The organism is uncultured Oscillibacter sp. (assembly GCF_947654275.1).
Classification (GTDB): domain Bacteria; phylum Bacillota; class Clostridia; order Oscillospirales; family Oscillospiraceae; genus Oscillibacter.
Genome location: NZ_CANTJS010000009.1, coordinates 1 through 53,373, shown reverse-complemented (window position 1 = coordinate 53,373; position 53,373 = coordinate 1). Strand labels below are relative to the sequence as shown.

General features: G+C 61.8%; 65 protein-coding genes (1 of these 65 only partly in view). 10 read left to right on the top strand and 55 right to left on the bottom strand.

All coding sequences use genetic code 11. The features are described from left to right. Both Q0063_RS03985 and Q0063_RS03980 read right to left on the bottom strand, forming a co-directional pair. Positions 1-658, bottom strand: partial view of a type III pantothenate kinase gene (locus Q0063_RS03985; protein WP_297870680.1) — the 5' portion only. It extends 113 nt beyond the left edge of the window; the window shows 658 of its 771 coding nt (coding positions 1-658); its start codon is at positions 656-658; its stop codon lies beyond the left edge, outside the window. A 22-nt stretch (positions 659-680) separates the two neighbouring features. Continuing rightward, on the bottom strand, positions 681-1,055 hold the full coding sequence (locus tag Q0063_RS03980) for a hypothetical protein (RefSeq protein WP_297870679.1): 375 nt from the start codon (positions 1,053-1,055) through the stop codon (positions 681-683). 306 nt (positions 1,056-1,361) lie between these two features. Between Q0063_RS03980 and Q0063_RS03975 the strand changes: the two genes are divergently transcribed. Together Q0063_RS03975 and Q0063_RS03970 are read left to right on the top strand one after the other, a co-directional pair. Continuing rightward, positions 1,362-1,892 carry a methylated-DNA--[protein]-cysteine S-methyltransferase gene (locus tag Q0063_RS03975; RefSeq protein ID WP_297870678.1) on the top strand — a complete coding sequence of 177 codons (531 nt, stop codon included), beginning with the start codon at positions 1,362-1,364 and terminating at the stop codon, positions 1,890-1,892. Between the two features lie 11 nt (positions 1,893-1,903). Next, a complete protein-coding gene (locus Q0063_RS03970; RefSeq protein WP_297870709.1) occupies positions 1,904-2,233 on the top strand; it encodes a CPCC family cysteine-rich protein in 330 nt (109 codons plus the stop codon). Positions 2,234-2,367: 134 nt separating this feature from the next. Here the strand turns inward: Q0063_RS03970 and Q0063_RS03965 are convergent, their stop codons facing one another. Next, positions 2,368-2,685: a hypothetical protein gene (locus Q0063_RS03965; RefSeq protein ID WP_297870677.1), complete on the bottom strand. Its 318-nt coding sequence runs from the start codon at positions 2,683-2,685 to the stop codon at positions 2,368-2,370. Positions 2,686-2,959: 274 nt separating this feature from the next. After that, positions 2,960-4,435 carry a stage IV sporulation protein A gene (gene spoIVA / locus Q0063_RS03960; protein WP_297870676.1) on the bottom strand — a complete coding sequence of 492 codons (1,476 nt, stop codon included), beginning with the start codon at positions 4,433-4,435 and terminating at the stop codon, positions 2,960-2,962. A gap of 351 nt (positions 4,436-4,786) precedes the next feature. Here spoIVA and Q0063_RS03955 point away from each other — a divergent pair, with 351 nt between their 5' ends. The 4 genes from Q0063_RS03955 to Q0063_RS03940 all read left to right on the top strand — a co-directional run bounded on the left by Q0063_RS03955 (position 4,787) and on the right by Q0063_RS03940 (position 7,627). After that, on the top strand, positions 4,787-5,668 hold the full coding sequence (locus Q0063_RS03955) for a transporter substrate-binding domain-containing protein (RefSeq protein ID WP_297870708.1): 882 nt from the start codon (positions 4,787-4,789) through the stop codon (positions 5,666-5,668). Positions 5,669-5,741: 73 nt separating this feature from the next. Beyond that, positions 5,742-6,392, top strand: coding sequence for an amino acid ABC transporter permease (locus Q0063_RS03950; protein WP_297870675.1), 651 nt, complete (start codon positions 5,742-5,744; stop codon positions 6,390-6,392). Positions 6,393-6,403: 11 nt separating this feature from the next. Continuing rightward, complete coding sequence (locus tag Q0063_RS03945; RefSeq protein WP_297870674.1) at positions 6,404-7,171, top strand: amino acid ABC transporter ATP-binding protein; 768 nt, start codon at positions 6,404-6,406, stop codon at positions 7,169-7,171. Between the two features lie 12 nt (positions 7,172-7,183). Further along, complete coding sequence (locus tag Q0063_RS03940; RefSeq protein WP_297870673.1) at positions 7,184-7,627, top strand: DUF4240 domain-containing protein; 444 nt, start codon at positions 7,184-7,186, stop codon at positions 7,625-7,627. 51 nt (positions 7,628-7,678) lie between these two features. Here Q0063_RS03940 and Q0063_RS03935 read toward each other — a convergent pair whose 3' ends face one another. From Q0063_RS03935 to Q0063_RS03755, 37 genes are all read right to left on the bottom strand, one after another. After that, positions 7,679-9,217, bottom strand: coding sequence for a DUF3794 domain-containing protein (locus tag Q0063_RS03935; RefSeq protein WP_297870672.1), 1,539 nt, complete (start codon positions 9,215-9,217; stop codon positions 7,679-7,681). A gap of 175 nt (positions 9,218-9,392) precedes the next feature. After that, positions 9,393-9,551, bottom strand: a complete 159-nt coding sequence (locus Q0063_RS03930) for a hypothetical protein (protein ID WP_297870671.1) — start codon at positions 9,549-9,551, stop codon at positions 9,393-9,395. A 92-nt stretch (positions 9,552-9,643) separates the two neighbouring features. After that, the gene (gene rsgA / locus Q0063_RS03925; protein WP_297870670.1) at positions 9,644-10,528 is read right to left on the bottom strand and encodes a ribosome small subunit-dependent GTPase A; all 885 of its coding nucleotides are present in this window, start codon (positions 10,526-10,528) and stop codon (positions 9,644-9,646) included. Then, entirely contained in the window at positions 10,525-12,480 is a 1,956-nt protein-coding gene (pknB, locus tag Q0063_RS03920; protein WP_297870669.1) for a Stk1 family PASTA domain-containing Ser/Thr kinase, read from the bottom strand. Before pknB ends, rsgA begins: the two co-directional genes overlap by 4 nt. Positions 12,481-12,495: 15 nt before the next feature. Next, positions 12,496-13,233: a Stp1/IreP family PP2C-type Ser/Thr phosphatase gene (locus Q0063_RS03915; protein ID WP_297870668.1), complete on the bottom strand. Its 738-nt coding sequence runs from the start codon at positions 13,231-13,233 to the stop codon at positions 12,496-12,498. Continuing rightward, positions 13,230-14,261 (bottom strand): 23S rRNA (adenine(2503)-C(2))-methyltransferase RlmN, encoded by a 1,032-nt coding sequence (gene rlmN / locus Q0063_RS03910; RefSeq protein ID WP_297870667.1) that lies wholly within the window; start codon positions 14,259-14,261, stop codon positions 13,230-13,232. Before rlmN ends, Q0063_RS03915 begins: the two co-directional genes overlap by 4 nt. Before the next feature lie 14 nt (positions 14,262-14,275). After that, positions 14,276-15,592, bottom strand: a complete 1,317-nt coding sequence (rsmB, locus tag Q0063_RS03905; RefSeq protein WP_297870666.1) for a 16S rRNA (cytosine(967)-C(5))-methyltransferase RsmB — start codon at positions 15,590-15,592, stop codon at positions 14,276-14,278. Then, a complete protein-coding gene (locus Q0063_RS03900; RefSeq protein WP_297870665.1) occupies positions 15,589-16,320 on the bottom strand; it encodes a zinc metallopeptidase in 732 nt (243 codons plus the stop codon). The genes rsmB and Q0063_RS03900 overlap by 4 nt, the downstream gene beginning before the upstream one ends. Positions 16,321-16,336: 16 nt before the next feature. After that, the gene (fmt, locus tag Q0063_RS03895) at positions 16,337-17,275 is read right to left on the bottom strand and encodes a methionyl-tRNA formyltransferase (RefSeq protein WP_297870664.1); all 939 of its coding nucleotides are present in this window, start codon (positions 17,273-17,275) and stop codon (positions 16,337-16,339) included. Continuing rightward, complete coding sequence (def, locus tag Q0063_RS03890) at positions 17,275-17,769, bottom strand: peptide deformylase (RefSeq protein ID WP_297870663.1); 495 nt, start codon at positions 17,767-17,769, stop codon at positions 17,275-17,277. The genes fmt and def overlap by 1 nt, the downstream gene beginning before the upstream one ends. A 16-nt stretch (positions 17,770-17,785) precedes the next feature. Next, on the bottom strand, positions 17,786-20,230 hold the full coding sequence (priA, locus tag Q0063_RS03885) for a primosomal protein N' (protein WP_297870662.1): 2,445 nt from the start codon (positions 20,228-20,230) through the stop codon (positions 17,786-17,788). 39 nt (positions 20,231-20,269) lie between these two features. Beyond that, positions 20,270-20,485 (bottom strand): DNA-directed RNA polymerase subunit omega, encoded by a 216-nt coding sequence (gene rpoZ, locus Q0063_RS03880; RefSeq protein ID WP_297870661.1) that lies wholly within the window; start codon positions 20,483-20,485, stop codon positions 20,270-20,272. A 125-nt stretch (positions 20,486-20,610) separates the two neighbouring features. Beyond that, on the bottom strand, positions 20,611-21,204 hold the full coding sequence (gmk, locus tag Q0063_RS03875; RefSeq protein WP_297870660.1) for a guanylate kinase: 594 nt from the start codon (positions 21,202-21,204) through the stop codon (positions 20,611-20,613). Further along, complete coding sequence (locus Q0063_RS03870; RefSeq protein ID WP_297870707.1) at positions 21,201-21,446, bottom strand: DUF370 domain-containing protein; 246 nt, start codon at positions 21,444-21,446, stop codon at positions 21,201-21,203. Before Q0063_RS03870 ends, gmk begins: the two co-directional genes overlap by 4 nt. Before the next feature lies 1 nt (position 21,447). Further along, complete coding sequence (locus Q0063_RS03865; RefSeq protein WP_297870706.1) at positions 21,448-22,329, bottom strand: YicC/YloC family endoribonuclease; 882 nt, start codon at positions 22,327-22,329, stop codon at positions 21,448-21,450. 231 nt (positions 22,330-22,560) lie between these two features. Beyond that, complete coding sequence (locus Q0063_RS03860; protein ID WP_297870659.1) at positions 22,561-23,151, bottom strand: DnaJ domain-containing protein; 591 nt, start codon at positions 23,149-23,151, stop codon at positions 22,561-22,563. Between the two features lie 87 nt (positions 23,152-23,238). Continuing rightward, entirely contained in the window at positions 23,239-24,135 is an 897-nt protein-coding gene (locus Q0063_RS03855; protein WP_297870658.1) for a DUF5685 family protein, read from the bottom strand. Between the two features lie 2 nt (positions 24,136-24,137). Next, positions 24,138-24,548: a SoxR reducing system RseC family protein gene (locus tag Q0063_RS03850; RefSeq protein WP_297870657.1), complete on the bottom strand. Its 411-nt coding sequence runs from the start codon at positions 24,546-24,548 to the stop codon at positions 24,138-24,140. Positions 24,549-24,586: 38 nt separating this feature from the next. Further along, positions 24,587-25,930: a YbbR-like domain-containing protein gene (locus tag Q0063_RS03845; RefSeq protein WP_297870656.1), complete on the bottom strand. Its 1,344-nt coding sequence runs from the start codon at positions 25,928-25,930 to the stop codon at positions 24,587-24,589. A 1-nt stretch (position 25,931) separates the two neighbouring features. Continuing rightward, positions 25,932-26,804 (bottom strand): diadenylate cyclase CdaA, encoded by an 873-nt coding sequence (gene cdaA / locus Q0063_RS03840; RefSeq protein ID WP_297870655.1) that lies wholly within the window; start codon positions 26,802-26,804, stop codon positions 25,932-25,934. A 190-nt stretch (positions 26,805-26,994) separates the two neighbouring features. After that, entirely contained in the window at positions 26,995-28,128 is a 1,134-nt protein-coding gene (locus Q0063_RS03835; RefSeq protein WP_297870654.1) for an aminotransferase class V-fold PLP-dependent enzyme, read from the bottom strand. Beyond that, positions 28,125-28,376, bottom strand: a complete 252-nt coding sequence (locus tag Q0063_RS03830) for a DUF3343 domain-containing protein (protein ID WP_297870653.1) — start codon at positions 28,374-28,376, stop codon at positions 28,125-28,127. Before Q0063_RS03830 ends, Q0063_RS03835 begins: the two co-directional genes overlap by 4 nt. Before the next feature lie 469 nt (positions 28,377-28,845). Further along, positions 28,846-29,346: a 2-C-methyl-D-erythritol 2,4-cyclodiphosphate synthase gene (gene ispF, locus Q0063_RS03825; protein WP_367180323.1), complete on the bottom strand. Its 501-nt coding sequence runs from the start codon at positions 29,344-29,346 to the stop codon at positions 28,846-28,848. Continuing rightward, a complete protein-coding gene (gene ispD, locus Q0063_RS03820) occupies positions 29,343-30,074 on the bottom strand; it encodes a 2-C-methyl-D-erythritol 4-phosphate cytidylyltransferase (protein ID WP_297870652.1) in 732 nt (243 codons plus the stop codon). Before ispD ends, ispF begins: the two co-directional genes overlap by 4 nt. Before the next feature lie 52 nt (positions 30,075-30,126). Beyond that, entirely contained in the window at positions 30,127-30,630 is a 504-nt protein-coding gene (locus Q0063_RS03815) for a CarD family transcriptional regulator (RefSeq protein WP_297870651.1), read from the bottom strand. A 295-nt stretch (positions 30,631-30,925) separates the two neighbouring features. Next, positions 30,926-32,272, bottom strand: a complete 1,347-nt coding sequence (locus Q0063_RS03810; protein WP_297870650.1) for a butyryl-CoA:acetate CoA-transferase — start codon at positions 32,270-32,272, stop codon at positions 30,926-30,928. A gap of 233 nt (positions 32,273-32,505) precedes the next feature. Beyond that, positions 32,506-34,515, bottom strand: coding sequence for a bifunctional 4-hydroxy-3-methylbut-2-enyl diphosphate reductase/30S ribosomal protein S1 (locus Q0063_RS03805; RefSeq protein WP_297870649.1), 2,010 nt, complete (start codon positions 34,513-34,515; stop codon positions 32,506-32,508). Then, a complete protein-coding gene (locus Q0063_RS03800; RefSeq protein WP_297870648.1) occupies positions 34,512-35,147 on the bottom strand; it encodes a 1-acyl-sn-glycerol-3-phosphate acyltransferase in 636 nt (211 codons plus the stop codon). Before Q0063_RS03800 ends, Q0063_RS03805 begins: the two co-directional genes overlap by 4 nt. Continuing rightward, complete coding sequence (gene cmk, locus Q0063_RS03795) at positions 35,148-35,825, bottom strand: (d)CMP kinase (protein ID WP_297870647.1); 678 nt, start codon at positions 35,823-35,825, stop codon at positions 35,148-35,150. A 38-nt stretch (positions 35,826-35,863) separates the two neighbouring features. Beyond that, on the bottom strand, positions 35,864-37,102 hold the full coding sequence (locus Q0063_RS03790; protein WP_297870646.1) for an NAD(P)/FAD-dependent oxidoreductase: 1,239 nt from the start codon (positions 37,100-37,102) through the stop codon (positions 35,864-35,866). Further along, complete coding sequence (locus Q0063_RS03785; protein ID WP_297870645.1) at positions 37,099-37,971, bottom strand: MurR/RpiR family transcriptional regulator; 873 nt, start codon at positions 37,969-37,971, stop codon at positions 37,099-37,101. The genes Q0063_RS03790 and Q0063_RS03785 overlap by 4 nt, the downstream gene beginning before the upstream one ends. A gap of 49 nt (positions 37,972-38,020) precedes the next feature. Then, a complete protein-coding gene (locus Q0063_RS03780; RefSeq protein WP_297870644.1) occupies positions 38,021-38,917 on the bottom strand; it encodes a polyprenyl synthetase family protein in 897 nt (298 codons plus the stop codon). A 3-nt stretch (positions 38,918-38,920) separates the two neighbouring features. Next, positions 38,921-39,160, bottom strand: coding sequence for an exodeoxyribonuclease VII small subunit (gene xseB / locus Q0063_RS03775; RefSeq protein ID WP_297870643.1), 240 nt, complete (start codon positions 39,158-39,160; stop codon positions 38,921-38,923). Continuing rightward, a complete protein-coding gene (gene xseA, locus Q0063_RS03770) occupies positions 39,157-40,374 on the bottom strand; it encodes an exodeoxyribonuclease VII large subunit (RefSeq protein ID WP_297870642.1) in 1,218 nt (405 codons plus the stop codon). The genes xseB and xseA overlap by 4 nt, the downstream gene beginning before the upstream one ends. A gap of 636 nt (positions 40,375-41,010) precedes the next feature. Further along, the gene (locus tag Q0063_RS03765; RefSeq protein WP_297870641.1) at positions 41,011-41,220 is read right to left on the bottom strand and encodes a helix-turn-helix domain-containing protein; all 210 of its coding nucleotides are present in this window, start codon (positions 41,218-41,220) and stop codon (positions 41,011-41,013) included. Positions 41,221-41,226: 6 nt separating this feature from the next. Continuing rightward, positions 41,227-41,433 (bottom strand): helix-turn-helix domain-containing protein, encoded by a 207-nt coding sequence (locus tag Q0063_RS03760; RefSeq protein ID WP_297870640.1) that lies wholly within the window; start codon positions 41,431-41,433, stop codon positions 41,227-41,229. Between the two features lie 6 nt (positions 41,434-41,439). Further along, positions 41,440-41,646, bottom strand: a complete 207-nt coding sequence (locus Q0063_RS03755) for a helix-turn-helix domain-containing protein (protein ID WP_297870639.1) — start codon at positions 41,644-41,646, stop codon at positions 41,440-41,442. Positions 41,647-41,742: 96 nt separating this feature from the next. On the opposite strand from Q0063_RS03755, the gene Q0063_RS03750 reads away from it, so the two are divergent. Continuing rightward, entirely contained in the window at positions 41,743-41,958 is a 216-nt protein-coding gene (locus Q0063_RS03750; RefSeq protein WP_297870638.1) for a hypothetical protein, read from the top strand. A 70-nt stretch (positions 41,959-42,028) separates the two neighbouring features. Here Q0063_RS03750 and nusB read toward each other — a convergent pair whose 3' ends face one another. The 10 genes from nusB to Q0063_RS03700 form a co-directional block, all read right to left on the bottom strand. Beyond that, positions 42,029-42,478, bottom strand: a complete 450-nt coding sequence (nusB, locus tag Q0063_RS03745; protein ID WP_297870637.1) for a transcription antitermination factor NusB — start codon at positions 42,476-42,478, stop codon at positions 42,029-42,031. A gap of 63 nt (positions 42,479-42,541) precedes the next feature. Next, positions 42,542-42,919: an Asp23/Gls24 family envelope stress response protein gene (locus tag Q0063_RS03740; protein ID WP_297870636.1), complete on the bottom strand. Its 378-nt coding sequence runs from the start codon at positions 42,917-42,919 to the stop codon at positions 42,542-42,544. 95 nt (positions 42,920-43,014) lie between these two features. Further along, on the bottom strand, positions 43,015-43,623 hold the full coding sequence (locus Q0063_RS03735) for a SpoIIIAH-like family protein (RefSeq protein WP_297870635.1): 609 nt from the start codon (positions 43,621-43,623) through the stop codon (positions 43,015-43,017). 23 nt (positions 43,624-43,646) lie between these two features. Beyond that, entirely contained in the window at positions 43,647-44,189 is a 543-nt protein-coding gene (locus Q0063_RS03730; RefSeq protein WP_297870634.1) for a stage III sporulation protein AG, read from the bottom strand. Next, complete coding sequence (locus Q0063_RS03725; protein WP_297870633.1) at positions 44,158-44,652, bottom strand: stage III sporulation protein AF; 495 nt, start codon at positions 44,650-44,652, stop codon at positions 44,158-44,160. The genes Q0063_RS03730 and Q0063_RS03725 overlap by 32 nt, the downstream gene beginning before the upstream one ends. After that, a complete protein-coding gene (locus Q0063_RS03720) occupies positions 44,649-45,833 on the bottom strand; it encodes a stage III sporulation protein AE (RefSeq protein WP_297870632.1) in 1,185 nt (394 codons plus the stop codon). Before Q0063_RS03720 ends, Q0063_RS03725 begins: the two co-directional genes overlap by 4 nt. Continuing rightward, positions 45,830-46,219, bottom strand: a complete 390-nt coding sequence (locus tag Q0063_RS03715; protein WP_297870631.1) for a SpoIIIAC/SpoIIIAD family protein — start codon at positions 46,217-46,219, stop codon at positions 45,830-45,832. The genes Q0063_RS03720 and Q0063_RS03715 overlap by 4 nt, the downstream gene beginning before the upstream one ends. Before the next feature lie 2 nt (positions 46,220-46,221). Then, entirely contained in the window at positions 46,222-46,416 is a 195-nt protein-coding gene (gene spoIIIAC, locus Q0063_RS03710) for a stage III sporulation protein AC (RefSeq protein ID WP_297870630.1), read from the bottom strand. A gap of 10 nt (positions 46,417-46,426) precedes the next feature. Continuing rightward, positions 46,427-46,927, bottom strand: coding sequence for a stage III sporulation protein AB (locus tag Q0063_RS03705; RefSeq protein ID WP_297870629.1), 501 nt, complete (start codon positions 46,925-46,927; stop codon positions 46,427-46,429). Continuing rightward, positions 46,921-47,841, bottom strand: a complete 921-nt coding sequence (locus tag Q0063_RS03700; RefSeq protein WP_297870628.1) for a stage III sporulation protein AA — start codon at positions 47,839-47,841, stop codon at positions 46,921-46,923. Before Q0063_RS03700 ends, Q0063_RS03705 begins: the two co-directional genes overlap by 7 nt. 160 nt (positions 47,842-48,001) lie before the next feature. On the opposite strand from Q0063_RS03700, the gene Q0063_RS03695 reads away from it, so the two are divergent. The 3 genes from Q0063_RS03695 to Q0063_RS03685 are packed head-to-tail and all read left to right on the top strand — an operon-like array spanning position 48,002 to position 49,065. After that, entirely contained in the window at positions 48,002-48,205 is a 204-nt protein-coding gene (locus tag Q0063_RS03695; protein ID WP_297870627.1) for a helix-turn-helix transcriptional regulator, read from the top strand. After that, positions 48,202-48,621 carry a hypothetical protein gene (locus Q0063_RS03690; protein ID WP_297870626.1) on the top strand — a complete coding sequence of 140 codons (420 nt, stop codon included), beginning with the start codon at positions 48,202-48,204 and terminating at the stop codon, positions 48,619-48,621. The genes Q0063_RS03695 and Q0063_RS03690 overlap by 4 nt, the downstream gene beginning before the upstream one ends. A 21-nt stretch (positions 48,622-48,642) precedes the next feature. Then, on the top strand, positions 48,643-49,065 hold the full coding sequence (locus Q0063_RS03685; RefSeq protein WP_297870625.1) for a hypothetical protein: 423 nt from the start codon (positions 48,643-48,645) through the stop codon (positions 49,063-49,065). 102 nt (positions 49,066-49,167) lie between these two features. On the opposite strand, the gene Q0063_RS03680 is transcribed toward Q0063_RS03685, so the two are convergent. The 4 genes from Q0063_RS03680 to Q0063_RS03665 all read right to left on the bottom strand — a co-directional run bounded on the left by Q0063_RS03680 (position 49,168) and on the right by Q0063_RS03665 (position 53,061). Continuing rightward, a complete protein-coding gene (locus Q0063_RS03680) occupies positions 49,168-50,193 on the bottom strand; it encodes a DUF4179 domain-containing protein (protein WP_297870624.1) in 1,026 nt (341 codons plus the stop codon). A gap of 69 nt (positions 50,194-50,262) precedes the next feature. Then, complete coding sequence (locus Q0063_RS03675; RefSeq protein ID WP_297870623.1) at positions 50,263-50,733, bottom strand: RNA polymerase sigma factor; 471 nt, start codon at positions 50,731-50,733, stop codon at positions 50,263-50,265. 178 nt (positions 50,734-50,911) lie between these two features. Next, positions 50,912-52,138 (bottom strand): tyrosine--tRNA ligase, encoded by a 1,227-nt coding sequence (gene tyrS, locus Q0063_RS03670; protein ID WP_297870622.1) that lies wholly within the window; start codon positions 52,136-52,138, stop codon positions 50,912-50,914. Positions 52,139-52,680: 542 nt separating this feature from the next. After that, positions 52,681-53,061, bottom strand: coding sequence for a hypothetical protein (locus tag Q0063_RS03665; protein ID WP_297870621.1), 381 nt, complete (start codon positions 53,059-53,061; stop codon positions 52,681-52,683). Between the last annotated feature and the right edge of the window lie 312 nt (positions 53,062-53,373).

The following is a 53,373-nucleotide window of genomic DNA, read 5'->3' as shown; positions in this document are numbered from 1 at the left end:
CCACGCTCACCTCCCGGCCCGGGAATTCCTCCCGGATGCGGTCGATGATGCCGTCCAGCATTCCGGCGGTGCCATAGACGATGCCGGAACGCATACAGTCCTCGGTGTTTTTCCCGATCAGGGACTTGGGGTGCTGGAGGGAGATGTCCGGCAGCTGGGCCGCCCGGCGGCTCAGCGCCTCCAAAGAGACGTTGACCCCCGGCAGGAGGAGTCCCCCCTCATAGGTCCGGCCCTCGGAGATGACGCCGATGGTGGTGGCCGTGCCCATGTCTATGGTGATAATAGGCGGCGTGAACTTCTCCAGCGCCGCCACCGCGTCCGTAACGATATCCGCCCCCACCTGCGTCTGTACCGTCAATCGGATGTTCAGTCCGGTTTTCACGCCGGGCCCCACCACCATGGGGGGTCTGCCCAGCAGGCGGGTCAGGGCCTTCTCCATCATGAAATTCAGCGGCGGGACCACGCTGCACAGAATGGCCCCGGTGACGTCCTTATAGCTGAAATGATAGAGGGTAAAGAGATTCATCAGGTCGATGCTGATCTGGTCGGCGGTCTTTCGGCTGTCCGTGTCCAGGGACGCCAGAAAGCGCAGGTTCTTGTCCTTGTCGAACAGTCCCACAGAAGTGTTGGAGTTGCCCACGTCAATGGCCAGCAGCATGGAAGATCCCCCCTTTCAAAAATCATCGGTTGACGCAGCTTCCCAGAAGCTCGTCGAAGATGTTGAGAAAAACGACGGCGAAAAAATAGACGGCCCAGCAGATTCCGGAGGGCATCCACGGCGGGACCCGCTCCAGCACCAGGCAGTACCACGCCAGCAGCACCGGCAGCAGGGCGATGTAAGTGGCGATCCCCGCTCCGCTGAGCTTGTACCGGCTCTCCTCCGGCATCCTGCGCCTTCCCCGGTACCGTCCCACCAGCAGCAGCCAGAGGAGCCTGCTTTTGACGGTGAAAAACAGCTTATGGCTGAGGGTCCTGGGCTCGTATACAGTGAACATCTGGCAGACGCCCCAGTACAGCAAGGTCCCGAACATCAAAAAAAGAATCGTGTCAAACACCGGACTCCCTTCCTCTCCGCCGCCGGCAGATGCTATCTGTATCCTAACACGAGCCGGCCCGTTTGACAAGGGGATTATCGGGAAGGAACTGTCCTTTTTCGCATTTTTTCAGGAGGATACGGTGTAGGGGCGGGCCCCTGCGCCCGCCCGCTCTCCCAATGATACGGAGTTTTCCGGCAGACGGGCCGGGACAGGGCCCCTGCGAAAAATCTCCCAATCGGATATCCCTTTTTTGCGGGCTGGGGTTGAAATCATACGTTTGTTCTGGTATCATAAAAGCATCACTATGAGAGGAAGGCGTCGCCTATGACTTATCTGACGAAACTGGCCTCCCCCCTGGGTTCCCTGACCCTGGCCTCCGACGGGGAGGCCCTGGCCGGAGTGTGGCTGGAGGGCCAGAAATACTTTGCCGCCGGCCTGGAGGCCGAGGCGGAGGAACGTCCGGACCTGCCGGTGTTCCATCAGACAGCGGCCTGGCTGGAGGCCTATTTCGGGAAAAAGCCTCTCCCTTCCCTGCCGCCTCTGGCCCCTCAGGGAAGCGCGTTCCGGCAGGCGGTGTGGAAGCTGCTTTTGGAAATCCCCTGCGGAGAAACGTCCACCTACGGCGCGCTGGCGGAGAAGCTGAAAGCCGCCGGAGTCTCCGCCTCTCCCCAGGCCGTCGGCGGCGCGGTGGGACACAATCCCATCTCCATCCTCGTTCCCTGCCACCGGGTTGTGGGGACCAACGGCAGTCTGACAGGCTACGCCGGCGGCGTGGAGAAAAAGCGCTTCCTGCTGGAGCTGGAAGGCGCGGACCTGTTCCGGCTTCATACGCCGAAAAAAGGGACGGCGCTGTGAGCGTGAAACAGATGTTCTGTCCGGCGGCGGTCAATGGACAGGCCTCCGCTCCGGAGCAAACGCCGCCGGGCCCGGCGGAGCAGCCGCCTGCGCCAGGAAAATTTCCCTGCCCCTGCTGCGGCTGTCGGACGTTCCCGGTTCCGAAGGAGGAGGCCGTGGCCTTCATCTGTCCGGTGTGCTTCTGGGAGAACGATGTGTTCGACCCCGGCGAGGACCAGCCCAGCGACGAAAACCGGGGCATGACCCTGGCGGAAGGCCGGGCGGCCTACCGGAGACTGGGCGCCGTGCGGGAGGATCTTGTCCAATACGCACGAAAGCCCCTCCCGGAGGAAATTCCGTAAGAGGATGCGGACCTCCCAAGACAGGCACATAAGAGAGAGCGGAAAAAACCTCCCCTGAGGAAAGCGCCGCAGGAAAAACAGGAAAAATGGAAAAAACCGCCGCGGCCGGAAGGGTCTGCGGCGGCTTTCTCCTGTCAGTCCAAATCCCTGTCCATGCTGATTACGGACCGTGCGCAGGATTTTAACGGGTCCGGTATGTGGTCGAAATTCTGTTCCAGGATTGGAAAGGGCGGCCATTCATAATCGCCCAAAAGCCCCAGGGCATCCTCCGCCGCATCAATGTCATCTGAGGAAACCGCCACCCTTTGCAGCAGCTCCACCAGCCCGTCGTGAATGTCCGAGATGTCCTGCTTGTAATAGGGGTCCATGAACCAGTCCAGGGCCAGCAGCAGTCTTCTTTTTGCGCCGGCATCAGGGCCCAGAAGAATGGCCCGGATAGCCGGAAGCCCCATCCGAATGATCTCTTTTTCGCTCGTTCCGTATGAAATAAAGCCGCCGCGTTCCACTGCCGTCCCCTCCCCTGCGCTGATTCTGATGAACCGATCATATCACATCACGGAAGGGGGTTCAAGTACATGGAAGCGCGGGGCGTGTCTGTTCTCCCAATTGTGCCAGACTCCCGGAAAACGGGACACAGCCCGTTCCCTGCAAAAAAACTCCGAATGGGATGGGACGCAGCCGGCATGGGGACAGGCGGACGCCGTTCCCGGCGCCCGCCCGTCTCTCTCACAGGATAATGCAGATCAGCCCCCCGCTGCCCTCGTTGATGATGCGGGTCAGGGTTTCCTGAAGCTTCTTCCGGGCGTCGTCCGGCATCCGCTTCAGCTTGCCCTGAAGGTCGTCGCTGACCAGCTCGTGGAAGCTGCGGCCAAAAATATTGGATTGCCAGATTTTCCCCGTGTCTCCCTCGAACTCCTGAAGCAGGTAGTTCACCATATCCTCGGACTGCTTCTCGTTGCCCACGATGGGCGAGACGGCGGTCTCGATGTCCGCCCGAATCATATGGATGCTGGGAGCGCTGGCCTTCAGCCTCACGCCGTAGCGGCCTCCCTGCTTCATGATTTCCGGCTCCTCCAGGGTCAGCTCGTCAATGCCGGGGACCACGATGCCATACCCCGTTTCCTTCACGTCCTTCAGCGCCCCGGCCACCTTGTCATATTCCGCTTTCACCGCCGCCAGACGGGTCAGCAGGCTCATGAGGTCGCCGTCGTCCCCCACCTCAAATCCGGACTGCTCCGACAGCGTCCGGTAAAACAGTTCACGGGGCAGACCCAGCCGGGCGGCGGCCACGCCGGTGCCCAGGTCAATGGCCGTGATGGCCGCCTCACTGATATTCTCACAGCTTCCCAGGGCGGCGATGACGCCGTCCACCTCCCGGATATGCTGGAGCTGCGAGGTGCTCTGCCGGACCGCCTCGTAAAGGTTTGCCTTAATGGGGTGCGCCGACGGCAGAGCGTCCACCCAGGGAGGCAGGAACAGGTCCAGCTCCTGCATGGGAAATTCGTAGAGGACAGCCTTGAGGATGTCCGCCACGTCCTCCTCCCCCAGCTCCAGGCAGTTCACCGGAACGCAGTTCACCTCATAGCGTGAGGCGATGTCTCTGGCGATGGCGGCGGCCCGGTCGGACCTGGGATCGGCGGAGTTCAAGAGGACGATGAAGGGCTTCCCCAGCTCCTGGAGCTCCCGGATGACCCGCTCCTCCGCCTCCAGATAGTCCTCTCGGGGAATATCGGCCACCGTTCCGTCGGTGGTGATGACGATGCCGATGGTGGAGTGCTCGGAAATCACCTTCCGGGTGCCGATTTCCGCCGCCTCCGTCATGGGAATTTCGTGGTCGTACCAGGGCGTCGTCACCATCCGGGGCGTGTCGTCCTCATACTGGCCGATGGCTCCCCGGACCATGTAGCCCACGCAGTCAATCAGCCGCACGGAGAAGGACGCGCCGCCCTCCAGCTGAACCTGAGCCGCTTCCTCCGGCACAAATTTGGGCTCCGCCGTCATGATGGTCCGGCCGGAACCGCTCTGGGGCAGTTCATCCCTGGCCCGCTCCTTGCGGTACACATTTTCAATGTTGGGAATCACCTGGGTTTCCATAAAGCGCTTGATAAAGGTGGACTTGCCGGTCCGCACCGGGCCCACCACGCCGATGTAGATATCTCCCGCGGTGCGGGTGGCGATATTCTGATAGATGGTCGTGTTCATAGCATCCCGTCCTTTTTCCGCTCCATATTCATGTTCCAATCTATGCCCGTCCCCATGAAAGTATGACGGCTTGCCTGAGAACCTGCGTTCACAACCGCTGAACGCTGTCTGAACGGTCTTTTTCCTGCCATACTGCGTCAATTTCCCTTGCAACAGGAAAAATCCTCGCCCATGCAGCTCCCCCCGGCTATGAATACAGGTTCTGATTTTGGAGAAAGCACACAAAGAACCCTCCTCTGTCAAAGGGGTGATTTGGTCGAATTCATGCTTTACAGCTGTTCTTTCATATGGTAAACTGTTAGTGTATTAAACGAACGGGCAGCCCGTTCAAATTTGGAGGATGAAAACATGATGAAAAGCAAGAAACTTCGGGCCCTTCTGCTGGCCCTTGTGATGGTCCTGAGCCTGGCGGCCTGCGGCGGCAAGGACTCCGGCGGCACCGCCGGCAGCGACTCCCCTGCGGCCCCTCCGGAGAACCAGCCCGCCGGAGACGCCGGAAGCGGTCAGGCAGACAGCGACCTGGCCTATGTTCAGGGAAACGGGAAAATGGTGATTGGCTACACGGTCTATGAGCCCATGAACTACACCGACGCCGACGGAAACTTCACCGGCTTTGACACGGAGCTGGCCCGGGCCGTCTGTGAAAAGCTGGGCGTGGAGCCGGAATTCCAGGAGATTATCTGGGAGACCAAGGAAGTGGAGCTGGCCGGCAAGTCCATTGACTGCATCTGGAACGGCCTGACCCTGGATGCCGAGCGGGAGGCCAACATGAACTGCACGGTTCCCTATGTGAAGAACGCCCAGGTGGTGGTGGTCAAGTCCGGAACGGACTATGCCGGTACCTCTTCCCTGGCGGGAAAGACTGTGGTGGCGGAGGTTGGCTCCGCCGGTGAGGCACAAATCATCGGCACGGAGGACTCCGAGCCCGACGCCGGCCTGGCCCAGGCGGATTATGTGGGCAAAAGCGTTCAGACCGACTGCCTGATGGAGGTCAAGGCCGGCACTGCCGACGCCGCTGTTCTGGACCTGACCCTGGCGAACGCCATGACCGGTGAGGGCACGGACTACGCCGATCTGGAGATTGTGGATGAGCTGGCCGTTGAGAACTATGGCGTCGCCTTCCGCAAAGGCTCTGATATCCGGGACGCCGTCAATGATATCTTCGCGGAGATGGTGGCTGACGGTTCTCTGAAGGCCCTGGCCGGCCAGTACAACCTGGAGCTGGCTGAATAAGAAACATACAATCTTCCGTGGGACAGGGGAATTTTTCCCTTGTCCCACAGGGAGTTTTTTGAGGTGTGAACATATGAGTGTAATCCTGGGCCGCCTGTGTGAGGGCTTTATCATCAACTGCCAGATTTTCGGATTGACCTTGATTTTCTCGATTCCTCTGGGGCTTCTGGTCTGCTTTGGCTCCATGAGCCGTTTCAAACCCCTGTCCTGGCTGGTCAAGACCTTTGTCTGGATCATCCGGGGCACTCCCCTGATGCTCCAGCTGCTGGTCATCTTCCTGGGGCCGGGTCTCCTGGGCTGGGGAACGCCCTGGCCCGCCGGAAACAGTGGGCGGCTGATGGCGGCGGTGGTGGCCTTTGTAATCAATTACGCCTGCTACTTCTCCGAAATTTTCCGGGGCGGCATTGAGTCGGTTCCCCGGGGACAGTATGAGGCCGGACAGGTGCTGGGCATGACGAAGCCCCAGATTTTCTTCAAGGTCACGCTTCTTCAGCTGGTGAAGCGCATCGTTCCCCCCATGGGCAACGAAATCATCACCCTGGTCAAGGATACTTCCCTGGCCCGCATCATCTCCAACAAGGAAATCATTATGACCGCCAATGAATACGCGGCCAAGGGCCTGATCTGGCCCCTGTTTTCTACGGCGATTTTCTTTCTGGTGTTTGTAGGCGTCCTGACCCTGCTGTTTGGCTGGTTTGAACGGAAGCTGGACTATTTCCGTTAAAGGAGAAACGTATGGCAATCTTAGAGGTACGGAATATTGAAAAGCACTTCGGCAATACCCAGGTTCTCAGCGATATCAGTTTTTCCCTGGAGGAGGGACAGGCCCTGTCCATCATCGGTTCCTCCGGCTCCGGAAAGACCACCCTGCTCCGCTGCCTGAACTTTCTGGAGCGGCCGGACCACGGCTCCATTGCCGTAAAGGGCGGCGTGATTTTTGACGCGTCGGACCCCTCCACCCAGTCGGAAAAGGACATCCGGCAGAAGCGGCTTCACTTCGGTCTGGTGTTTCAGAATTTCAATCTCTTCCCCCAGTACACGGCGCTGCAAAACGTCACCCTGGCCCGGGAGCTGCTGTCCAAGGAACGGGGCGGCGAGAGTAAAGAAGCTATTGTCAAGACGGGCCGGGAGCTGCTGGCGCGGATGGGTCTGGCGGACCGGGCGGACCATTATCCCCACCAGCTTTCCGGCGGACAGCAGCAGCGGGTAGCGATAGCAAGGGCATTGGCTTTACAGCCCGACATCCTGTGCTTTGACGAGCCCACCTCCGCCCTGGACCCGGAGCTCACCGGCGAGGTCCTGCGGGTCATCCGCTCTCTGGCGGAGCAGAAAACGACCATGATTATCGTCACCCACGAGATGGCCTTTGCCCGGGACGTGGCGGACCAGGTGATTTTCATGGACGGCGGCGTCATCGTGGAGCAGGGCGATCCCCGAGAGGTCATCGACCACCCCAGGGAGGAACGGACCCGGCAGTTCCTGGCTCGGTACACGGAGAATTAGGAGGCGCATCCCGTGGAGAATGAAGCATTCTTCTGGAGAGTCATGGACCTGCTGAACTGGAACTGTGCAGGCGACGACAGTCAGGTCCTTGCGCCGGCGCTGCGTTTTCTGGCCCGGCGGTCGGACGAGGAGATTTTTGCCTTTGAGGACACTATGGCCCGTCTGCTGCACAATCTGGACAGCCGAAAGATTGCTCAGAGCCTTTATAAAGACACAAACAGTATGTCCGCTGACCTGTTCCTCTATCAGCGGTGCGTGGCTGTGGTCAATGGGCGGGCCTATTATGAGGCCGTTCGCAGCGGAAGTACCAGACTGAAGCCTGACCTGGAATTTGAGTCGGTGCTCTATCTTCTCGCAAACGCCTGGGCCAAAAAGCACCGCCGGGATCCGGAGGACTATCCACACACCCCTGGTATCAGCTATGAAAGCCTGATGAATCAGGAATTATGGAAATAAAGCAAGCGGACGTTTCCAAGACGGGAAACGTCCGCTGTTTTCATTCGCTCATCACGCCCGCTTCCTGGGAATCAGCAGCAGCTTTTCCCGGGGCAGGTCCTCCTCTCCCTCCAGCTGGTTGGCGGAAAGAATGGAGTCAATGGTGGTGTTGTATTTCTTTGCCAGGTCCCAGGCACTCTCCTGCCGTCCCATACAGCGCAGCACCAGAGAGGGCGCCCCTGTCAGGTCCTTGGGAGACTCCGCATCCAGCTTGGCGGCGGAGACGCAGACCTTTTTGACCCGGGAGGCCGCCTCCACCCGGAAATCCACCGGGAAGCGGACCTCGATTCCTCGGTCTCCCAGGGAGCCCTGGACCTCCTCCGGGCAGACCGCCCGTGCGGTGATCCGGCAGTCCTCCGGCAGCTCCAGCTGGCAGCTGGCGTCGATGCAGCGCTCCGCCACCAGGGGCACGCCGCCCTCGTCCAGATACATGGCCCGGACGGTTACGCCGGTGCGCAGCACGGCCATGTTCCCCTCCCGGCTGACGGAAACTGCTCCGCACTGGGCCGACAGCGCCAGAATGGCATTGGCCACCACGCCAATCTCCAGCACCTCCCGCACCGTCTGACGGCGGTTCATGGCCTCGCAGAAGCTGGTGAGGGACAGCGGCGCGGCCTCATAGGTCATATCATAGGCCGTGGAATAGAGATCGCTGAGCAGAGTCAGGTCCTGTTCCTCCCGCATCAGGGCGGTGGCGTGCAGGTACAGTGTCACGGCAATCTGCCGGCCCTCGGGGTCGTCTCCGTCAATCTGGAAATCCGTCCCCGTCAATTGCAGCTGCATGGCCGCGGCAGCGCCCTCGGTGACGCCCTCCACCTCCATGATTTGGGAAAAGGGCAGTTCCGCCGCCATGGAGCCGCAGGTTCCTTCGCTGTCACGGTAGAGCAGGCTGACGGAAAAAATCCCCTTGAAAATCAACTTGCTCCCCACGATTTTCGCCTCGGTGACGGTGCTGGAAACCTGGTTGGTCAGCAGCTCCGCCGCTCCCTCCCGGCCCGGTGAGAGATTGACCTCCTCCGTAAAGGTAAAATCCTTTTCAGCAATGTGTGTTAAAAGGATTGCGTGCTGCTGCTCCTGGCGCTTCTCCACACAGAAGCCCTCTTCGGCCTCCACGTCGGTGCAGAAGCTGAGGGGCGTCCGCTGATAGGCGGTGATATGTGTGACCAGCTTGCAGTGTGTAAAAATCTTGCGGGGGTTCAGCATCCGGGTCTCCAGAAATTCCGGTTCTGTCTCCGCTGTCAGGTACTGGCAGCCCGACAGGCTCCGGTTGTCGCTCTCAACGGTAAAGGGCATGGCGAATTCCAGCGTCCGGACGCCCGGCTCTCCGTCAGGGGTGTAGAGCACCGTCACCCGCACGGTGCCGGAGAGCTCCGCCTTCCCGTCCCGCAGCTCCCGGCTGTGGAGATAGACCTTCCCCACGGTTTCGATGATGCGGGCAATATCGGGGCAGTAGTCCGGCACAATGGTTTCCGCCGTTTCCTCCTGGGTCAGGGTCAGCTCGCCCCCCGTCTCATAGGTGTCCAGAGACGTTTTTTTCAGTTCCAGTTCCATGAACTCCGTCCTTCCTTTCCAGGCAGTTCCATCGTATTCCTGTCCTACTCTATGAACTGCCCGGCAGGCTTATTCCTTCACCTTGAACAATTTCCGCAGAATTCCGCGAAGCATTTTAGGGGATTTCCAAACCACGATGTTCATAAAGCCGCCTCCTAAATTTAAGTAAAGGAATTCACCGCCTGCAGCATGCGCAGCCGCAGGCAATCAGCAGAAAGGCCACCAGGAACAGCAGCGCCCCTACCGGGAAAATCGCGGTAATCAATATCCCGGTTCCCAGCGCCGCGGCGCAGATACCCAACAGGTGACAGCCGCCCCAATCTCTCCGGCACATGACGCCACACCTCCTTCCCTCTGGTTCAGTATATACAGCGGTGATTGTCCCTGGTGCAGAAAAAGTCCGCCCAACGGGCGGACTCTTCTGTCCTATTTCTTTTTCTCCTGCCAGTCCTGAAGAGGCTTCAGCTCCTCATACAGGCGGAGATAGCTTTGATGGCGGCTCTTCCGGATGCCGCCCTGTTCCAGAGCCTCCAGCACGGCGCAGCCCTGCTCCCTGGTGTGGGCGCAGCCCACAAATCTGCACTGTCCCAGATAGGGCCGGAATTCCAAAAAGGTCTCCGGCAGACGGCGTTTGAGCTCCAGGTTCAGCTCCTCCGCCTCAAAGGAGGAGAAGCCGGGAGTATCCACCACCTCCGCCCCGCAGGACAGGCGGTGGAGCTCCACATGACGGGTGGTATGACGCCCCCGCCCCAGGGCGGTGCTGACCTCCCCCACCTGGAGCTGAAAATCAGGGTCCAGCGCATTTAAAATGCTGGATTTTCCAACACCGGAGTTCCCTGTAAAGGCAGACAGCTTCCCGGCAATCAGCCCTTTCAGATCCTCCAGGCCCTCCCCTGTCTCCGCGCTGACGCGGAGAGTGGGAAAGCCGGAAGACTGATAGATGGCATAGAGTTCATCCGCCCGGTCCAGGTCGCACTTGTTCAGCAGGACCATCACCCGGCAGTCCTTCAGAGCGGCGATGGACGCCACCCGGTCGATGAGGAAGGGGTCCGTTTTGGGAATGGCGCCGGAGGCAATCACCACCAGCTGATCGATATTGGCCACGGCGGGCCGGGTGAAGGCGTTCCGCCGGGGCAGAATCCGCTCCACGAAGCCCTCGCCGTTTCCCAGGGCCCGGAGTTCCACCTGGTCCCCCACCAGCGGGGAGACGCCCTCCTTCCGGAACTTCCCCCGGGCCCGGCATCGCAGGACCTCTGCGCCGGTGTCCACGTAATAGAAGCCGCTGAGGGCTTTTTGAATCCGGCCCGTCATGACAGATTAAAGTCCACCGAGCCGCTCTGCATCGGGTCCAGCACACCGTCGAACAGCACCCGGAAATTCTGGATGCCGGAGCCGGTCAGCGGAGGATTGATGGACCCCTGGGCGCAGCTGACCCGTTCGTCGTACTGGGCTTCCACCTCGTCGCCTACATAGATCTGCACGGACACTGTGCTGCGGTCGTCCTGAGGAAGGTCAATGCCCACATTCACGGTGTTTTTCGTCAGGCCCTTGCTGACCCGCAATTTGACGGTGTCGCCCTCCTTGACCATGGTGGTGGCCTCAATGCTCTGCCAGAGGATGGTCCCCGGCTCCTCCTCGCTCTCCACATACTCGATGTCGGCGTCGGTGCAGACCAGCTTATAGGTCTCCGCCAGCTGAGGCCGGATTACGTCGATGCTCTGGTTGACGCACAGGGGCATGGGGAATTCCTTCAGCTCCGGCCCCTTGCTGACAATCAGCCGGATGGTGTCCCCCTGCTTCAGAGGCTCGCCCTCCGCCGGCTCGCTGCGGATGATATAACCCTTGGTGACCTGGTCGTTAAACTCCTGTTCCGCCTCGTCTGCGATGATCTCCAGATCGTACTTTTCAATCAGGCTCTTCAGGGCGGACCGCGCCTGGGAAACGGTATGGTTTACCACCCCGGGCATATTGGCCGTTTCCTCCCCGGCGCTGATCCAGACCTCAATATACAGGTTGTTCCCCTTGCGGTAGTCGTCCGGCTGGGGATTCTGCCGGACGATGGTGCCCACCGGCTTGTCGCTGTACTCATTGCCCATATTCCTCAGCTCGAAAACGCCGTTGACGCTCTCCAGCCTGCCGGCATCCTCCAGCGTATAGCCCACAACGCTGGGAACCACGTAGGATTCCGGCACAGGCTCCGGCTCAAAGGAGTCGGAGACCGTCCGGAACAACACCACCGCCAGCGTGGCGGCCAGCACCAGCGCCACGGCAATCAGAACCTTCTGGGCCGCGCCGCCGGAGGACCGGCCATAGTCGTCGTCCTCGTAAACCTCTTCCCTGCGGCGCTTCTCCCTCTCCCGGACCGGGCGGATGCGCTGGGTGGGGTCGTTGGGCTCCTCCGGACGAAGGTCCACCAGAGAAAAGTCCAGGTCCACGCTGGGATTTTTCCGGAAGTTCTCCAGGTCGGCAATCATGGCGTCGGCACAGGGGTAGCGCCGGTCCAGGTCCGGCGTCATGGCCTTCATGCAGATCAGCTCCAGCTGAGGCGGAATCTCGGGGTTGACCTCCCGGGGCGCCAGAGGCACGGCGCTGAGGTGCTGAATGGCCACAGAGACGGCGGAATCCCCCTCAAAGGGCAGCCGGCCCGTCAGCATTTCGTACATCACCACACCGGCGGAATAGATGTCCGACCGGGCATCGGTGCGGTCCCCTCTGGCCTGCTCCGGGGAAATATAGTGGACGGAGCCCAGCGCCTCCTGAGTCAGGGTCTGGGCGGAGTTTTCAAGGCACGCGATGCCGAAATCGGCCACCTTCACGCTGCCGTCCCGCAGGACCATGATATTCTGAGGCTTGATGTCCCGGTGGACGATGCCCCGGCTGTGGGCGTGGCTGAGTCCCCGCATGATCTGGGTGATGAAATGGAGGGATTCCCGCCAGTTCAGCTGGCCCCGCTTCTCCATATACTGCTTGAGGGTGATGCCGTCAATCAGCTCCATGACGATATATTCCGTGTCGCCCCCCCGGCTCACATCATAGACCGAAACAATGTTGGGGTGGGACAGCTGGGCCACCGCCTGAGACTCCGCGTTGAACCGGCGGCGGAAATCCGCGTCCTGCGCCAGGTCGGGCTTCAGGACCTTGACCGCCACCAGACGGTTCAGCCGCTGGTCCCTGGTTTTATAGACCACCGCCATGCCGCCGGTGCCGATACACTCCAGAATCTCATATCGGCTATCCAGTACTTTTCCGATGTATTGGTTCATACAGTCCCGCCTCCCTTACAGATTCCGCATCAGGACAACGGTTACATTGTCCGAGGCGCCCCGGCTTTTGGAGATATGCAGCAGACGGTCCAGACAGGTCTCCGGTTCTCCGCGGAGGACTTCCTCCCACATCTCCTGATCTGTCACGGTATTGACCAGCCCGTCGGTGCACAGCAGCAGGCAGTCCCCCGGCAGCCACGGGCAGACGAAGCAGTCGCACTGGGTGTCCGCGTCCGGCCCCAGGGCCCGGGTAACATACTTCCGTTTCGGGTGGCGGCGGGCCTCCTCGGCGGTGATGCCTCCCCGGGCCATCAGGTCCTCCACCAGGGAGTGGTCACGGGTCACCTGGGTGATACCCCGGGGCGTGATGTGATAGGCCCGACTGTCTCCCACATTGGCCACCACCGCCCCGCCGTCAAAGACAATGGCGGAGACCAGGGTGGTCCCCATGCTCTGGTATTCCGGCAGGCGTCCGGCGGCCTCACGAATGGCCCCGTCGGCCATGGAAATCGCCTGCGCCGAGGCCGTTTGCAGCGCCTCCGCCGTCATGTCCGGCCGAAGCCGCTTTTCCAGCTCCGCCATAAAGGTCTCCGCGGCGATGCTGCTGGCCAGCCTGCCCCCGGCATAGCCGCCCATTCCGTCGCAGACGACGCAGACGCTGTGGCCGGATTCCGTCCGCTCCCGCACCGCGTAAGCGTCCTGGTTTTCCCGGCGGACAAGACCCACGTCCGTCATGCCCAAAATGTCGATCATTGAGGACTCCCCTCCTTCTGTGTCTTCCGGCGGAGCTGGCCGCAGGCGGCGTCAATGTCGCCGCCCAGGCTCCTGCGGACGGTGGCGGTCACGCCGTGGCTCTCCAGCCGCTTCTGAAACGCCGCCGTCCGCCGGGAGGGCTTGAAAGGCCGCTCCTCCACATCGTTCAGCGGAATCAGATTCACATGGCCCGGCATCCCCTTCAGCCGTTTGGCAATCAGGTCCGCCTGCCAGTCGTGGTCATTCACGCCGTCAATCATGGCGTACTCAAAGGAAATCCGGCGGCCCGTCTTTTTGAAATACGCGTGGCAGGCGGCGAACAGCGCCTCCACCCCATAGGCGCGGTTAATGGGCATCAGCCGCGAACGGGTGGGGCTGTCCGGCGCGTGGAGGGACACGGACAGTGTCAGCTGCAATCCCAGCTCCGCCAGGCGCTTGATTCCGGGAATCACGCCGCAGGTGGAGAGGGAGATATGCCGCATCCCGATGTTCATGCCGTCGGGGTGGTTGACAATCTCCAGAAATTTCAGCACATTGTCCAGGTTGTCCATAGGCTCGCCAATGCCCATCAGCACGATGTTGGAGACAGGTGCGCCGGAGTCCTTCTGTGTGAACAGTACCTGGTCCAGCATCTCCCCCGGCGTCAGGTCCCGGACCTTTCCGGCAATGGTGGACGCGCAGAAGAAGCAGCCCATACAGCAGCCCACCTGAGAGGAAATGCACACGGTGTTTCCGTGGCGGTAGCGCATGAGGACGGATTCCACGCAGTTGCCGTCTCCCAGCTCCCAGAGATATTTGATGGTACCGTCTCTGGCGGAGACCTGTTTCCGGGCTGCCCTGGGCGGCGTCAGCACGCAGAGCTCCTCCAGCCGCCGCCGAAGCGTCAGGGGGATATTGGCCATCTCCTCGAAGGACTCCGCGCCCCGGTTCAGCCAGGAGAAGACCTGCTTCCCCCGAAAGGCCGGTTCCCCCAGCTCCCCCAGAAACTCCGTCAGCTCCGGGAGGGTCATGGATTTCAAATCAATCATAAAGAGCCTCGTATTCAACCGCGCCGCGTCATGCGGCAGATGTAAAAGCCGTCGGTGCCGTGGCGGTGGGGCCACAGAGTCATCTGGCCCTCCGTCTCCCCGATGGGCTCCGGCAGTCTGAAGCCCTCCTGGAAAAAGTCAGGGTGCGCGCCGAGGAAGGCCCTCGTCACATCCTCGTTTTCCTCCGGCAGGATGGTGCATGTGGAGTAAATCAGCACGCCGCCGGGCCGGACATATTCGGCGGCGTTGTCCAGAATGGCGCTCTGAATCACCGGCAGCGTAAAGAGATCGTCCGCTCGCTTCCGGCGGATGTCCGGCTTTTTCCGCAAAATGCCCAGGCCGGAGCAGGGGGCGTCCACCAGTACGGCGTCAAAGCCGTTCCGCCACTCCGCCCGGCGGACGCGCCCGTCGGCCGCGGCGGTTTGGATAGAGGTCAGACCCAGCCGCTCCGCCCCCGCCCGGATGCGCGTGAGCTTGTTTTCATGGAGGTCGCAGGAGATGATTTCCCCCTGGTCCCTCATGGCGATGGCGGCGGCGAAGGATTTTCCGCCGGGGGCGGCGCAGACGTCCAGCACCCGGCTTCCGGGCTTCAGGCCCGCCGCCAGCACCGCCAGCCGGGCCGCCGGGTCCTGAACATAGAAGGCTCCGGCCTGAAAGGCCTCCAGCCGTTCCAGCCCGCCTGTGCGCTCCAGCAGCAAACAGTCCGGCAGCCAGGGGTGAACCCTCGTTCCAACGCCCCCGGCCTCCAGGGAGGCAGCCGCCTGGTCCGTGTCAAAGCGGAGGGTGTTCACCTGCGCCGCAATAGGAGGCTGGCTGTTGCCGGCGCTTAAAAGCGCCTCCGTCTCCTCCCTGCCCAGCAGGGCAAGCAGCCGCTTCACCATCCACCTGGGGTGGCTGTACCGAATGGACAGGTATTTCGCCTCGTCCCGCTCCGGAATGGCAGGCAGGGTCTCCCGCTCCCGGCACAGCTTCCGCAGGACGGCGTTCACCAGTCCCGACGCCGCCCCCCGTCCGGCGCTCTTCGCCAGGTCCACCGAGGTATGAACGGCGGCGTTGTCCGGCACCCGGTCCAGAAACAGAATCTGATAAGCGCCCAGCCGCAGGATATCCGCCAGAGGCGGCTGAAGATGGTCCAGCTTCTGGGTGCAATAGGCGGAGAGGTAGAAATCCAGCAGCAGTTCATTCTGGAGAACGCCATAGACCAGACGGCTGCACAGAGCGGCGTCGGCCGGCGTAAGCTCCGCCAGAGCATGGGCCAGGGCTGCGTCCGCCCAGGCGCCCCGGGTCCGGCAGGCGGTCAGGACCCTCAGGGCCCGCTCCCGGGCGCTCATCTGCGGCCTCCGCCCCGGCGGCTGCTCCGGCCCAGGAAGACCAGCACATAGCGCAGCAGCTGAAGGGCCGACATCAGCAGAGCCGCCACATAGGTCAGCGCTGCCGCCCGCAGCACCTTCCGGGCCCCCCGCAGCTCGTCGCCGTCCAGAAGCGCCTCCCCCGCAATGGTCTCCAGCGCCCTGCGGGACGCGTTGAACTCCACCGGTAGCGTCACCAGCTGGAACACCGTGGTGAGGGAAAACAGCAGAATGCCCAGGAAAAACAGGCTCTGGCTGTACAGCAGCATTCCAATCAGCAGCAGAAAGAAGGAAAACCGGGACCCCAGCTGAGTCAGCGGCACGATGGCGCTCCGCAGGCGGATGGGGGCGTAGCCCTTGGCGTACTGCACCGCGTGGCCCGCCTCGTGGGCCGCCACGCCCACCGCCGCCACCGTCGCGGCGGCATAGACCGGCTCGGAGAGATAGATGGTGTTGCTTCTGGGGTCATAGTGGTCCGTCAGACTGCCCTGGCAGGGCCGGACAGGCACATTGTAGACGCCGTGGGTCCGCAGGACGGCCTCCGCCGCCCTGGCTCCGGTCAGACTGCGCCGGTTCCGCCCGCCGCTGTACTTCCGAAAGGTGTGGCTCACCTGAAACTGGGCCCAAAGGGACAGAAGCACCACGGGAATCATCAGCAGACAATAGAGGTTATTGGCCAGGAAACTGCCGTAATGGTTGTAATAAGGCATAAAATCACCAGCTCATTCAAGATTCGGGATTTGTCTGCCTGGGCGGGCGGTGCCCCATCAGATACGCCCAGGCGGACATCCGCTTTCCCCCCTGGGCCTGGAGCTCCCGCACCCGCAGCAGCTTCCCGTCGCCGCAGGCGATGTCGATTCCCTGCTTTCCCTCCGCCGCCCTGGCTCCGGGCTGAAGCCCGGTTGCCTGGTCCAGCTCTTCCACCGAATAGAGCTTCATGGGCTCGCCGCTGATGACGTCCGTCGTGGCGCAGGGCCAGGGAATCAGGCCCCGGACCTGGCAGGCAATCTCGTGGGCGGACCGGGTCCAGTCAATGGGAGACAGACCCTTTTCCAGCTTGGGGGCGTAGGTGCTCAGGCTCTCGTCCTGAGGCGTCCGGGCGGCCGTCCCCGCCGCCAGGGCCCGGACGGTCTCGGACAGCGCCTCCGCGCCCAGCTCCGCCAGGCGCTCCGTCAGGGACTGGGCATCCTCCTCTGCTCCAATGGGAGTGGACTTTTGCAGGATGATGTCCCCCGCGTCCAGGGCCCTGGCCATATACATAATCGTCACGCCGGTCTCCGTCTCCCCGTTCAGAATGGCCCAGTTGATAGGCGCCGCCCCCCGGTACCGGGGCAGCAGGGACGAGTGGACATTCACAGAGCCCAGAGGCGGCACGTTCAAAATATCGTCAGGCAGAAGCTGTCCATAGGCCGCCACCACCGTCAGCTCCGGCGCCAGGGACCGGAGCAGCTCCAGAGCCTCGCCGCCCTTCAGGCTGACGGGCTGAAAAACCGGCAAATTTTTTGTTAAGGCATATTCCTTTACAGGCGAGAAAGCCAGCTTGTGCCCCCGGTTTTTGGGCTTATCCGGCTGAGTGAACACGCCGCAGATTTCGTGGCCGTCCTCCACCAGATGGCGGAGGGAGGCCACGGCGAATTCCGGCGTTCCCATGAACAAAATGCGCATCAGTCGTCCTCCTGATTCATCAGTTCCTCCACTTCCTCCTCTGTGAGGAAGCGGTCGATGTGCTCCGTGTACAGGCGCCCGTCCAGATGCTCCAGCTCATGGCAGAAGCACCGGGCCGTCAGGCCCTCGCCCTCCACCTCAAACCACTGTCCGTCCCGGTCCTGAGCCCGCACCCGGACATAGCCGGGCCGGGTGACCAGCCCCCATTTTCCCGGCACGCTGAGGCAGCCCTCCAAACCGGTCTGCTCGCCGCTCCGGGCAATGATCTCAGGATTCACCAGCTCAATATACTCCTCCGAATCCATGTCCATGACGATGCAAAGCCGCCGGAGGATGCCCACCTGAGGCGCAGCCAGTCCTGCGCCGTTGGCCTCCGCCAGCGTTTCCGTCATATCGTCCAGCAGCGTGTGCAGACGCTGGTTAAAATCCGTCACCGGGCGGCAGACCTTTGTCAGGCAGTCCTCGCCCATCTCCACAATCTTACGCAGTGCCATTGTTTGTGTACCTCCCTTAGTCTGCGGCATTACAGTCCGCGGAAATATGCAGTCCCCGGTTCTCGCGGGCGGCGGAAAAGTCCCTGAGCAGGCGGCTGATCCGCTCCCTGGTCTCCCGGTCGTTCCTGCCTGTCAGCAGCACCCGGTAGCGGTAGCGCTCATTCAGCTTCAAAAGCGGCGGCGGAGCGGGACCCAGGATATCCCCCCCCGGGAACAGGCGGCGCAGGCTGTCCCGCACGTGCAGAGCCGCCCGGAAGACCGCACCCTCCTCCACCCCGGAAACCGTGATAGTGAACATATCCGCGAAGGGTGGGCTGCGCCGCAGGCGGCGCATCTCAATCTCACCGGCATAGAAGCGGTCGTAATCCTGACAGGCGGCGCACTGAATCACGTCGCTGCCCGGCGTATAGGTCTGAATCACGGCCCGGCCGGTCTTGCCGCCCCGGCCCGCCCGGCCCACCACCTGGGTCAGCAGGCTGAAGGTCCGTTCCGCCGCCCGGAAGCTCTCCACATACAGGGAGAGGTCGGCGGCCAGGACCCCCACCAGGGTGACGTTTTCAAAGTCCAGCCCCTTGGCCACCATCTGGGTGCCCAGGAGGATGGGAATCCGTTCTTTTTCAAAGCGGCTCAGAAGCCGTTCATGTCCCATGGCGGTGGTGTCCGCGTCCATGCGCAGTATGTCCGCCTCCGGAAACAGGCCGCGGAGTTCCTCCTCCACCTTCTGCGTGCCTGCGCCGACCTGCTTCATGATGCCGCCGCAGGCGGGACAGGCCTCATAGCTCCGCTGGGAGTGGCCGCAGTGGTGGCACATCAGCCTGCCGTTCACCGAGTGATAGGTCAGCGCCGCGCTGCACCGGGGACATTCCGGAACCAGGCCGCACTCCCCGCAGAGCAGCATCCGGCTGCTGCCCCGGCGGTTTAAAAAGAGGATGCTCTGCTCCCCCCGCTCCAGGTTGGCCGCCAGCTCCCGGCGGAGGTCCCCGCCAATCAGACCGGGATTCCCCGCCTTGATCTCCTCCTTCATATCGGAAATCAGCACCTGCGGCAGGGCCCGTTCGTTGTAGCGGCGGCGCAGCAGCGCCTTTTGATAGCGCCCCGTCTCCGCGGCCCAGGCCGTTTCAACAGACGGCGTGGCGGACCCCATAACCAGAACCGCCCCATCCCGGCCGCAGAGGTACTTTGCTATGTCCCGGGTGTGATACCGGGGGGAATTTTCCGACTGATAGCTCCCCTCCTGCTCCTCGTCCATAATCAGCAGCCCCAGGTTTTGAAGGGGCGCGAACACGGCGGAGCGGGTGCCCAGCACCACCCGCACCTCTCCCCGGCGGATGCGCTTCCACTGGTCGTAGCGCTCCGACATCCGGAGGGCGCTGTGGAGCATGGCCACATCCTCACCGAAGTAGGAGGAAAAGAGCCGCAGCATCTGGGGCGTCAGCACAATTTCCGGCACCAGAACCATGGCGTTTTTGCCTCTGGTCAGTATTTCCTGAACCAGACGCAAATAGACCTGCGTCTTTCCGCTGCCGGTGACGCCCTGGAGCAGCACACCGGAGGCCTGTCCGGTTTCCGTCAGAGCCAGAATCTGTTCATAGGCCGCCTGCTGCTCATCGCTCAGCACAATGGGCACGCCTGCGCCCGGGGGCTCGGCCTTGGGAATCCGCAGCTCCTCTATTTCGGAAAAGGTCAGAAGGCCCGCCTTTTCCATGTTCCGCAGCACCTGCATGGACGCGCCGGTGAAATAGGAGACGTCCGCGCAGGCGGTCCTGCCGTTGGCCGCCAGCAGCCGGACCACCTCGGAGCGGGCGGATGAAGACCGCTTTTTTGCCTCAACGACCGCCAGAGCCTCCTCGGCGCTGACGGCCAGCTCCGCCATGCGGCGGGTCTTGTCGGAGATTTTTCGGGCGGCGGCGGTCTCCTGCCAGACCAGACCGGCATTTTGCAGGGCATTGAGCGCCGGGAGGGTCTCAGCGCCAAAAAGCTCCCGCATCCGCTCCAGCTCGGCGCCGCCGCCGGACTCCTGAAGAAATTCCAGCAGCTCCGGTCCGTGCCGCAGTCCCCGGGCCGCTTCACGGGCCGCGCCGGGGTCCAGCTCTGCCGTGAGACGCCAGATTTCCTGAATCCGGTACCACAGCCCGGCGGGCAGTATGGTTTTCACCGCCTCAAACATGGTGCAGAAGTATCTCTGCCGCATCCACGCCGCCAGGGACAGCCCGGCGCTGTCCAGCACCGGTTCCCGGTCCAGCAGACTGGAGAGCGGTTTCAGCCCCGGCGTCTTCTTCCCTTCCCTCCGGGCCAGGATGATTCCCTCGGAAAGGCGGTTGCCTCTTCCAAAGGGCACTGTTACCCGCACGCCGGGGACCGCCGATTCCAGCATGGCCCCAGGCACCAGATAATCATAGGGCTTGTCAATGAAGTAGGGCGCGGCGCTGACCGCAGCCTTAACGATTGTCACGGTCTCCATGTCCCGCCCTCCTTTCTGCTCCGGCGGGAAGAGCCGGGATCAGGCCTCTTCCGTTTCCCGGGCCAGACTGCCGGTGTCCAGACGGCCCTCCGCCACCTCGTGAATGGCCATGGTAACAGGCTTGTCGTCCAGATGGACGCCGGCGCTCTCCGCCTCCTCGGCAATCTGCCGGGCCCGGCGGGCCACTACGTTGACCAGCATATAGCGGTTGGGAATATAGGCATTGAGCTTGCTCATGGCAGGATACAGCATCATAATCAATCGACTCCCTTCGCCGTCACAAAACGGCTTTTGATGATTTCCAATCTATCAATTCAAAAGCAGCCGCGAAACACGGCATAGATCAGCCCTCTGGCCGGAAAGTAACCGTATTGGGTCCCTCAGTCCCGGATAATCTCCATCCGGTCGATGGACCGGCAGTGCTCCGCCGTCATAATGGCGTCCAGCTCCCCGGCGGCGTTTTCGATGGTATCATTGATTACAAAATAGTGATACGCGCCGGCGGTCTGACACTCCACCTTGGCCCGCAGGAGGCGCTTTTGAATCTTCTCCGTGCTGTCAGTGCCTCTGGCCGTCAGACGGCGCTCCAGTTCCGACCAGCTGGGGGGCGCGATGAAAATTAAAATGGCCTCCGGACGCTTCTGGGCGATTTGCAGGGCTCCCTGCACATCAATCTCCAGAATCACGTCCCGTCCCTCCGCCATGGCTTCATCCACAAAGCGCTTGGGGGTTCCGTAGAAATTGCCCACGTATTCCGCGTACTCCAGAAAGGCATCCTGGGCAATCCACTCGTGGAAGGTATCAACGTCCAGGAAATGATAGTGCACGCCGTTCTCCTCGCCTGCCCGGGGCTGCCGGGTGGTGGCGGACACGGAGACATACACGTCCCTCCGCCGCTCCAGAAGCACCTTCAGCACGCTGCCCTTGCCCACGCCGGACGGGCCGGAAATAATGAAAGTCTTTCCCTTTTTCATGCGTCCTCCTTATCACGGAGCTGTCCGCCGAACTTCTCCGGCGGCAGCGCCGACAAAATCACATGGTCGCTGTCCATAATGAAAATTGAGGCGGTTTTCCGGCCGTACGTGGCGTCAATCAGCATCCCCCGTTCCCGGCTCTCCTGGGTCATGCGGCGGATGGGCGCAGAATCGGGGCTCACGATGGCAACCACGCGCTCCCGGGAAACCATGCTCCCGTACCCAATGTGAATAAATTCCATATCACTCAATATTTTGTACCTGCTCCCGCATTTTCTCCACCTCGGCCTTCAGGTTCACAGCCACCTGGGCGATGGTCACATCGCCGCATTTGGAGCCGATGGTATTGGCCTCCCGGTTGACCTCCTGAATCAGGAAGTCCATCTTCCGGCCCATGGGCTCGTCGGACTGGAGCATGCTCCGAAGCTGGGCCACATGGCTCCGCAGGCGGACGGTCTCCTCGTCCACGGCCACCTTGTCGGCATAAATGGCGGCCTCGGTCAGGATGCGCTGGGGGTCCACGGTGCTGCTTTGCAGCACCTCCTGCATTCGGGCTGTGAGCTTTCTGCGGTACTCCGCCACCGTCTCCGGCGAGCGCCGCTCCACCTGGCCGGTATAGTCCTCGATGGCCGTCAGACGGCCGCCGATGTCCTCCGCCAGCTTCCGGCCCTCCACCCCCCGCATGGCGTTGAAGGCCTCCAGGGCCTCATCCAGCACGGCGCAGAGGTCGGCGCTGACCGCCTCCAGATCCTCGTCCGCCTTGGTGACGGAGAGCACGTCCGGAAACCGGGCCAGAACCTCCGGCGTAACCTTGTAGGCCGTGGGGCCGCAGACCTCCGCCAGCTCCTTCAGGGCGGAGGCATACTGCGCCGCCAGCTCCCGGTTCACCGTCACCGTCGTGGTGTCGGCGGCACTGGCGTCCACGGTGATGAACACGTCCACCTTTCCCCTGGAAACGGCCCGCTGGACCCTCTGCTTGATGGCGTCCTCCGCAAAGATATACAGCCGGGGCATTTTCACCCCGCAGTCCAGATACCGGTTGTTCACGGCCCGGACCTCTACGGTGATATCCCGACTGTTCCGCATCTGTCTCGCCCGGCCATAGCCGGTCATGCTTTTGATCAAATCCATTTCCCCCTATCATTCGGCCTTGTTTGAAAAATGCCCATACGCCGGTCCCGGCTCCTCTGTTCCCGCCGGGACGGCGCTGTCTTCCTTTTTTTGGCGGCAGTCCTCTTGTGAAAAACCGCCGTATACGGGTCCGGCTTCAAGCGGACTCAGCAGCGGCAACAAAAACCCCGATTGGGCGGCGGCCCGCCTGTGAAAACCGCCCTGCGGGTCCGGCTTCAAACGGACTCAGCAGCAGCAAAAGCCTCCGTTGCACAGCGCATAGGCGCAGCACAGCGACAGGCAGGGATTCCCGCCGCACAGCGTGCCGAAGGGCGCTCCGTTGGGGCTGTAGGGCTGCCGGTTCTCCATGATGTCCAGCGTACGCCGGTACTCCGGATTGGCCGGGTCCATCCGGCAGGCGGTCTGATAATAGGTCCGGGCCTCGTCCATAAATCCCCGGCGGTAGCAGACCGCGCCCTTCAGGAAATTCCACTCGGCGTTATGGTCGCCGTAGTTGGCCAGAAGTGCCTCCGCCCGGCCGATATCCCCCACCTGGATGGCTGCCCGGACCTGCTGGAGCACCGAGGAGGAATACTGCTGCTGATAGCCCCCGTGATAGCCTCCGCTTTGGCTTCCGATGGACCTGCCGCCCCGGCGCTTGTTAATCTCCTCATAGGCGGCGTTGATTTCCTTCATTTTCTCCTGGGCCAGATCCGCCAGAGGATTGTCATGGTAATTGTCCGGATGATACTTCCGCGCCAACTCCCGGTAGGCCCGCTTGATTTCTTCATCTGTAGCGTTTTCTGAGACGCCCAGGGTCTGATAGGGATCGTTCATGTGTATCTCTCTCCTGCCTTCTCTGCTGTGCCGCAGGTTTTTGCGGGAATTTTTGTCCCGATGAAAGGGCCTGGGAAACCGTTTGAATCACCCTCCGCCCCTCCGTTTCTCTCCGGAAGGCTCCGGAGGGCGGCGCCCTGATTTGTGAAAGTCCCCGTCCAGCACCGCCCGGCCCACCCGAAACAGGGTCCCATAAAGGGTTTCCCGCAGAATGGGTTCCCAAACCCCGAACTCCCACAGCTCAAAGGCCGTCGTCATCATGTGGACGGACTGGTCCAGGGTCAGGGCGAAGGCCCGGCGGCTCTCCTCCGTCCACCGGCCGTCTCTCAGGCCAAAGCGCAGGGCCACGGGGTTGTAATTTCCGGAAGCGGCGTCCGCCTTCAGGTCATCCGCCGCGTCAATCAGATAAATCCAGCGGCCCAGGTGGTACAGCAGCTGTTCCAGCACCCGGCGGCGGACCGGGTTGTCCACCGCTGCCGCGGCCTCCCGCAGCAGCACGGCGAAGGCGTCCGCCGGACGGTCGATGGAATCGCAACCCTCCCGCTCCAGCTCCGCCAGCAGCGCCAGCTGCCGACGGGTGCTTTTGTCAAAGTCCGGCAGGGCCGCGGCGGCCCTCCGGTAGGCGGGCTCTAAAACACCGGAGAGTCCCCGGTATTTCAGGCCGTGGAACCAGTCGTGGTCCTCCACGCCGTCCCGCAGCTGCCAGTAGGCGAGAATGACGCTCTCGTCCGCCGCCAGGTCCAACGCGGCGCTTGGGGGCAGATAGTCCCGGCCATGGACCGGGTGGACCGCGCACCGGCCCCTCCGGCATACCGCCTCCTCTCCATCGGAGAGAAGGATGGCAAGAAACGTAAAATCATAATTCAAAATACACTGAGCCGCCGGGCCGCACCGCCTGCCCAGGGTATGGCATAATCCGCAGTAGGCCTGCCGGAAGCGGATCATCTCCTCCTCCGGAAGCTCCGGCCTGACATAGCCGAACATACCTAGAACAGCCGCACAATGGTGAAGGACAGTCCGCCCTGCCGCCGCAGGCGGCGGTCATAACCCACCGCAATCAGAAGGCCCAGCGCGAAGCCCGCCACGGCCAGTGTATACTGCACGGCAATGCTGCCGCTGAGCAGCACGCCCCCCAGATAGCCCGCCAGAAACAGCACCACAGGCACCATATAGGCCAGCGTGATAATCCAGAGCATTTTTTTCGTGCTGCTTTCCACAACTACCTTCTGCCCCGGCGCGGCGCCAATGGGGTTTTTCGCCCGGGCGTGAACCGCCGCCCCGGAGACGCCGCAGCCGGCGCATTCCTCGCAGTCGTGGCCGCAGGCGCTTTTCCGGGGTACGGAGATTTCCGCGTGTCCCGGGTCCAGAATTCGTTCAACTGTTGCAATCTGCGTCATAAGTTCCTCCCCGCCCCTGTGTCAGGGGCGTGTTTCCGCTACTCCTCCGCCGGATCTTCCGGTTCCTGAGGATTTTCCGTGGGTTCCTCCGGCGGCTCCTCCACCTTCTCCCGGATGGTGACCTGCACCTGATACTCGCCTGTGATGCCCAGGTCGCCGCCGGAGACCCGGACCTCCGCCGGAATCGTATAGGTGCCGGAGGCAGAGGAATAATCGCTGAGGTCCACGGTAACGGCAATGTCCTCTCCGGCAACGGCGGACACATCCGCCTCCGTGCCGTAGATTTGCACCGGCAGCGACGTGGTCAGAAGCGTGGCGGTCCTGCCCTCCGACAGATTGACCAGAGTGATGTTCTCCGTAGGCACCGAGGCGCTGGTCATGTCCTCAAAGCGAATCTTCAGCGCCGCCCGTGTGACGCCGCTGAGGTTCTGGCAGCCCTCGGGCGGGATGATGGGATAGTAGGTGGTGGTGTAATTGCTGGAGGCGGCGGTGCCCAGATCCAGCAGATTGAAATGATTGTCCAGGGTCAGAGTCTCCACGTTTTTGAGCTGGGTCGCGTCGCCGGAGACCGTAATGGTCTCAGGCTCGATGTGGGCGTCCGTGTTCCGCACCCGCGCGCCGGGCGCTTCGATGAAGTTCACAACAAGACGCAGTTCCTTGGTGACAAACACCGGCAGCGTCGCCTGAATGGTCTCCACCGTGGAGTGAATGCGGCTGTCATCCAGGAGATTGCCGTTCTGGTCGTAAAACTGGAGCTCCAGTTCCCGGGAGACGGTCTCCTCCACGCTGTCACCGATGTCCAATGTCACTTTCGCATAGCTGATGGGGTCGATATCCTCCTGAAGGCCCCGGACCTCAATCTCCGTATGGGAGAGCTGAACCTGCCCGGCGGTATAGGTCTCCGCCACATTGCCCACCAGCTCGCAGCTGACGTCGATGGTCCGGCGGTAGAGCTCACTGATATTGACGGTGGCCCCTCCCCCGATGCTGACATTCTTGGTGCTGATGGCTCCGTTCCGGAATTCGTTGTCCGTATAGGACACAGAGTATCCAATATTCTGGACGCCGGCACTGGTCACATTGGAAAGGTCCACCACAAAGCGAATCTGCTCCCGGTCCAGCTTGGTCACCAGGCTTCGGGTCCCCTCCAGCTCCAGGTCCACCGTGAGATCGCTGCCATCCTCCACCAGCATCAGCCCCCGGTCCGTCAGGGTGGCTTCCCGGGTGTATTCAATGGGGATATCCGTAATCTCCCGGATACAGGTCCGGGGCGCGCCGTTGGGCCCGCTGGTCAGGTCGGCATAGAGCCAGATGCCGCAGGCCACCAGGACGGACAGCAGAAAATAGATGATTTTCCGGCTGCTGTTGTTGTTCGATTCCACCTTACGCACCTCCGTTCTTCCTGGGGCGCAGCAGGCTGAGAAGACTGAATTTCTGCTTGTCCGCCTCGTCCTCCTCCTGCGGAAGCAGCTCGTTCCGCAGGAGGTTTTCCAACGTCTCCGCCTTCAAATGCCGTTTCAGCATGCCGCCGGTGGCCACAGAGATGGACCCGGTCTCCTCCGACACGATGACCACCACCGCGTCGGAATTCTCACTCATGCCGATGCCGGCCCGGTGCCGCATGCCCAGGTCCCGGGAGAGATTGACATTCTTGCTCAGGGGAAGCATGCAGCCCGCTCCCAGCACCCGCCCGTGGCGGATAATCACCGCGCCGTCGTGCATGGGCGCTTTCACAAAGAAGATGTTTTTCAAAAGCTCGCTGGAAACCGAGGCGTCCAGCACCGTCCCGCTGCGGACCATATCGTCCAGCAGGATTTCCCGCTCGAAGACAATCAGCGCCCCGGTGCGGGACTGGGACATCTCCGTACAGGCCAGCACCGTCTGTCCGATGGTCTGCTCCAGTACGCTGGCGTTTTCCGTATGGGCGAAAAAGGCCAGAATGCGGCGGCTTCCCATCTCCTCCAGAATCCGGCGCAGCTCCGGCTGAAAGAGAATAATCAGGGCCAGCACGCCCCACTCCACCATCTTGCTCATCAGATAATAGATGCCATTGAGGTGGAACAGGTAGCTCAGCAGCAGCACGCCCAGAAAGACGAACAGCCCTTTTAAAAGACTGGCAGACTTGGCGGTCTGCACCAGGGTCAGGACCTTATAGAGCGCGAACACCATAATTGCGATGTCCAGCACGTCCGCCACCTCAATGGTCAGCAGATACCGCCCGGCCCAGGCGGCCAGCTCGGAAAGCGACACATTCATTCCGACGCCTCCATTCCTTCAATCCTCCGGCGGCTTTTTGTCTCCGTTCCGCCAAACGCAAAGGCCGTTTCCGCCGCGCCTGATTCGCTCAGGGCGGTACGGCAGGCCATGAATACTTTAGATTATATAGAATCCGGCGCTAAAAAGCAAGGTGAACCAATGGAAAATTCCCGGAAAATTCACAGACGCCTTAATTCGTCCCCTTCAGCAGGGCCCGGAGCACTGAAATCACGCGGTCCACTTCCTCCGGGGTATTCAAATCGGAGAAGCTGAGCCGGACGGTGCCGGTGTCCAGCGTTCCGGCGGTTCTGTGGGCCAGGGGCGCGCAGTGAAGCCCCGCCCGGACGGCAATTCCCCGTTCTGCCAGAGCGCTTCCCAGGGCTTCGGCGTCCACGCCCTCCGCAGTCAGGGAGAGAACGCCGGCCTGCCGGCAGGGGCTGGCGGCGGCGTAAACCCGCAGTCCGGGTATTTCCCGCAGCCCTCCGGCCATCTGACGGGTCAGGCGGCGCTCCCGGTCCAGGATTTTCTCCAGTCCCCGGCGGCGGACATAGCGCACCCCCGCCAGCAGACCGGCGATGCCCGGCACATTGTGGGTGCCGGCCTCCAGACGGTCCGGCAGGAAATCCGGCATCTCCTGCTGAATGGAGAGGCTGCCGGTCCCCCCCTCCAGCAGCGGGCGCACCGGCACGCCGTCGCCGCAGAGCAGAACGCCGGTGCCCTGGGGGCCATACAGCCCCTTATGTCCCGGCATGGCGGCAAACGCCGCCCCCAGAGCGGTCATATCCAGAGGCAGAGCCCCCGCCGACTGGGACGCGTCGATAATCAGGGGCACCCCCCGGCTCCGGCAGAGGGCTGCCACCGCCTCCACCGGCTGAATGAAGCCGAACACATTGGAAACATGGTTGCAAACCACCGCGTCCACGCCGGGGACGATCAGCCTGTCGAATGCCTCCGCCGCCCGGTCCGGCTGAAACAGCGGCGCAGCCGCCACTGTCACGCTGGCCCCAAGCGCCGCCAGGGGCCGGGTGACGGCATTGTGCTCATAGCCGGAAATCACCGCCCTCCCGCCGGGGGGCACCAGGCTTTTGATGGCGATGTTCAGGGCGTGGGTGGCGTTCATGGTAAACGCCACCTGTTCCGGGCTGGCCAGGTGAAAGAGCTCCGCCAGCTCACAGCGGCACTGAAAGGCCGTGTCGGCGGCCCGCGCCGCGGCGGCGTAGCTCCCCCGGCCGGGGGAGCTCATGGTCGCCAGGGCGTCCCAGACGGCGGCGGCCACCGCCGGGGGCTTCTGGAAGGTGGTGGCCGCGCTGTCAAAGTAGATCATGACCTCACCTCCTGATACAGTCCCCGCTGATACAGGAATATTTGAACAGGGTCCAGACCGTCCTTGTGCAGGGCCGTCAAAGCAGCCGTCAGGTCGGAGACCGAGACACGCAAAGCGTAGGCGCAGCCGAGATTCGTCAGGTCCCTGGGGGGCCGGAAAATCTGGCAGCGGATGCCCGCACGGCTCAGGGATTTCTGCATCCGCTGGGCGTAGGTCACAGAGCGGGCCAGGATGATATAGTGCTCCACAGACACTCCTCCTTTCTACCCATTCTATGGGAAGGCCCGGAAAAGGTGTCAGGAGCAAAGCTCTGAGAGCATCCGGCAGAGCTGCCGGCAAGGACCCATGAAGATGGCCGCGCTTCGTCCTGACGGACGGGAAACCGGCGGTCCATTTACCCTCATGCTCTCTTAATTCCGGAAAAAGAGCGCACACCGCGCACGGCGAAAGAGAAAAACAATTCTGCCAGGGGCTTCAGCCCGCAGCATGGCGCGGGCGGGGATTCCGGCGGTTGACGAAAGGATGGCGCTTCTCCTTCCGCTGCCCCTCATCCGGCGGTTCCGCCGGCCCAGCACTGACGCGCAAGAGTAGCCGGAAGCCCGGCGGTGGGAGGGATGGGGAAAAAGAAACAGGCCCTGCCGGGCGGCAGAGCCTTCATCGCATTTTTGCGCAGTTTTTGTGCAATTTTTCGTGCAGCATTTGTACAGCTGCGCAGTATTATGAGTTCCCATCGTCCCCCGTTTTTTCCACCAGCACCACGGCGTGGGCCGCCATGCCGGAGCCGTCGCCGGTGAAGCCCAGGCCCTCCTCGGTGGTGGCCTTGACGTTGACCCGCTCCGCCTCAATGCCCAGAGCGGCGGCGATATTCTCCGCCATCCGGGCCTTATAGGGGGCAATCTTCGGTGCCTGGGCCAGAAGCACGGCGTCGATGTTCACCACGGCATAGCTCCTTTTCTCCAGAAGACGGCCCGTTTCCTCCAGCAGCTTCAGGCTGGAAATGCCCTCATAGGCCGGGTCTGTGTCCGGGAACAGTTTCCCGATGTCCCCCAGCCGGGCCGCGCCGGTCAGGGCGTCCATGACGGCGTGGGTCAGCACGTCCGCATCGGAGTGGCCCAGCAGGCCCTTTTCCCAGGAAATCTCCACGCCGCCCAGAATCAGCTTCCGCCCTTCGGTCAGGCGGTGGACGTCATAGCCGTGTCCAATCCGCAGGTTCGTCATTGTCTGTCCTCCCGCGCCTTCACAATTGCCTCCGCCAGAATCAAGTCCATGGGGGTGGTGATTTTCAGGTTCTCCTCGTCGCCCTCCACCAGGAAAACGACCTTCCCCATCTCCTCCACAGCGGAAGCGTCGTCCGTCACCGGACTGCCCCGCTCCAGAGCGGATTGCAGCGCCGCCTTCAGCAGGCCGGCGTCAAAGACCTGGGGGGTCTGAACCGCCCGCAGCCGTCCCCGGTCCAGGGTCTCCGTCACGCCGCCGTCCTCCCGGACGGCTTTCACGGTATCCTTCACCGCGACGGCAGGCGCGGCAGCGCCGCACCGGACGGCGGCGGCAATCACCTGGTCGATCAGCTCCGGCGTTGCCAGAGGCCGGGCCCCGTCCTGCACCGCCAGAAACTCCATGTCCGGCGAGGCTGCCAGGGCCGCCTGAAGCGCGGAGTGGACCCGGGTTTCTCCTCCCCGCACCACTCTGACACATTTACTGATGCCGTACTCCCTGCAAAGCCGGGAAATCTCCAGCAGGTCTTCCTCCCGGGCGGCGACGATGATCTCGTCCACCCGCCGGGCCCGCTCCAGCGCCGTCAGCGTCCGGACCAGAACCGGCACGCCGTCCAGCGGCTGGAACAGCTTATTGACCCCGCCCATGCGCTGGGAGCTTCCCGCCGCAACCACCAGGGCCGCGCAGCCGGGGCGGCTCGTCTCCCGTATCTTCTTCCAAAATGGAATCATATGGGCTTCTCCCGCCTTTCCGCCATCAGTTTTTGTTCCTCTCCCCCCAGCCTCAGGAGGGCTGGCGGATTTTGCCCGGCTGCATAATGGCGCGGTCCAGCCGGGCTTCCACCGAATGGTAGTCGCCGCCCTCCACCAATGCAATCTCCGAAATAATAATCTGCTTGGCGCTGTGGAGCATTTTCCTCTCCCCTGTGGACAGGCCCCGGCGGGACTCCCGCCGCATCAGACCCTTGACGACCCGGGCCACCTCGTTGAGGTCGCCGCTTTTCAGACGCGTCAGATTCTCCTGATAGCGCTTGTTCCAGTTGGAGTTGGATTCCACCTCCAGAGAGGCGAGGCCCTCAAAAAACGCCTCCGCCTCCTCATGGGAGATGATGGAGCGGATTCCTATGGCCTGACAATTTGCGGTGGGAATTTTCAAAATCAGTCCGCCCACAGGCATCTTAAAGACATAGTATTCCTTGGTTACGCCCGCCACCTTTTCCTGAATGACATCATCAATGACGCCGGCGCCGTGCATCGGGTGCACGATCAGGTCGCCGATTCCAAACATGGGTCCCCCTTTCCCTGCTGCGGCTGTTAGCCGCCATAGACGTCTGCTTCTCGCACAGGACATGCCAGGTTACAGATTTCGCGTGCCCCCGCCCCACAATTGTGGGGCAGGCGCTTTGCCAGACCAGGAAAGAAATACTGGGGAAACTCCGTGGGTTTGCTTCTTGACCATCCCTGTCCGCCTCCGCGGGGCTGAGAGGCGGGATTTAAATACACGGCCCTCAGAGGCGGACAGGCGTTTGCTTCATGCCGGTTCTCCGGCAAACCGCTGCCGGCGCGGCTTCCGGACCAGGGGCTCAGCGCTTGCTGGAGCGCCGCCAGATGTGCATTTTCTCCGCCTCGGCAATGAGCTCGTCCCGGAACTGCGGATGGGCAATGGAGATCAGTCCCTCGGCCCGCTCCCAGGTGGACTTGCCCTTGACGTTGAACTTGCCGTACTCCGTCACAATCCAGTGGAGATTGGTCCGGGTAGCCGTGACCACGGAGCCCTCCACCAGGGTGGGACGGATGCGGGATTTCAGCTGGCCGGTCTTCTTGTCCATGAAGGAGGAGGAGCAGCAGATAAAGCTCTTTCCGCCTCTGGCAAGGTATGCGCCCATGACGAAATCCTGCTGGCCGCCGGCTCCGGAAATGTGGTTGATGCCGGAGGATTCGGAGGACACCTGTCCGTAGAGGTCGATGTCCACCGCGCCGTTGATGGAGGTGAACTTGTCAATCTGGGACACCCGGGCAATATCGTTTACATAGCTCACCGGAGCGGCCATGCACTCGGGGTTGTTGTTCAGGAAGTCATAGAGCTTCTGGGTGCCGGCGGCGAAGGCATAGGTCTGCCGGCCCCGGTCAAAGGGCTTGCAGGCTCCGGTGATGCGGCCCGCCATGGACATGTCCACAAAAGCGTCCACATACATCTCCGTATGAACGCCCAGGTTCTTCAAATCGGACTCGGCAATCATCTTGCCGATGGCGCTGGGCATGGAGCCAATGCCCAGCTGGAGGCAGGCCCCGTCCTCAATCTCCGGAACCACCAGATTGGCCACGGCCAGATCCACCTCGGAAGCCGTTCCCGCGCCGCCCAGGGTCTCCATGGGGGGATTCTCCCCCTCCACAATCATGGCCACGTCGCTGATGTGGACGCAGTTCTCAAAGCCGCCCAGGCACACGGGCATATTTTTGTTGACCTCAACAATGATGGTCTTGGCGCACTCGCAGACCGCCTTCAGGTGGGAGCCGCCGGGGCCGAAGTTGAACCAGCCGTGTTCGTCCATGGGGGCCACCTGGAACATGGCTACGTCCAGCGTCTTGATGCAGTTCCGGTAATAGCCGGGCAGTTCAGAATAACGCAGGGGGATATAATAGGCGAACCCCTCTTTAATGGCCTTGCGCTCCACGCCGCTCATATGCCAGGAGTTCCAGGCGAAATGACCGGCGGGGTCCGCTACGTCGAAAATAGCGGGCCGGCGGGTCAGGATGCCGCCCCGGATGTTCACGTCCGTCAGCTCCCCCATTCGGGCGGCCAGGGCTGTATCCAGGGCGTTCGGGGAACAGACGCTCCAGCCATAATCCAGCCAATCGCCGGATTTAACGACCTTCACCGCCTCCTCAGCGCTGGTCAGCTTCTGACGGTATTCCTGCTGATAGCTCATGTTCAATTCCTCCAATATATTAAATATGAATGATGTACTTCCCTCAGGGGGAATCGCTTCGGGTCCTCCGGGGTTCCGCGGGGTTCATGCCAAATATTTTCCAATACAAATTCAGTATAACAGCTTTTTTCCGGCTTTGCAATGCAAACGTGAAAAAAATAACATGATTTTCGAAAAAAGACAGGCCCGGAGGGCCTGCCCTTTTACCTATTGGGGGATGCGCTTCGGAGGGCTTACTCCTCCGCCCCGTCGTCCTCGGTCTCCTCCACAGAGGGCACCAGCAGGGCGCGGATGGACAGGGAAATCTTCTTGCGCTCCTCGTCCACGGCGGTAATTTTGGCGTCCACAATCTGACCCTCGGACAGCACATCCTCGGGCTTCTCGATGCGGCGGTCGGCAATCTGAGAAATGTGAATCAGGCCATCCACACCGGGGACCACTTCGGCAAAGGCGCCGAAGGTCATCAGCTTGACAACGCGGACAGAGGCCACATCGCCCACGGCGTACTTGTCCATGAAGACCTGCCAGGGGTCCACGTCGTGGTCCTTGACGCCCAGGGAGATTTTGCGCTTCTCGGGATCATAGGAGATGACATAAACCTCCATGGTGTCCCCAACCTTGCAGATCTCGGAGGGCGTTTTAATCCGGCTCCAGCTCAGCTCGGAGATATGTACCATGCCGTCCACACCGCCGATATCCACAAACACGCCATAGCTGGTCATGGACTTTACGGTGCCGGTATAACGCTTGCCGGCCTCAATGTTGGCCCAGATTTCCTCCTGAGCGGCACGGCGGGCCTCATCGGATACAGAACGAATGGAGCCCACCACCCGGCGGCGGGCACGGTTCACCTCGGTAACCCGCAGCTGAACCTTCTGCCCCTTCATGGCGGAGAGATCGGCGCCCCGGGGCTGGCCGCTCTGGGAAGCGGGGACAAACACCCGCACGCCCTTGACGGAGACCACGATGCCGCCCTTGTTCTCCTCGGTGACGGTGCCCTCCAGCACGGTCTTCTCCTCAACGGCCTGCTCGATATTCTCCCAGACCTTCACGGCGTCCAGCCGCTTCTTGGAGAGCTCGGCGTAGCCCTCCACATCGTTGACACGGACAATGTAGGTCTCAATTTCGTCTCCGACCTTGACAATGTCCTCGGGTTTCGCGCTGGGGTCGTCGCTGAGTTCGTTGAACTTGATGTAAGCCGCCTGCTTGGCGCCCACATCCACCTGCACCTCCGTCGGAGTGATGGCGGTGACAATGCCGGTTACCTTCTCCCCTGTATTTAAAGTTTTGAAGGACTGGTTCAACAGTTCCTCAAAGGACTCCTCTTTGCTCTCGACCGCTTTGATTTCTTCACTCATTGCTGCATATACCTCCTTAATGATGCACGCTGGCGTGGAGGCACCGGCCGTAAGACCGGCAACAGCGCAATCATCGAACAAATCCGGCGGGAGCTCGTCCACGGTCTCAATCTGAATAACCCTGGGGCAGCTCCTCCTGCAAATCTCTGTCAAATGTTTGGTGTTGGCGCTTTTACGGTCTCCCACCACAACCATCACGTCCGCCTGAGAGGCGATGACCGCCGCCTCGGACTGACGCTTTTGCGTAGCATTGCATATTGTATCAAATTTTTTTGCGTTTGTACACTCTTTTTTTATGATTTTCCAAGAAGTTTCAAAAAGTTCACGAATACAGGTGGTCTGCGCCACCACCGTCAGAGGCGTCTCCCGGTGCTCCGGAGCCTGAGCCAGCCACTCCCTCACAGCCTCCGGCCCCTGGAAAATCAGCGGGTTCACGCACCGGCTGGCAATGCCCGCCACCTCCGGATGATGGGGCTCACCGATGATGACGGGCCGGCGGCCCTCCGCCTCCGCCTCCTCCGCCAGGGTCTGGATGCGCCGGACATTGGGGCAGGAGGCGTCCACACAGCGGGCCCCCCGGGCCCTCAGACGGTCCAGAACCTCCTTCCGCTCCCCGTGGGCCCGAATCAGCACGGTGTCCCCCGGCCTGATGGCGTCGGGGCTCTCCGCCCGGCGGATGCCCCGGCGGGCCAGGTCCTCCACCACATATGTATTGTGAATCAGATCCCCCAGCATCCAGCAGCCGCCGGAGCCGGCAGCGGTCCCCTGGGCCAGCTCCACCGCCCGGCGCACACCGTAGCAGAATCCGGCGCTCTCCGCCAGCAGGACCCGTCCGCCCGTCCTCTCCTGTGTCTCCCGGCCCGGCCCGGCTCCCGCCGGGATCACAGCGGCTTTCCTCCCACGGCCTGGCCTCCCAGAGCGTAGGCCGCCGCTAAAATATCGTCGGCAATTTTCTGCATTTCGTCGGAGGTCCCCCGGCGGCCGGTGTAATGGGGCTGGTAGGGCTCACCGAAGATAATGCGGGTCCGGTGAAACAGCTTCTTTTCCCCGTCCACAAACACCGGCACCAGCTTTGCCCCGGTCCGTACGCCGATCATGGCCACTCCGGCCTTGGCGTGAGCCGGCAGGCCGTCCGTGTAGCCGATGCCGTCATGAATCGTGGTGCCCTCCGGGAAAACCAGCAGATTATCTCCATCCTTGATGGATTGAATGGCCGTTCGGATGGTGTTGATGTCATTGTTCCCCCGGCTGACGGGAAAGGCCCCCACCTTCCGGAGGAGCCAGCCCAAGAGGGGATTTTTGAACAGCTCCTCCTTGGCCATAATGTGAAGGCGGTAGTTGATGGGCAGCTTCAGCGCCACCAGAATGGGGTCCCAGTTGCTGGCGTGGTTGGGGCAGAGCAGAACGCCGCTGTCCGGCAGGCGGTCCATGCCCTCCACCGTGACAGGGTGCAGAATGCCGGCAATAAAGCCCACAACATAATAAATCACGACGAACACGCGGTTAAATGGCTTCATTCACAGGCCCGTCCTTTCCCGAATAATGTCCAGCAGAGCCGCCTCGCTCTCTTGAAAATCCAGCCCGGTGGTGTCCAGCAGCACCGCGTCCTCCGCCTTCCGGAGGGGGGCCGCCGCCCGGTGCGTGTCCCGCCAGTCCCGGGCCTCGATATCTCTGAGGACCTCCTCAAAGGGCTGGGGGGTCCCCCGCTGCTCCAGCTCCCGGCAGCGGCGCTCCGCCCGGGCCTGAGGGGCCGCCGTCAGGTAAATCTTCACCTCGGCGTCCGGCAGCACCACCGTGCCGATGTCCCGGCCATCCATAATGACGTTGTGGACCCGCCCCAAAGCCCGCTGCAGCTCCAGCAGATGGGCCCGCACCGCCGGCAGAGCGGAAACGGCGGAGGCGAAGCGGGAAATCTCCGGCAGGCGGATGTCCTGAGACACATCCCGGCCATTCAGCAGCATCTGCTGCCGCCCCTCTCCGTCATAGCGCAGGTCCACGTAAATCGACTCCAACGCCGCCGACACCGCCTCCCCGTCCTCCGGGTCGATGTGATTTTGAAAAACATACAGGCCGATGGTGCGGTAGATGGCTCCGGTATCCACGTAGACAAAGCCCAGCTTTCCGGCGGCGGACCGGGCCAGTGTGCTCTTTCCCGCGCCGGAGGGCCCGTCAATGGCAACGCGAATGGTGCTCATAGAGGAAACCTCCCTGTTTTTCTTTTGTAATCCAAGCCTTACGGCTTTCGGGGCCCGAAGCAATTCGACGCCGCCTGCCCCGCCGCACGGCCGGTGGACCATGCGATCTGAAGGTTGAAGCCGCCGGTATAAGCGTCCGCATCCAAAATTTCACCCGCAAAGTATAATCCCTTTACAAGCTTTGATTCCATGGTCCTTGGGTCCACCTCCCCCACTTTGACGCCGCCGGAGGTGACGATGGCGTCCTCCACCGGGCAGGGCCCGGCGATGACCACCGGGAAGTGCTTCAGCAGCTGGAGCAGGCCCCGGCGCTGTTCCTTGGTGACGTCGTGAACCTTCTGCCTGGGGTCGATGCCGGAGACCCGGACCATCTCCGAAATCAGCTTTTGAGGAAGCAGGTCGTTTAAAGCGTTGCAGAAATCATGGTTGCTGTACTTCTTGAAATCCATTCTCAGCCGCCGGTCCAGGGCCTGCTCATCCAGGGCGGGCTTCAGGTCAATTTCCAGATGATAGGCCCGTTCCTCAAAATACCGCATATGGGCGGAGGCCGACAGAATCAGCGGCCCGCTGACGCCGAAGTGGGTAAAGACCAGTTCACCAAAATCCGTGTAGATTTTTTTGCTGTTCTCAAACACCGTAAGGCCCACGTTCCGCAGGCTGAGCCCCTGGAGGGTCTTCCCCAGCCCAAAGTCCCGCAGGGGCACCAGAGAGCCCCGGAGGGGCGTCACGGTGTGCCCGGCGGCCTCCGCCAGCCGGTGGCCCTCTCCGGTGGAGCCGGTGGCAGGATAGGACACGCCGCCGGTAGCCAGAATCACCGCCTCCGCCGGGTAACGCTCCCCTTCTCCCAGGACGCCCCGGACCGCGCCGTCCTCTGTCTCCAGGGCCTTCGCCCGGTCCCGGACCAGACGGACCCGGAGCTTTTTCAGACGCCGTTCCAGGGCGGCGCTGACGTCAAAGGCCCGGTCGCTGACCGGAAACACCCGGTTTCCCCGCTCGGTTTTCAGCGGAACGCCCAGTTCCTCAAAAAAGGCCATGGTATCCTGGGCATTGAAGCGGGCAAAAGCACTGTAAAGGAATTTCCCATTCCGGGGGACATTGGCCAGCAGCTCTTCCAGACCGGCGTTGTTGGTCAGGTTGCAGCGTCCCTTGCCTGTAATGTTCAGCTTCTTGCCAAGGCGTTCGTTGGGCTCCAGCAGCGTGACGCCGGCGCCCCCCTCCGCGGCGGAGACGGCGGCCATCATCCCGGCGGCTCCCCCGCCCACTACAAGCACCCTCATTCGTCATCCATCCTTCCAAAGACACCGTATTCGTTCCAGATGGTCTCCAGCTCCGAGAAGGTGGTGGAAATGTCCTTTTCCACCCGGTTGGAGATGGTCACCACCAAGGCGTTCATCAGGGACAAGGGGGCCACCATGGAATCCACAAAGGAAATCATCTCACAGGGCGCCAGCAGCGCCGCGTCCGAAAGCTGGTAGATGGGAGAGGAAGCATTGTCCGTAATGGCCACCACACTGGCCCCCCGGTCCCGGGCAAACTTCACCGTATTGATGGTGACCTTGGAGTACCGCGGGAAGCTGATGGCCAGCATCACATCCCCGGGCCCAATGCGCAGAAGCTGTTCAAAGATTTCCCCCGCCGCGCTGGACTGCACCAGCGTGACGTTTTCCCGCAGCAGGTGCATGTAAAAATTCAGATAGCCCGCCACAAAGGAAGAGGACCGGACGCCGAAAATGTAGATGTGCCGGCAGCCCATCAGCTTGTCAACCACCCGGTCAAACTCGCTCTGATTGGCCTGACTGCTCATAAGCCGGAGCTTGTCAATGTCGGACTGAATCACGGCAGGCAGCACGTCCTGTCCGGAAAAAATGTCCCCCGCCGCCTGAATGCGCTGGGTGGAGGTCAGGCGGCTCCGGATCATCTCCTGCAAAGCCCGCTGCATATTGGGATAGCCGTCATAGCCCAGCTCAAAGGCGAAGCGGACCACCGTGGATTCGCTGACCCCCGCCAGGCTCCCCAGACGGCTGGCGGTCATAAAGGCGGCCTTATCGTAGTTTTCCAGAATATAGGCCGCTATGCGCTTCTGTCCCTTGGAAAACCCGTCCATATTGCTCTGGATGACGTGAATGATGTTCTTGCATTTTGCCACAGTACGTTCCCCCTGCTCCCGCCCGATTCCGGGGCGGCCTATCAGGTTTTTAATGATCCCGCCGGGCCAGGCTGTCCGCCAGCTCCAGAAGGAATTCCGCGTCTCCCTGCCAGGTGCAGCGGCACAGGGCTTCCTTGGCCCGCTCCGTATAGTCCAGCACCTGTTTCTCACAGGCCCGGACTCCCAGCAGCGTCACAAAGGTGGTCTTGCCGTTGGCGGCGTCGGAGCCGATGGGCTTTCCCAGCTCGCCGGCGGTGGAGGTGGTATCCAGGATATCGTCTCTGATCTGGAACGCCAGGCCCAAATTCGATGCGTAGTCCCGGGCGGCGTCCATACAGGCGTCCTCCACTGCCCGCCGCCCCATAGAGGCGGCGACGCCCATCATGCAGGCCGCCCGGAGAAGGGCCCCGGTCTTCTGATCGTTGATGGCAGTCAGTTCCTCAACCGTGCGGGGCCGGCCGTCGCCTACGGTGTCCCAATACTGGCCGCCGCACATGCCCTGAACGCCTGCAGCCTCCGCCAGAACCTTCGCCGCCAGGGCCTTACAGGCTCCCCCGCCGTGCCGCCAGGAGCCTTCCGCGGACAGGACGGTCTGAAACGCCGCCGCCTGAAGCGCGTCCCCCGCCAGCGTCGCCGTACATTCGCCAAATACCTTGTGGCTGGTGGGCCTGCCCCGGCGGAGATCGTCGTTATCCATGCAGGGCAGGTCGTCGTGAATCAGGGAATATGTGTGAAGCATTTCTACTGCACACCCAAAGTCCAGCGCCTCTTCCAGGGTTCCGCCGGCGGCCTCGCAGAACTTCATGGTCAGAATGGGCCGGATGCGCTTGCCGCCGGCCAGGAGGCTGTAGCGCATGGCCTCCTCCAGGCCCCGGCCGGAAAAAAACTCCGCCAGGCGGGCCTCCGTCAGCGCCCGGGCCACCTCCATCTCCTTGGTAAATTCCACGGCTCAGCCCTCCGGCACATCAAAGGGCAGTTCCTGGGGAGCGCCGTCGGCGCCCTTTACCAGCTGGACCACCCTCTGCTCCGCCTGGTCCAGCTCTCTGGAACAGGCTGCAATCAGCTTTGTGCCCTCCTCAAACAGCGCAAGGGAATCCGCCAGCTGGACGTCTCCCTTCTCCAGCGCCGCCACAATGGCCTCCAGGCGCTTGATCTGCTCTTCAAAGGTCATGGTTTTCTGTTCACTCATATCGGTCTCTCCTTCTCGAAAAGGCTCTTCACGGTGCAGGTAAAGCCCCCGTCTCCCAATGTCACCTTCACATCGGCCCCCGGCTCTGTGTCCCGGCTGCTCCGAAGAATCTGCCCGTCGGCCCCCTGGGCCATGGCATAGCCCCGGCTCAGAACCTTCAGCGGACTCATGGCGTCCAGCGCCGCCGCCAGGGCGGCGAACCGGAAGCGCTTCCGCTCCACCAGCGCCCCGGCCAGGTCCCCCAGCCGCTGCTGGACATGGACCAGTCTCATGCGGCAGTCCTGAATATAGGCCATGTGGTCCGTCAGCACCCGCTTGGAGGCCAGCGCATCCAGCCTCTGCCGCAGAGCCGCCAGCCGGGCGGACTCCTGCTTTTCCAGCCAGCTGCCGGTATCCCGCAGGAAGCGCAGCACCTCCACCTGATTGGGGACCACCAGCTCCGCCGCGTTGGAGGGGGTGGAGGCCCGGACGTCCGCAGCGAAGTCCGCCAGGGTCTCGTCCGGCTCGTGGCCCACGGCGGAAATCACCGGCAGCTCCGATTCATAAATCGCCCGAATAATCCGCTCATCGTTGAAGGCCCATAAATCCTCCGCAGGCCCTCCGCCCCGGCCTGTGATAATCAGGTCCGCCACCCGCCAGCGGTTGGCATAGCGGATGGCCCCGACGATCTCCGCCGGCGCACGGTCTCCCTGGACGTGGACGGACAGAACCAGCACCTTTGCCAAGGGATAGCGGCGTTTCAGGATATGGATGATGTCCCGGACCGCGTCGCCGGAGGCGGCGGTGATGACGGCAATTTTCTCCGGGAACCGGGGCAGGGGCTTTTTGTGGGCCGGGTCAAACAGGCCCTCGGCATAAAGCCGCCGCTTCAGCTGCTCCAGCCCCAGGGCCAGCTCCCCCGCCCCCTCCGGCGTGATGGAATTGCAGTAGAGCTGATAAGCGCCGTTCCGCGGAAAGACCGAGACCCGGCCCTGCAAAATGACCCGCATCCCGTTTTCCGGCCGGAACCGCAGTCCGGCGGCGCTCTGGGCGTACATGATGCAGCTCAGCACGCCGTCGGGGTCCTTCAGATTGAAAAAATGGTGTCCGGTGGGGTGAATTTTATAATTGGACAGCTCCCCGCGGACAAAAACCCGCCGGAGCTCCGAAACGCCGTCCAGCTTCTGCTTGACCAGCAGATTCAGTTCCGTGACGCCGTAAATATGCTGTTCCATAGCTCACCTCTCCTTGCCTGGAGTCTTTGACCGTGAGGCCGGTTCTCGCGCTGACAGCGCGGGGAGTCTCTTGTGCTGACAGCACGGGCCGCTTTCGCGTGAAACTGCTGCCGTGGGGGCCCACTCCCGTGGGAGCCACTCCCGTGGGGGGGCCACTCCCGTGGAGGGCCAAAGGGGCCAGCCCCTTTGGAATCCCCGTCAGGGGGGACACCCCCCCTGAATCCCCCCGATGCCGTCGGCGCAGGCTGCACATCCCTCGCCCTGTCTCGCGGGGGACAGGTCTCGTCCGTTCCGCTGCGCCTCCTTTCCCCACCGAAACCGCTGACGCTGGGTTTCGGCGGGGGCCCCATGATGAGGGATGTAGGACGCACAAGAGCTGCCGGCAGTCTTGTACGCAAGTCTCTATCCCGCGTCCCGGCTCAACGGGAGCTGGCGGTCACTGAATTGGCGTATTTCTCTTTCCTCTGCCGTTCGTGCAGACCAAGTAAAGAATTTAATGCCTCTACCGTTTTCTAACGAAGAAGGCGGTAATGGGGGAGTCCAGAGGAGGTCTCCCCCTCTGGTGGAGCGTCCAGAGAGGCAAAGCCTCTTTGGTTCCCCGCGAAAGCGGTCTCCACAGCAGTGGGTCTCATGGAGTCATGTCCGCCGGTCGGTCCGGCCCGCCAAGTAATCCAGGCTGACGCCGAAATGGCCTGCCAAAGCGCAGAGGTTGTCGAAACCGGGTTTCTGCTCCCCTGCTTCAAAACGCTGATACTGGCGCGGCGTAATGCCGACAGCCTCGGCAACTTTCACTTGTGATTCATTCCGTTCCTTGCGCAATTCCCGCAGTCTCTCGTATAATTTCATACTGTCTCACCTGATATCAGTCCGGCCTGTCAGATAATCCATACTTACATTGAAGTGGTCTGCCAAGGCCCAAAGATTTTCAAATCCAGGAAGATTCTCTCCTGCCTCAAATCTTTGATACTGACGGTCCGTAATCTCGATTGCCCGAGCCACCTGGACCTGTGTTTCTTTCCGTTCGACCCGCAGCTCCCGCAGTCTCTCGTGAAATTTCATGCTGTCTCACCTGACATCGGTCCGGCCTGCCAGATAGTCCAGGCTGACGCCGAAATGGTCTGCCAGGGCGCATAAATTATAGAAATTCGGCACACTGGTCCCCGCTTCAAGCCCTTGGTATTGACGGCTCGTCATCTCAATCGCCTGAGCTACCTGAACCTGCGTTTCCTTTCGCTCAGCCCGCAGCTCCCGCAATCTCTGTGAAAACTCCATAATATCTCCTTGACACGAAATGAGTTTCATGTTATTCTATGGACGCGAAATCCATTTCGTAGAACGACATCTAAATTTTGAAGAAAGGTGGTTTTTATGTCAGACTTTACTCTGTGGCTCTACGCCAACTACATCCGTCCCCAGCTCCGGGCCGCCGAAGCGGGAGATTACGGCTTCCATTTCGACCTGCTGAAAAACGAGCTTGTGCCCGCGCAGCAGCGGTCTCTGGAAAAGTGCATGGAGTTCACGGCCATTCAGGCCTTTCTCCTGGGCCTGCGGACCGGAGAAGGTCTCTCCATGACGCTGAAATAGGACCGCCCACGGGAAAAAGCAGAGCCGGAATGGCGGCGCTTCCGCGCCGCCTCCGCTCTGCTGTTCCGATTTATTCCGTGATCTCCTCCCGGGCGAAGCTGCCCAGGATGCCGTTGATGAACTTCACCGTCTCCGGCGTTTCATATTTCTTGGCGATTTCCACCGCCTCGTTGATGGCGGCCCCGGTGGGAATGTCCGGCATGTAAAGCACCTCGTACATGGCCACCCGCATAATGGCGGAGGCCACCAGGGGTATGCGGGAAAACTTCCAGCCCTTGGCGTACTTGGCAATGTACCCGTCCAGCTCGGCGGCGTGCTCCGCCGTTCCCCCCACCAGGCGGCGGATATAGTCCGCCTGCTTGGGACCGGGGACCTCGTCATAGATCGAGTCCTCCCCGGCCAGCTCGGAAAAGGCCTCCGCCGTCAGCCGCTGGTCCAGCAGCTCCCCGGCGGTCTTGTCTGTAAAACTCATTTCATAGGAGAGATGAATGGCAATCTCTCGGGCGGTATTCCGTACCATACAGCTTCCGTCCTTTGTGTTTGTTCCCTTTTGGGTTTCAGGCCCGTCTGACTTTTCCGGCGCTTACTCCAGGCTTACGCCGCACACGTGAATGTTCACAGCCTCCACGGCGCAGCCGGTCATAGCCTCAATCGAGGACGCGACGGCCTTTTGGGCATTGCCCGCCACCTCCGGGATGGGGTGTCCGTACCGGACCGTCAGATACAGGTCCAGCACCAGAGCCGCGCCGGTCATGTCAATCTTCACGCCCCTGACGCCCTTCTGCGCGTTTTTCCGGTTGGTCACCAGGTCCGTGACGCTGCCGCCCAGGTTGGTCATCATGCCGGATACACCCTCTACATCCCGGACGGCCCCCACAGCAATCGCCGCGATGACCTCCTCCGCAATATTGATGCTGCCATTTTCCTCCGGCAGGGTCATATACTCCTTGCTCTCGGCCATTCTGCAACTCTCCTTCTCTGTTCCTTAGTGCGCCGCCGGCCCCAATGCCGGGGAATCCCGTTTATTTTACCATACCCGCCCGGAAAATACAACTACTAATTTGCCGCCATGATTTTGATTCCGCTGGCGGACACGCCGGTTTCGGACATGGCGATGTCGGTGATCTTGGCCACGTCCTCCGCCGTCAGCTCTCCGCTCTCGGTGGACACCACCACGCTGATGCTGTTGTCCCCCATAAAGGCCACGCAGTCGGTATATCCCTTGGCTGTGACCAGGTTTTCAATCTGGGCTTCCTTCAGCGTATAGGAGGCCAGCACCTGAATGCCCTCGGAGGCCTCATTGGCCACATCCTGGGCGGCGTTCTCCTGCTCCGCCGCCTCCTGGAGCAGGGAAATGGCGTTGTCCCTGGCCTGCTGGCGGGTCAGACGGGCGGAGGCGAAATAATCCGAACCGGCATAGACCCCCGCCTCGTCCGCCGGACCGGCCTCCGCTTCCCCTCCGGTCTGCGCGGCCTCTCCGGCGTCTCCGCTTTCCGTCTCCTGCCGGTCGGAGACCAGGGTGGCCTCTCCCAGAATTTTGGTTCCGGCCTCCTTCGCCGCGTCCAGGGCCTCCTGGCCGCTGTAGCGCCAGTTCAGCGCCACCGCTGCGCAGACCAGCACCGCCATTGTCGCTACCACTGTGTTCCGTTTCCATCTTGCGCTCATGGGTCCTTTCCTCCTCCAGATAATTACTGCCATTTTGCCACGGTGACGCGGTCGCTGGGAAGCCCGGTGAGGGCGGACACCGCCTCCGTCACCGCCAGGCGCACATCCGCCCGGTCCCCGCCCCCGCAGACCACCAGAGCCCCCCGATAGGTGGGATACAGCGTCCGGACAATCACCGCGCCGCCGCCGGAGCCACCGGTCAACACAACCTCGGAGCTGCGGGAATAGTCCTCCGGCGCGGCGGTGTCGCCGCTGTAGCTCAGCTGAGAGTCCTGGGCCAGCTGGCGTTCCCCGTCGGAGTCCACCGTCAGCATCACCCGAACCTGCCCCACGCCGCTCATGGTCCCGAGAATTTCCTCCATCTCCTTCTGAAGCTCCCGCACCTCCCGTTCCGCGTTTTCCGAAGCGGCCTGCCCCGTATCTGCCTGGTCCTCCGGGACCGGCAGACCCCCGCCGGGCCACAGCAGCAGTCCCGCGCCGATCAGAGCCACCAGGATTGCGTATTTGTATCTGTCCCATATCTTTCGCACCCCTTCAACCGATTTCCTGTCCTGTTTTTCCTTCATGCCATACCTGCCTCTCTGCCGGGATGCCCAGCTCCCCTTCCACCCAGGCCGCCAGCGCCTGGGACCGGGGGCCCTCCAGCTCCGCCGACCAGGGCAGGGGAACGCCGTCCTCCCCTGGCCTCGTCTCCACCCGGACCGCCACAGGAGATCCCAGCGCGTCCGCTTTGTCCGATATATATGCGGCTGTCCGCGCCTCTATGATGTCCGCCAGGGCTTCTTTTTCCGAGGCGGACAATTCCGCCGACCGGGCCTCAATCTCCGCTCTGTACGCCGTGAGGTCCAGACCCAGCCAGCCAAAGTCCGCCCGCCGCAGCGGCTGGAGCAGCGCCGCCAGCAGAAGAAGCCCCCCGGTAAAGCCGGCTACCCTCCGCAAAGCCCCCTCCGGAATCAGAATCTGCACAACCGACAGCAGCAGCGTCACCGCCGCCACGGAGCGGAGCCAGCTTCCCACCGCCCCGATCATGGCGTCACCGCCGCCACGGAGGACAGCACAGAAATCAGCAGCAGCAGGGCGCAGCTCCCCGTCATGCCCAGCACCAGGCCGAAGGCCCCGCCCAGCCCGTCGATGAGCTTGCAGAGGTGGGGCGACCCCACGGCGGAAGCCAGGAAGGCCGACAGCTTGTAGAGCAGGTATTGGACCCCCAGCTGCAAAAAGGGATAGGCGCAGGCCGCCAGAATGGCCAGCATCCCCACGACGCCGATGGTGTTTTTCAGCATCCCCGCCCCGGCCAGCACGGTTTCCGTGGCCTCGGCAATGATGCCCCCCACCACCGGAACCGCGCCGGAGATGGCGGCCTTGGCCACCTTCACGGTGGTGCCGTCCGCCGCCCCGGCGATGATCCGCACAGCGGAGAGATAGACCGTGAACAGCAGCAGCGCCGAGGTCAGCACCCAGGTAACCGTCTTCTTCAAAAGCTCCGCCAGACCCCCCAGACGGTTTTCCGGCAGGCAGCTGGACGCGGCCAGCACGCCGATGTACAGATAGACCATGGGCATCAGCAGCCCGTCGATCAGCTCCATCAGAAGGTCCGCCAGGAACACGGTGGTCACCTGCTGGAAGGTGGCCGTCGTCACCGCGCCGGAGGCCGCCGTGGCCGCCGCCAGAGTGGGCAGCAGCAGCTTTGAAAAGGTGTTCAGTTCCCTGATGGTCTCCGCCCCCAGGCCAATGAGGTCGTCCAGACTCCCCGCCGTCAGCAGCGTCACTGCCAGAGCCCCCGCCATGGGCAGAAAGACCGTGGCCTTGTCCCCTGCGGTCCCATGGGCAAAGCCCTCCACCGCTCCGCAGGCCACCACCACCAGCAAAATCGACGCCGCGCCCCGGATGCGCTGCCGGAAGACGGCGGCGGCCCGGCTGCTCACAGAGTCCAGAATCGCCTGGATTCCATCGGTAAAGCCCTCCGGTCCCGCCCCGGCGCCGCCAATCTCCAGAATGTCCTCCGCCGCCTCCGGCAGGGCGTCCAGCAAGTCCCGGGGCACCTCGGCCCCATGGGCCTCCGCCGTCAGCGCCAGAGGAAGCAGGCAGCCCAGCAGGACGCAAAGCAGCCGGGCGCGGAAAAGTTGAGCGCAAAAAAGCCGGGCGCAAAAAAGCCGGGCGCAAAAAAGCCGGGCACGGGAAAGCAGGGTACGGAAAAAAAGAAATTTCATTGCATCAGCTCCAGTAAAAGGGTCAGCACTGCCCGCAGCAGCGGCAGGGCCGCCAGCAGAGCGCACACCGCCCCCGCCGTCTCCACTGCCGAGGCCAGGGCGGATTCCCCGGCGTCCCGGCAGAGGTTCCCCCCTACCTTCACCACCAGGGCAATGCCCACCGTTTTGTAAAGGGGCACAAACAGCGCGCCGGACAGTCCGCTCTCCTCCACCAGCTCCTCCAGAAAGCCCAGCAGAGCCTTCAGGTCCCTGGACAGAGACAGCAGAACCACCGTGGTAGCCCCCAGCGTCAGCAGCAGCGCCGCTTCCGGGGTCCCCTTCTTCAGCACCAGCGCCAGCAGCGCCGCCACCACACAGAGGACCGCCGCCTGAATCACCTGTTCCATTGCTAGAAGTTGAACAGCGTCTTGATGAGGTCAAAAAGGGCGCTGATTTCCCGGACCATCATCATCAGCACCACCACCAGCCCCGCCAGAGTGGTCATCATGGCCTGCTCCTCCCGGCCGGAGCGGACCAGCAGCTGGTTCAGCACCGCCACCAGAATTCCGATGGCGGCAATCTTGAAAATCAAATCTACATCCATACCGTCGTCCTCAAATCAGTAAAATCACCAGCAGCGCCGCGGCGGAAAACCACAGGGCGGACACCCGCTGTTCCTCCGCCCGGCGGGTTCCCTCCGCCTCCGAGGCGCTTTGCTCCAGACGAATCGTGACAAGTGCAATCGCCTTACAGACCTTCTCCTCGTCGCCTTGCAGGTCGCGCCCCAGTCCCGCCAGCGCCGCCCGGTCCCCCCCGGCAAGCGGCAGCGCCTCTGTCAGCCGCCGCCACCGGGCAGGCAGGTCCTCCCCCTGCCGGGCGGCCTCCGCCGCCCCCCGGAGGAACACGGCGGCGTCCCGCCCGCAGTCCGCCGAAAGGCGCTCCAGCAGAACCGGCAGCGGCGTTCTGGTCATCCGCACCGACTCCCCCATCCGCCGGAGGGCGGTGATGAAATCGGAAAGCGTGTCCCTTCTCCGCCGCCGCTCCGCCATCTGGGCCCAGCGGCCCAGACCGCCGCCCAGCAAAACGAAGAGGCCCCCCAGCAGCTTTGTCAGCACGGCAGTTCCTCCAGCTCATAGGCCCGTCTCCCCTCGCTGTGGACGATGCGCACCGCCAGACGGAACACGCCGTATTCCAGCAGCTGGCGGTAAAGGGGCTTTTGCACCAGCTCCGCCGTACCGGCGGCGTGAATGGTGGCCAGCAGGCCCACGCCGCAGCCCGCCGCCATGCTCATGGCGGTCAGGTCCTCCCGGACGGTAATCTCGTCCACGGCGATGATCTGGGGATTCATGGCCCTGAGGACTATGGGGATGCCCAGGGCCTTGGGACAGGCGTCCAGCACGTCGGTATAGGGACCCACGTCCATCTGCGGCTCCCCCCGGTGCATCACCGCCACCTCTCCCCGCTCGTCGATGAGGGACACCCGCCGGGGCCCCTGGTCCCCGGCCCCCTGGGACAGGTTCCGAATCAGGTCCCGCAGGAGGGTGGTTTTGCCCCCTCCCGGCGGCGAGAGAATCAGGGTATTTTGAAACACGCCGTCCCGGAACAGGGCCGGGGCCAGCTTGTCCCCCACGCCCTTCCTCTCTCTGGCAATGCGGATGGAAGCCGAGGAGAGATTTTTCAGATTGCCGCATCTCCCCTCCTTCATCACCGCCGTGCCGCACAGGCCCACCCGGAAGCCGCCCCGGACCGGCAGGTAACCCTCCCGCAGAGTCTCCGCCGCCGCGTAACGGGAAAACTCAGTGGCAATGTCGCAAAGGGTCTCCAGCTCCTCCGGCTCCACCCGGACCTCCAGTGAGACCTCACCGGCGGGAAGCAGCACGGTCAAAGGCCGGCCGGCCCGCAGACGCAGCTCCTCCGCCACGGCCTTCTCCTCATCGGTCAGGGTCAGGGCCAGCTTCCGGAGACGGCTGGGCAGGATGGCGGCGGCTTCTTCATAGCGCACGATATTTACATCTTTTCGCAAGGGCATGGCCCCCTTTCTTTGGTTACTCCACTCTATGAGGGCCCGTCCCACTCTATGCCCCTTCCCCGGCGAAAATTTTATGGAAAGTGTGCTTGACATTTTGGCTGCAGAGATGTATGATGAAAACGGAAAGCAAACTTTCCATATCAAAAAAAGAGGTGCTGCCATGAAAAACCGTCTGGAGGAGCTGCGGAAGGCCAGGGGCCTCCGGCAGGAGGAGCTGGCCGACGCCCTGGAGGTCTCCCGGCAGACCATTGGCTCCCTGGAAAACGGGCGGTATAACCCGTCCATTCTGTTGGCCTTTAAAATTGCCCGGTATTTTGGGCTGACCATTGAGGAAATTTTTATTTACGAGGAGGACATAACATGAAGCGGAAACAAAAGCTGTACATCGTGCTGCTGGTTGTGGGTCTGTGCCTTGTGGCAGCAGCGCTGGCTTTAAGGGACTACGGCCTCTCAGACAGCGCTGGCGGGATGTTGACAGGCGTTGGAAGCTGCTTGATCGGCCTGAGTATTTCTCAGCTTCTGCTGTTCCGGCAGGAGTACAAAAACCCGGCCCTGGCCCGGCAAAACGAAATTTCACGAAATGACGAACGAAACATCGCATTGCGGAGCCGTGCCAAAGCTCTGGCCGGGGACATCCTGCAATGGACCGTTATGGCGGCGGGCTGGCTGGCAATCGGTCTGGATGCGCCGTTGTGGGTTCCGCTGCTGACAACCGCTGCTTTTGTGGCGAAGAGTATTCTGGAGTTGTGTTTGCTGCTCAGGTATCAACGGGAAATGTAGGCCTTTACCTTTAAGGAGGATATGTCATGTCTGCGAAAAAAATTGTATACCTTCCTGCTGGTGGCCAGTCTCTGCCTTGTGGGTGCAGCGTTTCTACTAAGAAACTCCGGCCTCCCCTACCGGGTGAACGCCGCCCTGTTCGGCATGGCCACCACCCTCTCCTGCGTTGGCGTGCCCCGGCTGCTGGCCCTCTGGTCCGAGGAGGCCAGTCCCTCCGAGGCCCGGCGGAATCAGATCGAGAGCGGGGACGAGCGGAACACTGCCCTCCGGAACCGCTCCAAGGTCCTGTCCGGCGACCTGCTGCAATGGTCTTTGCTGGGGTGGTTCTGGCTGTCCGTCGGACTGGACGCGCCGTTGGGAGTGACGGCGGCGGCGGGGGTCCTGTTTGCGGCGAAAGGCGTTCTGGAGGCGATTCTGCTCCGCCGGTTTCAGAGGGAAATGTGACAAAAAGAAGCGCCTGCCCTGTTGGCAGGCGCTTCTTTTTAAACACTTCACTTTTTTATGCGTATGCGCATCACTTTCTTTACGCATCACTTTTTTTGCGCATTACTTTCCCGGCTGTTTCAGCGGAATCGCCACGTCACCGAAGCAGATGGCCTCCACCTTGGACAGATCTACCGGCAGGTCCCAGGTGCCCTGCCGCTTTAGCGCGGCGTCCTCCGCTCCCTGGACTGTCACATGGGCGGCCTCCGTTCCCTGGATTGTCACATCCCCTTTCAGCCGGAGGCTTACATTGTCAAACCAGAAGTCTGCGGCTTCCTTTGGAATTGTATAGCTGTAGCCAATGGAGGTCACCTGGATGTTCTGGACTGTGAAGGTCTTGCTGATTTTTTCCGGTTCCTCCTTCCCCTCTTTCCATACCGTATCCGTCCCCTTCAGGCTGGCGCTTTTCGCCGTCAGGGCCGGCATCTCCTTCATGGACTCCAGGGTAAAGGGCAGAACCCATCTCGCCTCCACATCGGGGAACACCTGAATCGGGTCCTCATGGATGCCCGCCGGCACGGCGGCGTCGATGGAGGCCTCCAGGTAGAAATCCTGCAGCCGCAGCTCCAGTTCGCCGCCCTCCAGGTAATTGACGCCCGCCGGTCCGCCGCTGTACTTGAACAGGTAGACCTCCGTCCCGTCCTCCATGGTGCCCAGCAGATCCATGCTGTGCTGGCTGACGGTGGCCTGATTCGGCGATTTTGCCTCGGCTTCCTCGATCAGCTTTCCACCAAAGCTCATTCTCCCGAATTCCCATTCGCCGGTCAGCGGCTCCCCCTTGACCTTGAGAATCATCCAGATATTGTTCTTTCCAGCGGTGACGGAATCCAGGGTAACGCTGATCCCCTTGTTGACGCGGGTGACCCCCACCGGCTGGATCAGGCCCTCAATCACCTCCGCCTCTTCCTTGGGCATCGTCCCTTCGCCTCCGGACTCTGTCCACTGCTGATTAAACCACTCCTGCAAGGTCTGGGGCACGCCTGCCACCGCCGCCAGCGCCGTTCCGGCCAGCACCACCGCCAGCACTGCCGCGATCACAAAGGCGGTGGAAATCTTCCGGGCCACGCGGGCCGTATCCTGTTTTGTCATGTTCAAAACCTCCTCTTTCAATCCCTGGGGGGCATGAACCTCGTCAAACATCTCTCGATACAACACGGCTCACACCTCCTCCAATTGTGTTCTCAGCTTCGCCCGGCCCCTGGCCAGCCGGGTCTGGACCGTAGACGCCTTGAGGCGCAGCATCTCCCCCACCTCGTCCACTGAGTAACCCTCGTAATAATAGAGGTACAGCGGCAGGCGGTACTTCATGGGCAGCTCCATAACCTCCTGAAACAGGGTCTGCCTGGCCGGGTCCGAGAATACCGGCTCCGGACAGTTCTCCAGAGATACCATCCGTTTCCGCCAGGGGTGGCCGGATATCCGTTTGCACTCGTTCAGAGTCGTCCGCACCAGCCAGTAGCGCAGATGCTCCTCCCGCCGGAACTCCGTGTCTGTCTGCCAGAGACGGAGCATGGCGTTCTGGGCCGCGTCCTCCGCGTCGGCGGGGCTCCTGAACCAGTTCAGCGCAATGCGGTAGACCATGTCCAGATATCGCTCCGCGGCGTCTGTGAATTGTTGTTCTGTCAGCATATGCAGTTCTCCTTCGAAAGGCCTTTCACAGGGAATACCCGGAGAAATCCAAAAATATCTCATAGAGTAAAAATATTTTTGAAGGTCCATAATTGCACAAAAATTTCCTTTTGTTCAATTATATCGATGAAAGAAGGAAGAGGGCGGAAACATTACAGCTTCCGCCCTCTTCCTTCTCTTATTTGGTATAGGCCCGGTGGAACACTTTTTTGCCCTTTTTAATCACAACGCCCTCACCCCGGAAATCCGCCTGGTCAAAGGCGGCTTCCAGGTCGGTGATCTTCTTCTCGTTCACCGTCAGGCCCCCCTGCTGGATCAGCCGCCGTGCCTCGCTGTTGGAGGAGCACAGGCCGCAGGCCGTCAGCAGGGCAATCGCCCCGATTTTCCCGCCCTCAAACCTGGCGGCGGGCAGCTCGGTAGAAGGCATGTTGGCGGTGGAGCCCGCGCCGGCAAAGAGACCCCGGGCAGTCTCCTGGGCCTTTTCCGCCTCCTCTGTGCCGTGGACCAGCTTGGTCAGCTCAAAGGCCAGGATTTCCTTGGCCCGGTTCAGCTGGCTGCCCTCCCACTTGTCCATGGCGTCGATCTCCTCCAGAGGCAGGAAGGTCAGCATCCGGATGCACTTGAGCACATCGGCGTCTCCCACGTTCCGCCAGTACTGGTAGAAGTCGAAGGGGCTGGTCTTGGCGGGGTCCAGCCACACCGCGCCGCTGGCAGTCTTGCCCATCTTCTTGCCCTCGGAGTTCAGGAGCAGGGTGATGGTCATGGCATAGGCGTCCTTCCCCAGCTTCCGACGAATCAGCTCCGTGCCCCCCAGCATATTGCTCCACTGGTCGTCGCCGCCGAACTGCATGTTGCAGCCCAGGGTCTGGAACATATGATAGAAGTCGTAGGACTGCATAATCATATAGTTGAATTCCAGGAAGCTGAGGCCTTTTTCCATCCGCTGTTTATAGCACTCCGCCCGGAGCATGTTATTCACGGAGAAGCAGGCCCCCACCTCCCGCAGCAGCTCCACATAGTTCAGCTTCATCAGCCAGTCGGCGTTGTTGACCATAATGGCCTTGTCGTCTCCAAACTCAATGAACCGCTCCATCTGTTTTTTGAAGCAGGCACAATTGTGAGCGATGGTCTCCGTGGTCATCATCTGCCGCATGTCGGACCGGCCGGAGGGGTCTCCCACCATGCCGGTGCCGCCGCCAATCAGGGCGATGGGCCGGTTTCCGGCCATTTGCAGCCGCTTCATCAGGCACAGCGCCATGAAATGTCCCACATGGAGGCTGTCCGCCGTGGGATCAAAGCCGATATAGAATACAGCCTTCCCGTTGTTCACCAGCTCCCGGATTTCCTCCTCGTCCGTGACCTGGGCAATCAGGCCCCGGGCCCTCAGCTCTTCGTAAATCTGCATGTTAATTGCTCCTTCCAAATACGTTTCCGGACAGAAAAAGCCCCCTGTCCCAAGGGACAGAGGGCGAATACATTCGCGGTACCACCTCTGCTTCGCCGCCTCCTCACGAAAGCGGCCTCAGGCCGTGCCGGCACACGGCAGCGCGGTAACGGGCGCACCCGGTGCGCGCCTACTGGGGATGGAAACAATCCCGTTCGGGCGCCGGCTCCGAGGGGTATTCGCCGCCTGCCTCCCTCCCCCTTTCACCGGACGGGGGCTCTCTTTGCGGAGGGCCTGGCGGGTACTGGGCCTCTTCATCGCTGTACGTGAGGTATTTTATCAGAGGATTCCCCTCTTGTCAACCAAAATTGTGCCGGCTTCCGCCTCCGGCCTCATAAAGCGGCGGACGTTCTTCATCCGGTTTCCCACAGGATGGCAAGAGGATTCGCCGCTGTCATTGCCAAACCGGTTTTTTGATTTTCTTCCTAGTTTTCCCAGTCCGTCCGGCCCGTGCTTTTGGACATATAAAAAGGCGGAGGGAAATACCCTCCGCCCTGACGGCGTCACGCCCGAGGGGCCTGAAGCCCGAAAACCCGGACCCGCCCCTGACGCATGCGCTGGAAGCTGGTGGTAGTCACGCGGCCATCCACCCACCGGTAGTGGAGGCGGGCGCTTCCACTGTCCAGACAGCGCTCCAGAGCGGAACGGCAGTGCTGAATATAAAGGAGCTCGTCAATGATACCCCGCTCCTGGTCCACCTCGGCCCCGTACTCAGGGCAGGGCAAGGCGTCGAAGGAGGTCATACGGCCCACGGAACGGCTCAGCCGCTCGGCGCAGCTGTTGGCATTCTGCCGCAGCTGCTCCCGCAGGCGCTGACGGGGGAGAATCTGGGGGCGCTCGGTGTTCCTGGAGCCATTGGGGTTGTGAGTGTTCTGATTTTTCATGATTGTGTCCGCCTTTCAAAAGTAATTTTGTTTGACCTGTGAGCACGCAAAAAAGGACATAGTACTCCCTGCGATTCACAGTCATCTACATCCCAAAACATATCACATATTCAAAATTACTTTTTCAGCTTTTTGACCTTTGCCTGATTTTGCCTGGCCTCTCAGCGAACAAACAACACTCCTTCCCTAAAGTGAGAAGATGATACCACAAACCGGCAGGTTTGTCAATGCCTTCTTCCATCTTTTCCACAAACTGGTTGTAGGAGTACAATACATGTAGGACATTAAAGGAAGAAAACAGTAGAAGGATGA

Bases quoted from the DNA above. Each gene is read 5' to 3' on its own strand.
- Q0063_RS03975 (WP_297870678.1), top strand. From the start codon at position 1,362: ATGACTTATCTGACGAAACTGGCCTCCCCCCTGGGTTCCCTGACCCTG.
- Q0063_RS03970 (WP_297870709.1), top strand. From the start codon at position 1,904: ATGTTCTGTCCGGCGGCGGTCAATGGACAGGCCTCCGCTCCGGAGCAA.
- Q0063_RS03965 (WP_297870677.1), bottom strand. From the start codon at position 2,685: ATGGGGCTTCCGGCTATCCGGGCCATTCTTCTGGGCCCTGATGCCGGC.
- spoIVA (WP_297870676.1), bottom strand. From the start codon at position 4,435: ATGAACACGACCATCTATCAGAATATCGCCACCCGCACCGCGGGAGAT.
- Q0063_RS03955 (WP_297870708.1), top strand. From the start codon at position 4,787: ATGAAAAGCAAGAAACTTCGGGCCCTTCTGCTGGCCCTTGTGATGGTC.
- Q0063_RS03950 (WP_297870675.1), top strand. From the start codon at position 5,742: ATGAGTGTAATCCTGGGCCGCCTGTGTGAGGGCTTTATCATCAACTGC.
- Q0063_RS03945 (WP_297870674.1), top strand. From the start codon at position 6,404: ATGGCAATCTTAGAGGTACGGAATATTGAAAAGCACTTCGGCAATACC.
- Q0063_RS03935 (WP_297870672.1), bottom strand. From the start codon at position 9,217: ATGGAACTGGAACTGAAAAAAACGTCTCTGGACACCTATGAGACGGGG.
- Q0063_RS03930 (WP_297870671.1), bottom strand. From the start codon at position 9,551: ATGTGCCGGAGAGATTGGGGCGGCTGTCACCTGTTGGGTATCTGCGCC.
- rsgA (WP_297870670.1), bottom strand. From the start codon at position 10,528: ATGACGGGCCGGATTCAAAAAGCCCTCAGCGGCTTCTATTACGTGGAC.
- pknB (WP_297870669.1), bottom strand. From the start codon at position 12,480: ATGAACCAATACATCGGAAAAGTACTGGATAGCCGATATGAGATTCTG.
- Q0063_RS03915 (WP_297870668.1), bottom strand. From the start codon at position 13,233: ATGATCGACATTTTGGGCATGACGGACGTGGGTCTTGTCCGCCGGGAA.
- rlmN (WP_297870667.1), bottom strand. From the start codon at position 14,261: ATGATTGATTTGAAATCCATGACCCTCCCGGAGCTGACGGAGTTTCTG.
- rsmB (WP_297870666.1), bottom strand. From the start codon at position 15,592: ATGAGCGCCCGGGAGCGGGCCCTGAGGGTCCTGACCGCCTGCCGGACC.
- Q0063_RS03900 (WP_297870665.1), bottom strand. From the start codon at position 16,320: ATGCCTTATTACAACCATTACGGCAGTTTCCTGGCCAATAACCTCTAT.
- fmt (WP_297870664.1), bottom strand. From the start codon at position 17,275: ATGCGCATTTTGTTCATGGGAACGCCGGAATTCGCCGTGGCCTCCCTC.
- def (WP_297870663.1), bottom strand. From the start codon at position 17,769: ATGGCACTGCGTAAGATTGTGGAGATGGGCGAGGACTGCCTGACAAAG.
- priA (WP_297870662.1), bottom strand. From the start codon at position 20,230: ATGGAGACCGTGACAATCGTTAAGGCTGCGGTCAGCGCCGCGCCCTAC.
- rpoZ (WP_297870661.1), bottom strand. From the start codon at position 20,485: ATGATGCTGTATCCTGCCATGAGCAAGCTCAATGCCTATATTCCCAAC.
- gmk (WP_297870660.1), bottom strand. From the start codon at position 21,204: ATGAAAAAGGGAAAGACTTTCATTATTTCCGGCCCGTCCGGCGTGGGC.
- Q0063_RS03870 (WP_297870707.1), bottom strand. From the start codon at position 21,446: ATGGAATTTATTCACATTGGGTACGGGAGCATGGTTTCCCGGGAGCGC.
- Q0063_RS03860 (WP_297870659.1), bottom strand. From the start codon at position 23,151: ATGAACGATCCCTATCAGACCCTGGGCGTCTCAGAAAACGCTACAGAT.
- Q0063_RS03855 (WP_297870658.1), bottom strand. From the start codon at position 24,135: ATGTTCGGCTATGTCAGGCCGGAGCTTCCGGAGGAGGAGATGATCCGC.
- Q0063_RS03850 (WP_297870657.1), bottom strand. From the start codon at position 24,548: ATGACGCAGATTGCAACAGTTGAACGAATTCTGGACCCGGGACACGCG.
- cdaA (WP_297870655.1), bottom strand. From the start codon at position 26,804: ATGAATGTGTCGCTTTCCGAGCTGGCCGCCTGGGCCGGGCGGTATCTG.
- Q0063_RS03835 (WP_297870654.1), bottom strand. From the start codon at position 28,128: ATGATCTACTTTGACAGCGCGGCCACCACCTTCCAGAAGCCCCCGGCG.
- ispF (WP_367180323.1), bottom strand. From the start codon at position 29,346: ATGACGAACCTGCGGATTGGACACGGCTATGACGTCCACCGCCTGACC.
- ispD (WP_297870652.1), bottom strand. From the start codon at position 30,074: ATGATTCCATTTTGGAAGAAGATACGGGAGACGAGCCGCCCCGGCTGC.
- Q0063_RS03815 (WP_297870651.1), bottom strand. From the start codon at position 30,630: ATGTTTGGAATCGGCGACCTGATCGTGCACCCGATGCACGGCGCCGGC.
- Q0063_RS03810 (WP_297870650.1), bottom strand. From the start codon at position 32,272: ATGAGCTATCAGCAGGAATACCGTCAGAAGCTGACCAGCGCTGAGGAG.
- Q0063_RS03800 (WP_297870648.1), bottom strand. From the start codon at position 35,147: ATGAAGCCATTTAACCGCGTGTTCGTCGTGATTTATTATGTTGTGGGC.
- cmk (WP_297870647.1), bottom strand. From the start codon at position 35,825: ATGAGCACCATTCGCGTTGCCATTGACGGGCCCTCCGGCGCGGGAAAG.
- Q0063_RS03790 (WP_297870646.1), bottom strand. From the start codon at position 37,102: ATGAGGGTGCTTGTAGTGGGCGGGGGAGCCGCCGGGATGATGGCCGCC.
- xseB (WP_297870643.1), bottom strand. From the start codon at position 39,160: ATGAGTGAACAGAAAACCATGACCTTTGAAGAGCAGATCAAGCGCCTG.
- xseA (WP_297870642.1), bottom strand. From the start codon at position 40,374: ATGGAACAGCATATTTACGGCGTCACGGAACTGAATCTGCTGGTCAAG.
- Q0063_RS03765 (WP_297870641.1), bottom strand. From the start codon at position 41,220: ATGAAATTATACGAGAGACTGCGGGAATTGCGCAAGGAACGGAATGAA.
- Q0063_RS03760 (WP_297870640.1), bottom strand. From the start codon at position 41,433: ATGAAATTTCACGAGAGACTGCGGGAGCTGCGGGTCGAACGGAAAGAA.
- Q0063_RS03755 (WP_297870639.1), bottom strand. From the start codon at position 41,646: ATGGAGTTTTCACAGAGATTGCGGGAGCTGCGGGCTGAGCGAAAGGAA.
- Q0063_RS03750 (WP_297870638.1), top strand. From the start codon at position 41,743: ATGTCAGACTTTACTCTGTGGCTCTACGCCAACTACATCCGTCCCCAG.
- nusB (WP_297870637.1), bottom strand. From the start codon at position 42,478: ATGGTACGGAATACCGCCCGAGAGATTGCCATTCATCTCTCCTATGAA.
- Q0063_RS03740 (WP_297870636.1), bottom strand. From the start codon at position 42,919: ATGGCCGAGAGCAAGGAGTATATGACCCTGCCGGAGGAAAATGGCAGC.
- Q0063_RS03735 (WP_297870635.1), bottom strand. From the start codon at position 43,623: ATGAGCGCAAGATGGAAACGGAACACAGTGGTAGCGACAATGGCGGTG.
- Q0063_RS03730 (WP_297870634.1), bottom strand. From the start codon at position 44,189: ATGAAGGAAAAACAGGACAGGAAATCGGTTGAAGGGGTGCGAAAGATA.
- Q0063_RS03725 (WP_297870633.1), bottom strand. From the start codon at position 44,652: ATGATCGGGGCGGTGGGAAGCTGGCTCCGCTCCGTGGCGGCGGTGACG.
- Q0063_RS03720 (WP_297870632.1), bottom strand. From the start codon at position 45,833: ATGAAATTTCTTTTTTTCCGTACCCTGCTTTCCCGTGCCCGGCTTTTT.
- Q0063_RS03715 (WP_297870631.1), bottom strand. From the start codon at position 46,219: ATGGAACAGGTGATTCAGGCGGCGGTCCTCTGTGTGGTGGCGGCGCTG.
- spoIIIAC (WP_297870630.1), bottom strand. From the start codon at position 46,416: ATGGATGTAGATTTGATTTTCAAGATTGCCGCCATCGGAATTCTGGTG.
- Q0063_RS03700 (WP_297870628.1), bottom strand. From the start codon at position 47,841: ATGCCCTTGCGAAAAGATGTAAATATCGTGCGCTATGAAGAAGCCGCC.
- Q0063_RS03695 (WP_297870627.1), top strand. From the start codon at position 48,002: ATGAAAAACCGTCTGGAGGAGCTGCGGAAGGCCAGGGGCCTCCGGCAG.
- Q0063_RS03690 (WP_297870626.1), top strand. From the start codon at position 48,202: ATGAAGCGGAAACAAAAGCTGTACATCGTGCTGCTGGTTGTGGGTCTG.
- Q0063_RS03685 (WP_297870625.1), top strand. From the start codon at position 48,643: ATGTCATGTCTGCGAAAAAAATTGTATACCTTCCTGCTGGTGGCCAGT.
- Q0063_RS03680 (WP_297870624.1), bottom strand. From the start codon at position 50,193: ATGACAAAACAGGATACGGCCCGCGTGGCCCGGAAGATTTCCACCGCC.
- Q0063_RS03675 (WP_297870623.1), bottom strand. From the start codon at position 50,733: ATGCTGACAGAACAACAATTCACAGACGCCGCGGAGCGATATCTGGAC.
- tyrS (WP_297870622.1), bottom strand. From the start codon at position 52,138: ATGCAGATTTACGAAGAGCTGAGGGCCCGGGGCCTGATTGCCCAGGTC.
- Q0063_RS03665 (WP_297870621.1), bottom strand. From the start codon at position 53,061: ATGAAAAATCAGAACACTCACAACCCCAATGGCTCCAGGAACACCGAG.